This window comes from Neisseria zoodegmatis (genome assembly GCF_900187305.1).
GTDB classification, from domain to species: Bacteria; Pseudomonadota; Gammaproteobacteria; order Burkholderiales; family Neisseriaceae; genus Neisseria; species Neisseria zoodegmatis.
The window spans coordinates 227,711-285,381 of record NZ_LT906434.1 but is presented as its reverse complement, the minus strand read 5'-3'; the positions used below and the strand labels follow the sequence as shown (position 1 = coordinate 285,381).

Genomic DNA, 57,671 nt, shown 5'->3' with positions numbered 1-57,671 from the left:
AGCGACACGCCCACGGGAATGTGGACGTTAAAATACATAATCAGCATTTTGATACCGATAAAGCTTAATACAAACGCCAGACCGAATTTCAGGAAAACAAAGCGGTCGGCAATGTCGGCCAGCAGAAAATACATGGCACGCAAGCCGAGAATGGCGAAAATATTAGAAGTCAGTACGATAAAGGGGTCGGTAGTTACGGCGAAAATGGCGGGGATACTGTCCACCGCAAAAATCACATCGCTCATCTCAATCATGATCAGCACCAGCAGCATCGGCGTGGCAATGCGCTTGCCGTTTTCAACCGTAAAAAACTTCTCGCCGTCGAATTGATGGCTGACCGGAATATGGCCTTTGATCCAATTGAGCATTTTGTTTTGCGACAAATCCTCATGCTCGTCTTCTCCGCCCGATCTGATCATTTTAATGCCTGTGTATAACAGAAAAGCACCGAAAAGATACAGCACCGCTTCAAACTTGCTGACCAATACCGCACCGATAAAAATCATGATCATACGCAGCACAATCGCCCCGAAAACGCCGTAAAGAAGCACGCGGTGCTGGTATTGGGGTTGGACTTTGAAGTAAGAAAAAATCATTAAAAACACAAAAATATTATCTACCGCCAACGATTTTTCCAAAATATAGCCGGTAAAGTATTCCAACACTTTTTGCTTGGCCACCGCATGACCGTAAACGGGATTCCCGGCCAGCTCGAAATACAGCCAGCCGGCAAACAGGCACGACACCGCTACCCACACGGCAGACCACGCCAGCGCCTCTTTTACGCTGACTTTATGCGCACCGCTTTTTCTGAGTGACATCATATCGATGGCAATCATAATAAATACGGCCGCAAAAAATACGCCGTAAAACAAAGGCGTACCGACAGAAGGATGTTCAACCATAATATTCCTAACGTAATGAAATAATTAAGACATTTTCATTCTAGCATAGGGAAATCTTTGTGGAGGAACATCGGGCGGGTTGCGCGGTTGAGATTGGCAGTTGATTGGTAATGCAGACAGGAAATTACGCAGGTCGTGAATCTGAATCCTAAAGAAGATTTATAGAATGAATGTTTTTAGAACAGAGTATGGGCGCGTTAAGCTTTGCTTCATTGTCAGATGGGATGGTGATTAATCGGCATGATGTTGATTCCCTAATAAAGCTGCCAACTTCACCACACTTTGTGCATCTAATCGCGCCGCAGCCAGCTCAAGCGTGGCTGAAGCCAATGCACGATAGAGAGCTTGCTCCTGCTTATCCATGCTGTGCAAATGCGCTGAAACAGTAGAATCGTCGCCACGCACAATCGGGCCGGTAAGCGCCTCCGTAGCGGGCAGGCCGGAAAGATTATCCACACTTTGCCGCATTAATCTGCAAACTAAGTCGCGGGTAAGCTGCTCCGGCAAATTCAACGGTGCGAGAAGGTTTTGGGCGAAAGCTGCCAAAGTAACCGAAAAATTCGATGCCGCCGACAAAGCCGCATGGTAGCGGGCTTTGTGTTCAGACGGCAGCGTAAATGCTTTCAAGCCCGCCGCATTTGCCAAATCATGCAGTACCGCCATCGCCTTGCTGCTGTCAGCTTCCAGCGCACACAAGCTTCCGCGCAACGAGCGTATCGATTTTTCCACGTCTGCAAACGCAAAAACGGGGTGTAAACTGCCGACTGTCGCGCCGCATTTGACAACGGCATCCAATATCCCTATTGTTTTCGCACCGCTGAAATGTACGACTACCGTTTTCGGGTTCAGCCACGCTAATTCGGCGATGTCTCCGGCGGCTTCCTCCAACATATTATCCGGCGTGCACACCAATATCACATCGGCCGGCGGCAAGTCTCCGATACGGGGAACTATGCCGACACTTTTGCAGTCTGCCAAAGCAACCATCCCGCGGCGGGAAACGATTGCAACAGGCTGCCATTGACCGCTTTGCGAGAGTATGGCGGCAAAAGTGCGGCCTACACGCCCCGCACCGATAATATGGAAGCTTTTTTTCATTTCAGACGGCCTTAACAGATTGAATAGCTAAGATTAACACGGTAAACTTATAACCATTAAATTTTTTTATGACTGTCTTACTAAAATGAAACCAGCTTTTGAAGTTAAATCAGCACGTCTCGACGTGCTTTCCGTGCAGCTGCATACTGCAGATTTAGGGGAATTGGAAGATTTTTTACAGCAGCGCGTGAGCCAGCATAAAGAGCTCGACAGCATGCTGTTTTTATTAGACCTGCAAGAATTCAGCAGCCCCGGCGAATTGAGTATCGCCAGCGTTGTGTCGCTTTTTGCACGCTATGGTTTGCAGATTATCGGGTTGCGCCATGAAAACGAAGCTTGGGCGCTGCATGCCAAAGCCTATCATCTGGCATTCAGCCGTAACGACAGCAAACCGGCTGAAACCCAAGCCAAGCCCGCAGCATCTGCCGCACCGGCAGCGTCTGCAGCCGAATCCGTACAGGCTACCGTGATCAGCAAACCCACCGTATTGATCAACACCCCCATCCGCACCGGTCAGCAAGTGTATGCCGAAAACGCCGATTTGATTGTGACCGGCATCGTTAACGAAGGTGCGGAAATTATTGCCGACGGCAACATCCATGTGTACGGCACCATGCGCGGACGCGCGTTGGCCGGAGCAACCGGCAACCGCGACGCACGGATCTTTATCCACTCCATGCAGGCCGAGTTGGTGTCGGTGGCCGGTATTTACCGCAACTTTGATCAAAGCCTGCCCGACCACCTCAACAAAAAAGCCGTGCAGGTATCGCTTCAAGACAACCGTCTGGTCATCAGCGCCATAGACGGTCAATAACCGTTTTTTGATTTTAAAAAAGGAAACATCGTGGCAAAAATTATTGTAGTAACTTCAGGCAAAGGCGGCGTAGGCAAAACTACTACCAGTGCCAGCATTGCCTCCGGTTTGGCGCTTCGTGGCCATAAAACCGCCGTTATCGACTTCGACGTCGGCTTGCGTAACCTCGATTTGATTATGGGCTGCGAGCGCCGCGTTGTGTACGACCTGATCAACGTCATTCAAGGCGAAGCTTCCTTGACCCAAGCGCTGATTAAAGACAAACATTGCGACGATTTGTACATTCTGCCGGCTTCCCAAACCCGCGATAAAGACGCTTTAAACCGCGAGGGCGTGGGCAAAGTGCTGAAAGAGCTGACCGACGACATGAACTTCGAATACGTTATCTGCGACTCACCCGCAGGTATCGAACAAGGTGCGCTGATGGCACTGTATTATGCCGACGAAGCCATCATTACCACCAATCCCGAAGTATCCAGCGTGCGCGACTCCGACCGTATTTTGGGCATTCTGCAAAGCAAGAGCCAAAAAGCCGAGAAAGGCGAAGTGGTGAAAGAGCACCTGCTGATTACCCGCTACTCACCCGAGCGCGTCGATAAAGGCGAAATGCTGTCGGTACAGGATATTTGCGATATCTTGCGCATCCCGTTGATCGGTGTGATTCCCGAATCTCAAAACGTCTTGCAGGCATCCAACGCCGGTGCACCGGTTATCCATCAAGACGATGTGGCAGCAGCCGAAGCCTATAAAGATGTGGTTTCGCGTTTGCTTGGCGAAAACCGCGAAATGCGCTTCTTAGCAGCCGAGAAAAAAGGCTTCTTTAAGCGTTTGTTCGGAGGTTAAGCCATGTCGCTAATCGATTTACTGTTTGGCAGAAAACCCAAAACTGCAGCCGTAGCTCGCGACCGCCTGCAAATCATCATCGCCCAAGAGCGTGCCAAAGAACAGGCTCCCGACTATCTGCCTACCTTGCAGAAAGAGCTTCTGGATGTGTTGTCAAAATACGTTCACGTATCATTGGACGATATCCGTATTTCTCAGGAAAAACAAAACGGTATGGACGTGCTTGAGTTGAATATCACCCTGCCGGAGCAAAAAAAGGCCGAATAAGCTATGACCTTAACCGAATTGCGTTACATTGTTGCAGTGGCTCAGGAGCGCCATTTCGGGCGCGCCGCCCGCCGCTGCTTCGTGAGCCAGCCCACTCTTTCCATTGCCATCAAAAAGCTGGAAGAAGAGTTGGCCGTATCGCTGTTTGATCGGAGCAGCAACGACATCATCACCACCGAAGCGGGCGAGCGCATTATTGCCCAAGCCCGCCGCGTGTTGGAAGAAGCCGAGCTGATCAAACACCTTGCCAACGAAGAGCAAAACGAGCTGGAAGGCGCATTCAAACTCGGCCTGATTTTTACCGTAGCCCCCTATCTTTTGCCCAAGCTGATTGTGTCGCTGCGCAATACCGCGCCCCATATGCCCTTGATGCTGGAAGAGAACTACACACAAATTCTCACCGAATCACTCAAACGCGGCGATTTGGACGCCATTGTCGTGGCAGAGCCTTACCAAGAGCCGGGCATCATTACAGAGCCGCTGTACGACGAACCATTCTTCGTGATTGTTCCTAAAGGGCATCACTTTGAAGAGTTGGATACCGTGACGCCCGAAATGTTGAGCAAAGAACAAGTATTGCTGCTCACAGAAGGCAACTGTATGCGCGATCAAGTGCTGGCAAGCTGCTCGGAACTGGCTTCGCGGCAGAAAATACAGGGGCTGACCAACACCTTGCAAGGCAGCTCCATCAACACCATCCGCCACATGGTTGCCAGCGGTTTGAGCATCAGTGTGCTGCCGGCCACCGCACTGACTGAAAACGACCACATGCTTTTCAGCATTATCCCGTTTGCAGGCGAAGCACCGAAGCGCCGCGTGGTGTTGGCTTACCGCCGCAACTTTGTCCGCCCGAAAGCCCTTTCAGCCTTGCGCAGCGCCATTTTGGCATCACAGCTGAACGGCGTGACATTTATCGAGCCGCAGCAGGCCGTCTGAAAAATCTGTTTCATACTAGATTGCATTGCTCGCAGCTTTGCGTTTAAAAACGGCCGTTTCTTGCAAAAAGAAACGGCTGTTTCTTTTATCTGTCATGCAGGCAATCAACTGAAAGTCATACAAGCGCACGAGCCGAACGCCGTGCAAAACCGGACTAACAGCCACACGGCGGCAAGCCTTAAAAAGCTTGAGGCCGTCTGAAAAAACCGAGTAGATTTCCGCGAAAATTCCCCCCGAACAGCAAACAGCTTATCTAGAGCCGGATTACATATCCGCCCGCAAGAAACCGCCAAACCCATTACCGTTTTCCCACCGACACTTGCAAACGCCGCCGCCTAATCCATTACAATACAGCCTGTTTTATTTTTTCAGACGGCCTCTTCTATGTTTCCCGAGCAATCCGCCCCTTCCTTGCTGCAAGGCTTAAATCCCGAACAACTTTCCGCCGTAACTTGGCCGCCGCAATCCGCCCTCGTGCTTGCCGGAGCGGGCAGCGGCAAAACCCGCGTGCTCACCACCCGCATCGCATGGCTGCTGCAAAGCTCGCAGGCAAGCGTGCACAGCATCATGGCCGTTACCTTTACCAACAAAGCCGCCAAAGAAATGCAAACCCGCTTAAGCGCGATGCTGCCCGTTAACGTGCGCGCCATGTGGCTCGGCACCTTTCACGGCCTCTGCCACCGCTTTTTGCGCCTGCACCACAAAGACGCAGGGCTGCCTTCCACCTTTCAGATTCTCGACAGCACCGACCAGCTCGCCTTAATCAAACGCCTGCTCAAACAGCTCAACATCGCCGAAGAAATCATCGCCCCGCGCACGCTGCAAGGCTTTATCAACGCCCAAAAAGAAAGCGGCCTGCGCGCCTCATCCCTGCAAGCCCCCGATCCGCACACCCAGCGCATGATCGAGTGTTATGCCGAATACGACAAAGCGTGCAACCGCGAAGGCGTGGTCGATTTTGCCGAACTGATGCTGCGCAGTTACGAAATCCTGCAAGCCAACGAAATCCTGCGCCGCCATTACCAAAACCGCTTCAACCATATTTTGGTGGACGAATTCCAAGACACCAACAAACTGCAATACGCATGGCTGAAGCTCATCGCCGGCGAACACGCCGCCGTGTTTGCCGTGGGCGACGACGACCAATCCATCTACCGCTTCCGCGGCGCACACGTCGGCAACATGACCGCCCTGATGCGCGAGTTTCACATCGAAGCCCCCATCAAACTCGAGCAGAACTACCGTTCAGACGGCCACATTCTCACCGCCGCCAATGCCGTAATAGAAAACAACGCCGAACGTCTCGGCAAAAACCTGCGCACCGATGCCGCCGCCGGCGACAAAATCCGCTTTTACTCCGCCCCCATCGATTCCGACGAAGCCCAATTTATCGTAGACGAAGCCAAATCCCTGCAATGCGAAGGCCGCACACTCGACCAAATGGCCGTGCTTTACCGCAGCAACGCCCAATCGCGCATCATCGAACAAGCCCTGTTCCGTGCCGGCATCCCCTACAAAATCTACGGCGGCCTGCGTTTCTACGAACGGCAGGAAATCAAACACGCACTCGCCTACCTGCGCCTCTCCGTCAACCCCGACGACGACAACGCCCTTTTGCGCGTCATCAACATGCCCCCGCGCGGCATCGGCACCCGCACCATCGAAAACATCCAAGCCGCAGCCGCCGAACAAGGCATCTCCTTATGGCAGGCCGCCTGCGGCATGGGCGCAAAAGCCGCCAAAGTCGCCGCCTTCGTGCGCCTGATAGAAAACCTCCAAGCCCAAGCCCCCAACGTATCCCTGCAAGAAATGATGCTCGGCATCACCCTCGACAGCGGCCTCGTCGAATACTACCAAACCCAAAAAGGCGACCACCAAGACCGCCTCGACAACCTCGACGAACTCGTCAACGCCGCCGTCGCCTTCAGGCCGTCTGAAAGCAACTTCGAAATCCTGCCCGAAAACGCCGCCGAAAACCCGCTCTTCCCCATCCTCGCCTTCTTAAGCAACGCCGCCCTCGAATCCGGCGAAAACCAAGCCGGCGAAGGCGAAGAAGCCCTGCAAATGATGACCGTACACGCCGCCAAAGGGCTGGAGTTCGACACCGTATTCCTCACCGGCATGGAAGAAGGCCTCTTCCCCAGCGAATACAGCCTCGCCGAACGCGGCGGCCTCGAAGAAGAACGCCGCCTCATGTACGTTGCCATCACCCGCGCCAAAAAACGCCTCTACATCAGCATGTCCCAACAACGCCTGCTGCACGGCCAAACCCACTTCGGCATCGTCTCCCGCTTCGTCGAAGAAATCCCCGAAGAAGTGCTGCACCGCCTCTCGCCCCCACTCAAACGCTTCAACAGCTTCACCGACATACCCAAAACCAAAAACCGCACCGCCGTCGAACACTACGACCTGCCGCAAGAATACGCAGGCTTCCGCATCGGCCAAAACGTGCGCCACGCCAAATTCGGCACCGGCGTAATCATCGATGCCGTCAACAAAGGCGAATCCGCACGGCTTACCGTCAATTTCGGAAAAGAAGGGATTAAAGAGTTGGATACCAAGTTTGCCAAATTGGAGGCCGTCTGAAAGAGATATAGGCAGTTGGGAAGTTTGATGGGCTGTTTTTCAGACGGCCTCAGATGCGAATGATGTAGGTCAGGTTCTTGAATCTGACATTGTGGGGCTTTGCGGCAAGTTTGGGTAGATTGTCGGATACGAGTATCCGACCTACTCGATGCCGTCTGAAAAGATATAGGCAGTTTGGGAGTTTGATGCGCTGTTTTTCAGACGGCCTCAGGTACGAATGATGTAGGTCGGATTCTTGAATCCGACGTTGTGGGGCGTTGTGGGAAATTTGGGCGGATTGTCGGATACGAGTATCCGACCTACTCAATGCCGTCTGAAAAAAATATAGGTAGTTTGGGAGTTTGATGCGTTGTTTTCAGACGGCCTCATTGTTTATTGCAGGTAGGGGGTGTGGCTCAAGCCACGCACGCGGTTTCAAAGACTCTGACAACGCGTGCGTGCAGAGGCACGCACCCTACGCACGCAGGCTACGCTTGCTCAAATGTTAATGATGTAGGCCAGATTCTTGAATCCAACGTTGCGGGGAGGTTTGGGCAAATTGCCTTATGTGAGTATTTTATCTACAATTACTAACAAGATTTATAATGAAAAAATATTTATATACAAAGGAGTATCAATGAATAACCCATTCCAAACAAATGCAACTCAAGAAAATACCAACAAGCAGGAGGAGAAGTTAAAAGATTATTTAAAAAAAATGGAAATATGGGAACGGCGGGCAGAAGAAGAAAAGAAGAGGGCAGAAAATGCACTTAAAGCGAAAATGCTTGACGAAGCAAAAAAGCATGCCAAATCAACATCGAAATTTGCATACGAAGTTTTAAGGATTGCGGATTTAGCCAAAAAAGTGATAAGTGAGCAAAACACGGCAAATACGGCAAATACAAACCCATTAGAAGAACTAAAGAAAAAGATAAATATATGCGCACAAAATGCGCAGAAACTAGCGTATGAAGCAGATAAATTAATCTCAGATGAAGAGCGTTACAAAATAACATTTGATAAATTATCAACGCTTCTGGGATTTCTTTTCAAATTAGGATTATTGATTGGCGGAGGTGGTGTTTTTATTTATTGTTTTTTGGATATCAATTATTTTCCTTCGCCGATGAGTATTGAAAATGCATTGGCGTTTATTTTTATTGCATTAGGATTCGGTATAGCTTTTATAGCTATTTATGTTGTTGTTGAAATTTTGTGGAAGGCTGTAAAAATCGTAATGGAAATTTTAATGGCATCAATAAAGTTTTTAATAATGGTAAAAATATTCAAAAAAAATAATTTAAATCAAAAAAGTAATGTCAATGCCTCATTGCGGGAAATAGCTATATCAGTTTTGATTGGTTTTATATTAACAATTATTATTGGTTTGATAGGATTTATATCTAATATAGATATTGATTTTATCTTTTCTTTATTGGTGTTTATATGGTCTATTGTGCTTGGAAAGATAATTTTAATAGTATTTCTTATGAAGGGTTGGGAATTAAATTATAGAAAAGAAGACAAAATTTATATTTTAGGAATATTAATACTGGTAATATATTCAATCATTTGTGCAGTATTTGCTATAACAGGGTTTAATTTTCTGCGTTTCCCTTTCAATCAATTAGGCATTGCCCTTCAAAACGTATCCATGGGGCTTTCAGAAAAAGATTTTAATTTGATAAAAAACACAGCAGAAGAGGCGGATATACCTGTTTTATTTAGCTGTAACGAAAGTGAAAAAACGATTCATGGTGTTGATGTATTGTGGCACGGCTTGGGGGATAACTCTCTTATTGAGATACCTTCTAGAGAGCAGAATAAAAATATACGTTTAGAGCTTAAAAGTAGTGAAAATAAGATTATTACTTTAAGTAATCAAACATCTCCCAAAGGTTGTATACATGCCAGGCTAAAAAATTCTTTTGACAAAAGGAAGAGTGAACCGAGTGAGAAAATGACAAATGAGCTAAACGATATTCTTACAAAAGTGGCAAACAATTATGCTGTAAAAAAATTGGATGTTACGGGATATGCAGATTTGTCTCCATATAAAGGCGGGAATCAACAGCTCTCTAAACAACGTGCAGATACAGTAAAAAGTAAAATTGATGAAATAAAAAAAGGTGTTCAAGGAATTGAAAATTTAGAGGTATATTCTATTGGAGGCGGCAATTATCATGCAGATAATAAATGCATTAATCCCAAGCTATCGGAAAAAGATCTGGAAGATTGTCGCATGGTAGATAGAGGAATTTCCTTGCGTTTTCACGTTGAACAGAAAAAACCGGATCAGGGCAATCAACAAGATGCTCAATCCAAGCAACAGAACAACTAAAATCTCTTATATTGATTTTTAAATTTATTGAAGTTTGAGTTTACTAGTTCGGCCAATAAGAGGCCGTCTTAAAAGCCGTAGGTCGGGCATTCTTGCCCGACTTTTTATTGGCACAAATCTTGAATAGACGCCATTCAAAAGCGTTTTCTTACACATCGGTGTACTTTAATAGCGGGTTTTGTTGATAAAGCGCAATTTATGTTAAATATCTATGCCGTCTGCCTTGTGCATCGGGTATCAAGTTTGTAAACTCATTAATCATGAAATGAATTGTTTGATACAGCAGATTACTGTGTGGGAATCGGGAGGCTGATTCTCTTGGAAGATAATTAATAGAAGGAAACATTATCATGAAAACGTTTAATACTTTGGTTTTGGCCGGTGCTGCGTCTTTATCCCTTTCTGCTTGCGGTGCGATTAAGGATGCGATTGATTCTATTCATATATCTGAAAGAAACGGCCATTATCACGCGATTGTTACGCCTGATTTGAGCAGCACCAATACGCAAAAAGTTACTTTGAAACTGAATGGCAAGGAATACCGTGCGGGCAATGAGATTGATATTGTGACTTTGCCTCAAAATACGGTAACCAACCAGAAGTTTGAAAAAACAGGCGAGGTGGTGAAAGACGGACGTTCGGTTCAGTTTAAAGAAGCAGGCACGGCGCGGATTTATAAAAACAATTATTCGGTGGTTTTGGCTACCCATGTGGAAAGTGTAACAGGCGCTGAAACTGGCACTAAGGCGGGTTCGACCAAGGTATTGGCCGTGCAGGGTATTGCTGCTGATCTTGATAAAGTTAAAGCGCAAAAAGGGAAATTTGATTACGACGGCTTAGCGTTTACCGGACAGGGTGAGCAAGGCCGGTTGAGCTACACAGTTGATTTCGACCGTGATGTTGGGTCGGGCTATATTAAAGGCATCAAAAGCACCGGCACCATTCAGCTTAACAGTAGCAGCATAAGCTCATTTAAGCCTGATAATAGTTTTAATGCCAAAGCAGGTATTAAAGGGGTGGCCGTGGCTGAAAAAGACAAGGTTGTCGGTTCTTATCAATTAGGTTTTTTTGGTAAGAAGGGTAATGAAACTGATGAAATTGCCGGTAAGGCAAACTTCATGATTGACGGTAAAGAAGCTGATGTCGGCTTCGGCGGTAGAAAACAACCCAGCTTAGTAAAATAAGTTTGTGAGTTGGCGCAGCAGATAAGCTGCGGAACAGGCCGTCTGAAAACTTCGCGCGGATTGGTTGCGGGGTTTTTCAGACGGCCTCTTTCTATCTTGGGTGCTGTTGGGTGGGATGAAGCGGTTTGAAGGCGGGCAGTTGGTGCAAAACAGCGCGAATGTATCCTAGCGGCTTGAATTTCGTGCGGGTATGTAGTCAAATCGCCGCATGTTTATGTTTGCTGTTGAGAGGCCGTCTGAAATGCCGAACCGCGCTGCAAAATCCGAGCTGCGCCGCCAGCTGCGCCGTGCCCGTGCCGCTTTGCCTGAAAAGGAACGTATTGCGGCCACGCGTGCGGCGAACTGTTTTTTAAAACGCTTTATCCGTCGCGGCAGCCGTATCGGTATTTATTGGCCGGTGGGCAGTGAAATACGTTTGGACGGCTTGATTCAGACGGCCTTATCACGCGGGGCGGAGCTTTATCTGCCTTATATCGAGCCGCATTCGCTGCGTTTGTGGTTTACGCCTTATCAGGCCGACGCGGCGCAGGCGGAGCGCAAACGGGGTAGCGCGCGGCTGCATATTCCGCAGTTTGGTGGCAAAAAAATCCGTGCGCACCGTTTGCATGTGCTGTGCGTGCCGTTGGTGGGTATAGACAGGCAGGGCTACCGTTTGGGGCAAGGCGGCGGCTATTATGATGTGTCGCTGGCGGCGTTGAAGGGGCGCACGCGGCCGCAGACGGTGGGCGTGGGCTTTGCCTGCCAGCTGTGCGATGCGTTGCCGCACGAGCCGCACGATATCCGGCTGGATGCGTTTGTGTGCGAACAAGGCATCATCCGCTTTTAAGGCTTGAGGCCGTCTGAAAACTGCGGGCATTGCCGAAACAAGAGCTTGGCCGCCATTCTGTTTTATTGGCGGCGTTTAAATCCGCTACAATGTCGGCAGTTGCCGAACCATCCAACCTGTTAATAAGATAAGTTTATGAATATACGTTGGTTTTATAATCAGCTTTGGAAAGTTGCCCCGTATTTTATCCGCCATTACCTGCGCAAACGCGGCGAGAAAGCGCCTGCTTATCTTGAGCATTGGAGCGAGCGTTTCGGCGGAGCGATGGTGAATCCCGTGCAGCAGCCGGTGTGGGTGCATGCGGTATCGGTGGGCGAAACCCGCGCCGCCCAGCCTCTGATTCGGGAGTTGCGCAAACATTTCCCCGATGCGCCCCTGCTGATTACGCAGATGACGCCGACCGGCCGGGCAACGGCGGAAGCGCTGTATCCCGACGCGCAATGCCGCTACCTGCCTTACGACAAGCCGGAATATGTGGCGCAGTTTTTACGCGAACACCGCCCGCGTTTCGGGATTTTGATGGAAACGGAAATTTGGCCGAATCTGATGCACGGTTGCGCCGAAGCGGGTGTGCCGCTGTTTTTGGCCAATGCGCGCTTGTCGGAAAAATCGCAAAACGGTTATTTGAAAGTCCGCACATTGGTCGAGCCTGCCATGCAGACCCTGCGCGGCTGTTATGCCCAAACGGCAGCCGATGCCGAGCGTCTGCATCTGATCGGCGCATCAAACGTGCATGTGTGCGGCAATACCAAATACGACATCACGCCCACCGATGCGATGCACGAAAAAGCGGCTTTTTTCCGCCAACTAATTGGCACGCGCCCCGTGGTGGTGTGCGCCAGCACGCGTGAATACAAGGGCACGGACGAGGCCGAGCTGCTGCTTTCCGCTTGGCGTGCTTACCACGGCGATGCTTTGCTGGTGTTGGTGCCGCGCCATCCCGAGCGTTTTCAGACGGCCTACGACACAGCGGTAAGCTTAGGTTTTAAAACGAAAAAACGCAGCGATGAAAGCGAAATCGCACCGGATACGCAGGTATGGATTGGCGACAGCATGGGCGAAATGCTCGCGTATTATCTGGTGGCGGATGTGGCTTTTGTCGGCGGCAGTTTGGTGGATACGGGCTGCCAGAATATTATCGAACCCGTCGCCTGCGGCATTCCCACCCTGTTTGGCCCTTCCACCTACAATTTTGCCGCCGCGTGTAAAGGCGCGGTGGAAGTGGGCGCGGCCAAGCAGATATTCAGCGCGCAGGAATGGCAATACACCGCGTCGAAATGGCTGTCGGAGCCGTCGTTGCGTTTGCCTTATACACAGGCTGCAGAGGCGTTTGTGGCGCAAAACCGAGGTGCCAGCAGTAGAATTGTGGAGCGTATGGTAGAGGCCGTCTGAAAACGGTTCAGACGGCCTCAAGCTTTTAACGCCCAGTCGTGTCAGCCACCAATTAAAAAAGCCGTCTGAAATCATTTTCAGACGGCTTTCGCATGGCTGGGAAACCAATTGATTACATATTGTTCAAATTCAATATTTATCGGTCGATTTGGCTGCCGATTACACCACCCAACGCCGCACCGCCCAAAGTAGAGCCGGTGTCGCCGCCGATCAGGTTGCCGGCTACGCCGCCGATTACGGCACCGGTAGCGGTGTTGCGTTGCGTGCGCGACATGCTTTCACAAGCGGTCAGCGAACCGGCAACGGCAACCAAAGCAATCATTTTTACGATAGTTGATTTCATAATGTCCTCCTAAAAAGAGTCGTTTGTATTGCGGGAGTCTTGCGGCCTGCGGCAGATGCCGAACGGCTAAGCCTCCTGTTGATGCACGCGCAGTATGGCACAGGATGCGGATAATGGTATATTGGCGGGCGTAAAGAGTATTAAAACTGAGAAAGATTGTGAAAGCCTATTTTATGAACGCTTATTCTGTTGCTCATATCATACATTTATTCTGTGCGATTGCTTTTGTAGGCGGGGTGTTTTTTGAAACGCTGGTGCTTTCGGTGATGCACAGCAAACGTGTATCGCGCGAGGCAAGGCGCGAAGTGGAGAAGGCTATTTCCCACCGCGCCGTGCGCGTGATGCCGTGGATTGTCGGCGGCGTGTTTCTTTCAGGGTTGGCGATGGCGCACCGCTACGCCGCTGTGTTTGCCGATCCGTTTGGCTCATCTTTCAATGCACAGCTGAGCTTGAAAGTGCTGTTGGCATTCAGTGTGTTGGTGCATTTCTTGATTGCCGTTACCAAAATGCGCCGCGGTACGCTTACGGCGGGCTGGTCGAAATACATACACGCCGCCGTGTTGATACACATGATTTTGATTGTGTTTTTGGCGAAGAGTATGTTTTATTTCAGTTTCTAATTATTTCTAAGTAAAAAAGCAGAAGGCCGTCTGAAAACTTTTCAGACGGCCTTCTTGTTTGCAGATACCGGATTAGCTGCGAATCCGTTTCAACACTTCTTCTTTACCGATTAAGGCCAGCACCGCATCCACGCTCGGGGTTTTGGCGGTGCCACACACGGCCAAACGCAGCGGCATGCCGAGTTTGCCCATTTTGATGCCTTCGGCGTCGCAGAAAGGTTTGAACAAATCGTGGATGGCTTCGGCATTCCAATCACTCAAGCCTTCGAGTTTGTCGGCAAAGCGCAGCATGCGCGCAGGAGCTTCTTCGTCCCAATGTTTTTGTACGTCGGCTTCGGCGGGTGTGCCTTTTTGGTAGAAATAAATGCATTCGTCGGCCAGCGTGTTCAAGTCTTGGGCACGGTCTTTAACCAAAGCCAACACGTCTTCCAAAGCAGGTTTGTCGGTAACGTCGACACCGCGCACGGTCAAGCGGGGTTTAACCAATTCTGCCAATTCTTCATTGGACGTGATTTTGATGTGCTCGCCGTTGATCCAGTAGAGCTTTTTCAAATCCATGCGGCTGGGCGAAGGGGAAACGTCTTTCAAATCAAACCATTCTACAAACTGCTTCATGGTAAAGAATTCGTCGTCGCCATGCGCCCAACCCAAACGGGCGAGATAGTTCAGCATGGCTTCAGGCAGGATGCCCATCGCGCCGAAATCGGTAATCGCCACGGTGTCGCCGCTGCGTTTGGAGATTTTCTTACCCTGTTCGTTCAAAATCATCGGCAGATGCGCGTATTCGGGCAGGGTGGCGCCCATTGCTTTTAAGATATTGATTTGCTTGGGTGTATTGTTCACATGGTCGTCGCCGCGGATCACATGGGTAACGCCCATATCGTAATCGTCCACCACCACGCAGAAATTATAGGTGGGCGTACCGTCGGCGCGGGCGATAATCAAATCGTCCAAGGCTTCGTTGGGAATGCTGATTTCGCCTTTGACCAAATCGTTCCATGTGGTTGTGCCGTCAATCGGGGTTTTGAAACGCACCACCGGTTCAACGCCTTCGGGTACGGGCGGCAGGGTTTTGCCGGCTTCGGGCCGCCAGCGGCGGTCGTAGGTGGCCGTGCCTTCTTTTTCAGCTTTTTCGCGCATGGCTTCCAGCTCTTCTTTGCTGCAATAACAATGGTAAGCATGGCCTTTTTCGAGCAGCTCGGCGATCACTTCTTTGTAGCGGTCGAAACGGCGGGTTTGATAAACCACATTGTCGGCATTGTCGTAGTGCAGGCCGACCCAATTCATGCCGTCGAGAATGATATTGACCGATTCGGCGGTAGAACGCTCCAAATCGGTGTCTTCGATACGCAACAAAAATTCGCCTTTGTGTTTTCTGGCAAACGCCCATGAAAACAGGGCGGTGCGCACGCCGCCGATATGCAGATAACCGGTGGGGCTGGGGGCAAAACGGGTACGGACAGTCATGGTTTCGGCTCCGGTAATAGGGAAAGGCGTTATTGTATAGAGGGGTGGGGAATTATGCTACTTTGCAGGTAAGAGAGGCCGTCTGAAAAAGCTGAGTTGCTGAAATGTAAAGAGATGTATAAATAAAATCACATAGAAAACAATCATTTTTAAAAATATTTAAAAATGAGCTTGTTTCTAGAGAAATTATTTAATAGAATGCGAACACTTCTTTACAAATAAGAGCGAATTGTTAAGATTGGCCAAACACTAAAACGGGAAACAAACTCAATCATAGTTCAGTAAGGAACACAATTAATGAAGTTGAAAAAATCATTGTTGTTGAGCATGCTGGCTTTGGGCTTGGCTGCATGTGGTAGCGGGGGAGACAATAAGCCCAACTTTTCTGCTAAAAACATTCAAAAAAATGCAGGTAAATTTTTAGCGGATACTGCAAAAGAAGTTGAAGTAAACGGTATGTTGTTGAGTAGAACCGTGAAAGAGAAAGACGGCGTTGCCGAAATTTCCGAAATCTACAACAATCCTCAATATAAACAACAGGGCACAATCACTACTTTGGTGTTGGGTAACAAAAAAATCCTATTGGTTCCAGAGGGTGCCACAATCGACGGCCCAAGCGTGATTTTGAGCGACAGCAATAATCCGAGTGCTGTCGGGACCAACTTGAATTATGCCCGTTACGGCAAGTATGCCGAGAAAAAAGACGGCGTTCAAACCGAACACCAGTTTTTCTTAGGTCACATCACGCCTGAAAAAACAATGCCCGGTCAAGGGGAAGTCACTTATAAGGGCTTGGCTTTCTACAATAAATTGATTACCGATAAAGAGCAGGCAGGGGATCAAAAAGCTGTTGCCAATGTTACGGGGCAGTCATCATTTAAAGTCGATTTCTTGGCGAAAAAAATTACCGGGGAAATTTCGTCAAATTCCAATGAGTTTGAAACCTTGACCTTCAAAGCCGATATTAGCGGCAACCGATTCAAGACCGAAAATGAAAAAGCCCAGTCAGACGGCAAGCAGCAGTTGAACGCCATGCACGGTGCTTTCTACGGTCCGCAAGCGGAGGAAATTGCCGGTGTGTACCATTCCCTCCAACGAGGGGTATCGATCGACGGTGCCTTTGGTGCCAAACAACAAAATAAACCTTAAGGTTGTTTAATCAAGGCCGTCTGAAACATTTCAGACGGCCTTTTCCATAGAAAAAACCGTTGAAACCGCGTAAAATACCGCTCCAAACAGCTAACTTACAGGCCGTTTTAGCGAAGCTCGCAAAGTTCGCTTTCAGACGGCCTGCTTATTTTTGGAAAACAACACCATGAGCGAACAGAACAACCCACAAACCGAGCCGCAGCTTGATGAAAACCAAATCATCGCCCTGCGCCGCGAAAAATTAAACGAACTGCGCAAACACGGCACCGCCTTCCCCAACCAATACAAGCGCGATGCCTTTGCCGGCGATTTGCAAGCGCAATACGGTTCGCTGGAAAAAGCCGAGCTTGACCCGCAGGAAATCCCTGTTAAAGTGGCCGGCCGCATGATGCTGCAACGCGCCATGGGTAAAGCCAGCTTCGCCACCATCCAAGACGTGAGCGGCCAGATTCAAGTGTATGTGAACAACCAAGGCGTGGGCGAAGACGTGCACAACGCCTTCAAACATTGGGATTTGGGCGACATCATCGGCGTGGAAGGCACGCTGTTCAATACCAACCACGGCGAACTGACCGTGCGCGCATCCAAGCTGCATTTGCTCACCAAATCGCTGCGCCCGCTGCCCGACAAACACAAAGGCCTGACCGACCAAGAGCAGAAATACCGCCAGCGTTACGCCGATCTGATTACCAACCAAGATTCGCGCGACACCTTTATCAAGCGCAGCAAAATCATCCAAGCCGTGCGCAACTATATGGTCAACGAGCGTTATCTCGAAGTGGAAACCCCGATGATGCACCCGATTCCCGGCGGTGCTACGGCCAAGCCCTTCGTTACCCACCACAACGCGCTCGACATGCCGCTTTACCTGCGCATCGCCCCCGAACTTTATCTGAAACGCTTGGTCGTAGGCGGTTTGGAGCGCGTGTTTGAAATCAACCGCAGCTTCCGCAACGAAGGCATGAGCACCCGCCACAACCCAGAATTCACCATGATGGAATTCTACGAAGCGTTCTGCACTTACGAGCGCATGATGGAAATGACCGAAGGCGTGATCCGCCATGCTGCCAAAGAAGTGTGCGGCACCGCCAAAGTGAGCTACAACGGCAAAGAAGTGGATTTGGAAAGCCCGTTCGAGCGTTTGACCATTCTCGAAGCCATCAAAAAATACAACCCGCACTACACCGACGAGCAGTTGAACGATGCCGAATGGCTGAAAAAAGAAATCGTGAAACACGGCGAAAAAATCCCACCGTCGCCCGGTATCGGCAGCCTGCAACTGGCCTTGTTTGAAGGCTGTGCGGAAAGCAAACTGTGGAATCCGACGTTTATCATCGACTATCCGGTGGAAGTGTCGCCGCTGGCACGCGCATCCGACACCAAACCCGGCTTAACCGACCGCTTCGAGCTGTTTATCGTCGGCCGCGAGTTGGCCAACGGCTATTCGGAGCTGAACGACCCCGAAGACCAAGCCGCCCGCTTTAAAGCGCAAGTAGCGCAGAAAGATGCCGGCGACGACGAAGCCATGCACTACGATGCCGACTACATCCGCGCCATGGAATACGGCCTGCCTCCCACCGGCGGCAGCGGCATCGGCTTGGACCGCTTGGTGATGCTGCTCACCGACGCGCCGTCTATCCGCGACGTGATTCTGTTTCCGCAAATGCGTCCCGAATAAAACTTATCGGCAATGATGAAAAGGCCGTCTGAAAATTCAGACGGCCTTTCGCATATCGGCAAGATTAAACATTGTAAGGATGAAGTTTATCTGCAACAGACTTGGCTTAACCTAAAAGGCCGTCTGAAAATTTCTTTTCAGACGGCCTCAAACTTTTTACCGATTCGGTTTACTCTACCGTAACCGATTTAGCCAAGTTACGCGGTTTATCCACATCGGTGCCGCGTGCGAGTGCGGCATGGTAGGCCAGAAGCTGCACGGGAATGGTGTGCACGATGGGTGACAGCACGCCGACATGACGCGGGGTGCGGATAACGTGCACGCCTTTGTCTTCGTTAAAGTTGCTGTCGAGGTCGGTAAACACAAACAATTCGCCGCCGCGCGCGCCGACTTCCTGCATGTTGGCTTTGACTTTATCAAGCAGCATATCGTTGGGCGCAATCACCACCACCGGCATGTTTTCGTCCACCAAGGCCAACGGGCCGTGCTTCAGTTCGCCGGCGGGGTAGGCTTCGGCGTGGATGTAGGTGATTTCTTTCAGCTTCAACGCACCTTCGAGCGCAATCGGGTAGTGAATACCGCGACCGAGGAACAATGCGCTGTTTTTAGAAGCGAATTTTTGCGACCATGCGGTAATTTGCGGTTCGAGGTTGAGCACATGTTGAATGCTGCCGGGCAGTTGGCGCAGTTCTTCGGTGTATTCCTGCGCCTGCGCTTCGGAAACATGGCCGCGCATTTTGCCCAAAGTAACGGCCAAGCCGAACAATACCACCAGTTGGGTGGTGAAGGCTTTGGTGGACGCTACGCCGATTTCGGCACCGGCGCGGGTGTACAGCACCAATTCGCTTTCACGCGGCAGGGAGGATTCCATCACGTTGCAGATGGAAAGGCTGTGTTTGTGGCCGAGCGATTGGGCGTATTTCAAGGCCTCCATGGTGTCGAGGGTTTCGCCCGACTGGGAAATGGTAATCACCAGTTGTTTGGGGTTGGCGATTACGTCGCGGTAGCGGTATTCGCTGGCGATTTCGACGTCGGTCGCCACTTTGGCAATGCTTTCCAGCCAGTATTTGGCGGTTAATGCAGAATAATAGGATGTGCCGCAGGCCAAAATTTTAATGCTGTCGATTTCGTTGAACACTTCACGCGCTTTGTCGCCGAAGTTTTCCGGCTCGAAGCCGCCTTCCAAGAATACTTCGGCGGTATCGGCAATCGCGCGCGGCTGCTCGTGGATTTCTTTTTGCATGAAGTGGCTGTACGGACCGAGTTCGAGCGAAGCCAGCGACAATTCGGATACCTTCACTTTGCGCTCGGCGGGTTGGCCGTTTTTATCAATCAGTTTTTCGATGCCTTTGGCGCTCAAGAGGGCAATGTCGCCGTCTTCAAGGTAGGCGATGTTGCGGGTGAAGGCGATCACGGCGGAAACGTCGGAGGCGATAAAGGTTTCGTCTTCGCCGAATGCCACCAGCAGCGGGCAGCCCATGCGCGCCACTACCATGTGGTCGGCGTTGTCTTGTGCCATCACGGCAATGGCAAATGCGCCGTGAAAGCGTTTGCAGGCAGCTTCTACGGAGGCAAATAAGTCGCCGTTTTGCAGATATTCGTGGGTTACGCTGTGCGCAATCACTTCGGTATCGGTTTGCGATTCAAACACATAGCCGAGTTTTTGCAGTCGGGCGCGTTCTTCTTCAAAGTTTTCGATGATGCCGTTGTGCACCACCGCGATCGTGCCGCTGGAAATATGGGGGTGGGCGTTCGGTTCGGTAACGCCGCCGTGGGTGGCCCAGCGGGTGTGGCCGATGCCGATATGGCCGAACATGCCGCGTTCTTTGGCGGCTTCTTCCATCAGGGCGACACGGCCGACACGGCGCACACGTTTGATTTTGTTGTCCGAATTAACGGCGATGCCCGAGGAGTCGTAGCCCCTGTATTCGAGGCGTTTTAAGCCGTCGGTGAGAAAGTCCACTACATTGTGTTTGGCGCGGATGGCGCCTACGATACCGCACATAATTGTTCCTTAGTATCAAGTGGTTGGAAGAAATCAGCCCGGCTGACGTTCAGACGGCCTGACGGGAAAGGTTAAGCCAAACAAATCATTTGGTTTTTGAATGGCTGTTTGGTTCATTTCGGTTTGTGTTTTTCAGACGGCCTCAAGCTTGACTGGAGGCCGTCTGAAAAAGAGACCGTAGAAATTTCAAGAAGTTTTCTTATCGCTTTTCTCCGGCCGTATCCAGCCTTCAATCACGGTTTGGCGCGCGCGGGCGAGGACGAGGGCGTTGTCTTCGCAGTTTTTGGTAATCGAACTGCCTGCGCCGATGGTGACTTTGTTGCCCAGTTTCACCGGAGCTACGAGCACGACGTTGGAGCCGATGCGCACTTCGTCGCCGATTTCGGTTTTGTGTTTGTTGACGCCGTCGTAGTTGGCGGTAATGGTGCCTGCGCCGATATTGGTTTTGCTGCCGATTTCGGCATCGCCCAAGTAGGTGAGGTGGTTGGCTTTGCTGCCTTTGCCCATCACGGTGTTTTTTACTTCGACGAAGTTGCCGATGTGTACGTCGGCGGCGAGTTTAGCGTTGGGGCGCAAACGGGCGAATGGGCCGATGCGGGCATCTTCGCCGACTTCGCAACCTTCGAGGTGCGAGAAAGGGGCGATTTGGGTGCCGGAAGCGATTTTGGCATTTTTAATCACGCAGTTGGCACCGATTTCTACGTCGTCGCCCAGTTTGACATCGCCTTCAATCACCACGTTTACGTCGATCACGACATCTTGGCCGTGTTTCAGACGGCCTCTCAAATCGAAGCGGGCGGGGTCGCGCAGGGTAACGCCGGCTTTGAGCAAGGCTTGCGCCTGATTGTTTTGGAAAATGCGCTCCAGCTCGGCAAGCTGTACTTTGTTGTTGACGCCCGCCGCCAAGTAAGAGGCGGCAACCTGTACGGGGTGTACGGCGATGCCGTCTGAATTGGCAAGTGCGATTAGGTCGGTCAAGTAGTATTCGCCTTGGGCGTTGTTGCTTTGCAGAGCGTTCAGCCAGCCTTCGAGCTTGGCGTTGGGCAACACGAGAATGCCGGTGTTGGTTTCTTTCACGGCTTTTTGGGCGGCATCGGCATCTTTTTCTTCGACAATCGCCACCACTTTGCCGCCTTCGCGGATGATGCGGCCGTAGCCTGTGGGGTCGTCCAGCACGTCGGTCAGCAGGCCGACTTCGTTGCCGGCGGCTTCGAGCAGTTTGTGCAGGGTGTCGGCATCGGTGAGCGGCACGTCGCCGTAAAGCACGAGCGTGCGGCCTTCTTTAGGCAGGTGCGGCAAGGCCGTTTTGACGGCGTGGCCGGTGCCGAGCTGTTCGGTTTGTTCCACCCAGTTCACATCGCGTTTTACCCGCGCCAAAACCTGCTCTTTGCCGTGGCCGATCACCACGTTGATGCTTTGCGGATTAAGGCTTCCGGCGGTGTCGATTACCCGCTGCACCATCGGTTCGCCGCCGATTTCGTGCAACACTTTGGGAAGTTTGGAATACATGCGCGTGCCTTTGCCGGCTGCGAGGATAACGACGTGTAAGGAGGATTGGCTCATGGTGTTTCTCTAAACAAAGAAATGATCGTAATGATGGGATTGCAGGCCGTCTGAAAAACGTGTTCAGACGGCCTGCCTTCTCGGATAGCGGTTATTGCGCTGTGTCGGGTGTGGCACCGTTTACCGGCTCGCCGCTGCTCTCGGGCATCTGCGGTTTTTGCCAATGTGTGCCGCGGATATCTTGTTCGCTGTGGTGTCGGATAACGGCGCGTTGCTCGGGGCGGAATTGGTTGTGGCGCATATTGCGCGAATAGGTGCCGTCTTGATACACCACGGGCGTGCCGCTTTCATATTTTTGTCTCAAAGCTGTGTGACCGTCGGCGGTTTGGTAAGTTTCCCAAGAACAGCCCGCCAGAATGGCGAGTGCGGCGAAAAGGGCAAGATGGCGCATGATGTTTCCTTAAGAATAATGATGAATAAACCTGATGCTATTTTAATCAAAATATTACTCAATAGATAGTTGGCTAAAGGGCGAGACTTGATGCCCACGAAGCCAGTGCCGGCATGTCGGCTGCGGCAAAGTCGACAAAAGGCAGCGAGTGTGCCTGCTGGTCGAACCACACGGTGCGCATGCCGAGTTTTTTGGCGGCGTGCAGATTGTCGGCACTGTCGTCAACCATAATGCAACATTCGGGCGCGGCGTCGAGCATATTGCATACATTGAGATAAGCATCGGTGTGCGGTTTGTAGAGCAGGCCGAAATCGTCGGTGCCGTATAAGGCATCGAAGTAGGTAGAGATGTTCATGCTATCGGCCAGCGCCTGCACATAAAACGACGGCGCGTTGGAAAAGATGGCTTTTCGACCTTTCAGACGGCCTAAAGTTTCTGCGGTGTCGGCAACCGGCACCAAAGCCGGCAGGATGGTTTCAAGCGGATGGCAGCGGCTCAGAAAGTCATGAATACAGATTTCGGGATGGTGTTTCTGCAAGCCTGCCAGCGTGGCGCCGTAGCGGTGCCAGTAGTCTTGCCGCACGTCGGAAGCGGTTTGCTCGTCCAAACCGAGCTTTTCGGCGAGATAAGCCGTCATGTTGCGGTTGATGAGCGTGAAGATTCCGGCGTCGGCATGGTGGAGGGTATTGTCGAGGTCGAACAACCAAACTGTTTGACAAATCATGGTATTTAAAATATTTTACAAAGTTTTCTGAGTGTTAAAAAAGATTAGTTTTTGTTGGTATTTGCTGTTGCGGCGGTGTTTTGCGAGGTAAAGCCCGTTGTGTGCCGCGTTACAGAATACCCGCAAAATATGCAGTTTTGCTGCACTTTCGGCTGATATGGGCGGTTGTGTCTTAAAAATACGACTAAAATGCCCGCAATCGTCGGCAAACGCTCAATCAAATCAATAATAAATATCCGAATCCGGATTTATGGATATTTTTGAGTGTAACGAGGGGCATACCTGTTGCACTGAAATAATTTCACAACACACATCATTATGATACGGACAATATGAAATGAAAATAAAGCACAGTATTTTATTGGGAGTGGGCGCGTTATTGTTGGCTGCCAAAGTAGCCGCCCAAACGGAAGTACGACTGGCGGTACATTCTTCGTTCAGTCTGCCTAAAGAAACCATTGCGAAATTCGAGCGCGATAACGGCGCCAAAGTTACCGTTATCGAAGCGGGCAGCGCCAATGAGATGCTCAACAAACTGATTTTGAGTCGCGCCCATCCGATTGCCGATGCCGTGTATGGTTTGGACAACGCCAATATCGGCAAAGCCCTTCACAGCAATATTTTGGCCGACAAACAGCCTTCGTCGCTGCCCGGCAATGCCTCGCTGCCCGGCGCAGTAGCAGTGGATTATGCTTATGTAACCCTGAACTACGATAAAAAATGGTTCGACGAGAAAAAGCTGCCGCTGCCCCAGTCTCTCGAAGACTTGACCAAACCGGCTTATAAAGATTTGCTGGTAACGCCGAATCCCGGCACGTCCAGCCCCGGCCTGTCTTTCCTGATGGCCAATATCGGCGGCATGGGTGAAGAGCAGGCCTTCAAATGGTGGGCGGATATGCGCAAAAACGGCGTGAAAGTTACCAAAAGCTGGAGCGACGCTTACTACACCGATTTCACCCAAAACGGCGGTTCGCGCCCTTTAATCGTGAGCTATGCCACCAGCCCCGCTGCCGAAGTGCATTTCAGCAAAGGCAAATATACCGTGCCGCCCACCGGCAATCTGTTTTTGAAAGGCGGCGTGTTCCGTCAGGTTGAAGGCGCGGCGGTATTGCGCGGTGCCAAACAGCCTGTGTTGGCGACCAAATTGGTGGCTTATCTGCAAAGTGCCGACGTGCAAAAAGCACTGCCGTCTGAAATGTGGGTTTATCCTGCCGTAAAAGGCACGCCGCTGCCCAAAGTGTTCGATTTTGCCCAAGTGCCGGAGCAACATTTCACGCCTTCCGCCGTGTTGATGGAGCAAAAGCAGAAGCAGTGGGTAAGCCGCTGGATTAAAGTGGTGTTGAAATAAACGTTTTCAGACGGCCTGATGCACGGAATGGAAGTGCTTGAGGCCGTCTGAAAATATGGTGAAGCATATATTTGAAACTGTATTGCAGCACTGTTTATGTTGAAACGGATTCAGGCCGTTCCACAAAGTCTGTCAGTATTTGGGCAAATTCAGCCGCCTGTGTGAGAAAAGGAGCATGGGCGGCTTTTTCTATGATGTGCAGCCGGCTTTGCGGCAGATGGCGGTGCAGATATTCGCCCATACGCGGCGGGGTAATGGAATCTTTGGCACCGAAAATCAGCAGCGAAGGCACATTGATGTGCGGAAGAAAAGCGCGTGCATCGGCTTCGGCCACCGCGTCCAGCGCCGCTTGCAGAGCCGAAGGTGCGCCGTGTTTCACAATATCGGGCAACACTTTTTCCAATACCGAGTGCTGGTCTTTGGCATATAAAAATTGCAACTGAAGAAACTGTTTCATATATTTGTGATAATCTTGCTCAAACAGTTCGATCATTTTTGCCAGCGCGGGATTTTTCAAACCTTCGGGATAATCCGGCGCGGCCTGAAAGCGGGCAAAGCTTGCCGTTAAACACAAGGCGCGCACTTTTTCGGGATGGCGGGCGGCCATATACAGCGACACCAGCCCGCCGAGCGACCAGCCGAGCAGGTAGGCCGGTTCGGTGATGTGTGCGGCGAAGGCGTCGGCGGCGGCGGCCACGTCGAACCCGCCGTGAAAAGGCGCGTCGCCGTGGCCGGGCAGATTGAGGGCTTGGATATCCCATTCGTTCGGCAGGCGCGGAATCAGGTCGTCGAAAACATGACGGTTTGCCGCCCAGCCGTGTATCAGATAAACTTTCTTGGGTGTATGTTGCATGGATATTCTTTCATGGTGGCGTAATCGGCGGCAGCGTGCCGGACGTTGCGTATTATGCCATGCTTGCGCCGTTTCAGACGGCCTGTGCGCAGGTTGTGCGTCTGATTTGGCGCAATGCCGCACCGATTCCGCCAATACCTGCCCTTCCTGCACGCAAACCAGCGTGGGCGCGGCGTTATGCGGGCAATGCCAGCAGAAACCGCCGCCTTTTGAAAAATTGTGGACGTCGGTTTATTACGAACCGCCCGTCAGCGCGATGATTCATGCGTTCAAACATCAAGCCGATTTGAGTATGCAACGCCCCTTGTCGGCGCTGATGCTCGACCACGCCCCGCCGTGGTTGGAGGAAGCTGAAATCGACACGGTGCTGGCTATGCCTTTGAGCAAAGAAAGACGGCTGTTTCGCGGTTTCAACCAAACCGACGGATTGGCCGAAGCCGTCGGCAGGCATTACTCTTTGCCGGTGTTATCCCGCCATGTTGTTTTCAGACGGCCTCATGCGCCGCAAAGTACGCTGAAGCGTGATGAACGCAAGAAGAACGTAAAAAATGCGTTTGTAATAAATAATGAAAATAATCAACAGGTTAAGAATCGTAAGATCCTGCTTGTCGATGATGTGGTTACAACAGGCGCAACTTTTGAAGCATTGGCCGCAACCTTAAGAAGGGCGGGGGCTTCAGCCGTTTTTTGCTGGGCGCTCGCCCGTCCGCAAATGAAAAAATAGTGCAAAAATTTTGACGCACCCGCCCGATTAGGGCATAGTGCCGAACCTTAACTGATTGATTTATATGTTTACTGTTGTTTTATACCAGCCTGAAATCCCGCCCAATACGGGCAATATCATCCGCTTGTGCGCCAATACCGGCGCCGACCTTCATCTGGTGAAGCCGCTCGGTTTTCCGTTGGACTCAAGCAAAATGAAAAGGGCAGGGCTGGATTATCACGAATTCGCCAAAATTACCGTACACGAAAATTTTGAGGATTGTGTTAAAGCGCTGTCGGGAAGGCGTATTTTTGCGCTGACCACCAAAGGCAGCACCCGCCCGGATGCGGCAGCATTCCAACCGGGCGACGTTTTTTTGTTCGGCCCCGAAACCCGGGGCTTGCCGGCCGACATACTCAACAGTTTGCCGGAAGAGCAGAAACTCCGTTTGCCGATGTTGCCGGGCAGCAGAAGCATGAATCTTTCCAATACCGTAGCCGTGATGCTGTTTGAAGCGTGGCGGCAAAACGGTTACGAAGACGGCGCATAACAGCCCAACACCCGCTTGGCAGGCCGTCTGAAAACATCATTAACTCGAGAATTGGAATTTGTTTTGACCCAAGCCAAACGAAACTTCTTTACCGGAACCGTAGCCGCCCTCGTATTAGGGCTTGCCGCGCCTTCCGTTGTACAAGCCGATGCCGTTGTTAAAGCGGAAAAACTCAATAAGTCCGCCAATATGAGCTACAAAGTAGCCGGCAAACGCTACCATCCGTTAAAGAAAGTATCCTCGTTCAGCCAAACCGGCAGCGCCTCTTGGTATGGCGGCCAATTTCACGGACGTAAAACTTCCAGCGGCGAGCGTTACAACATGAACGCCATGACCGCCGCCCACAAAACCCTGCCTATTCCCAGCTATGCCCGCGTTACCAACCTCAGTAACGGCAAAAGCGTAGTGGTACGCATCAACGACCGCGGCCCGTTTCACGGCAGCCGTGTAGTAGACGTATCGAAAGCCGCCGCTCAAAAATTAGGCTTTATTCACAAAGGCACCGCCAAAGTGCGTGTCGAGCAAATCGTGCCGGGGCGCGGTGCTTCGGAAAACTTTGCCCGACAAGAAGCCAAAAACATTTATGTCAACCTGAAAAGTTTCAACAGCAAAGCCGCCGCCCAAGATTATGTGAAGCGCAGCGGCAACCACTTGAAATCAGCCGACATGAGCGAAAAAGTTTCTATGGTTAAACAAGGTCGCAATTATGTGGTACGCATGGGGCCGTTCCAGCGCCAAGACCATGCCGATACTGCCAAAGACAGATTGCTGACTTCGCTTTAATCAGTGCTTTTTTCAGACGGCCTGCATCATGCAGGCCGTTTTGTTTGCTCGGTGTATAATGCTGGGGCGTGTCGTCAGAAAGCGTTGCGGCGGTATTTTTGGTCAAAATCCACATCTGCTGCGTTAAAAATGCGCGCAAGATGTCCAATCTTGCTGTGCTTTTTGCCTTGTACCTGCGGATTTTGCCTCAAAATACTGTTTCACAAGCCTTCTGACGACACGCCCTAGGCCGTCTGAAAACCTTTTCAGACGGCCTCAAGAATTGTAAGCCCCATTCTTAATACTCAACGGAAGCAACCATGATCAGCAGACTCACCGGCAAACTCATCGAAAAAACACCTCCGCAAATCGTGATTGATGTCGGCGGGGTGGGGTACGAAGTCGATGTATCGATGCAGACTTTTTATCTGCTGCCGCCGCTTGGCGAGAGCGTGCAGCTTTATACCCAGCTTGTGGTGCGCGAAGATGCGCATTTGCTGTTCGGATTTGCCTCGGCCGCCGAACGCGCCACGTTCCGCCAATTGGTAAAGGTGAGCGGTATCGGGGCCAAAACCGCATTGGGTATTTTGTCGGCCATGACTTCGGACGAATTGGCGCAGGCCGTGGCGCAGGAAGATGTGAAACGGCTTTCTTCCGCGCCCGGCATCGGCAAAAAAACCGCCGAACGCATGGTGCTGGAGCTGCGCGGCAAGCTGGTGTCGGAACAAACCGCCGCCGGCCTGTTCGCCCCCGCCGCCGCGCCGGACGAAACCGACGATATGGTCAGCACGCTTTTGGCCTTGGGCTACAACGAGCGCGAAGCCAAAGTTGCGGTAAAAGGCATTCCGGCGGGAACCGATGTGAGCGAAGGCGTGCGTTTGGCTTTGAAGAATTTGTTGAAATAATGATGGCCAAAATAAAAATATGTCTTATATCGAATATGCTTCGGAACACGACCCCTTAAATAACCGCCGCCTTGCCCGCAGCCGTTTTGCTGCATATTGTCTGCCTTCGGCTTTAGTTGCATTGCTGTTGCATTGGTTTATCCCGTGGTTTCTCGGTGTGTTCAATTCGGTCGGCTCCACTCAAACCCACTTGGGAAAGGCGGGCGTGGCCTTTGCTTTTTTCACCGGTTGCCTAATTTATCATCAAAACAAGCAGTTGGATAAACGTTGCAACGATGCAGGCCGTGGTTGGTCAATCGGCAGAATGGTGTATCTGTCGGGCATTGTGGTGGCTGTAGCTGCGGCGTTCATTCCCTTCTTGATGCCGTTTGTGCTGCTGGTTATGTCGGCACAGTTTGTCTATGGGCTGGTTTTGCCGGCAGATTCTCAACCCAACTTAAGCGGCTATCCCAACAAGCCTGCCGATATGCTTGTGCTGCTTGCGGCAGGCGGCGCTTTGTGGGCTTATGCGTTTATACTGCTTTGGCTTTTGCGTTAATGTAAAGAAATGAATCTTTCAGACGGCCATTTTTCTACGGCATGTCTTAAATGGATGAAATGGATGATTAAGCGTTTTTTTGACTGGTTCGAATCCCGTATCGACCCCTATCCCGATACGTTGCCGAAAACACCTGAAAAAGGTTTGTGGCGTTTTTTGTGGAGCAGCATGGAAGGCATGCGCGGTTGGATTGTGGTGTTGGCGTTGATGACGGTCGGCATCGGCATTATGGAAGCCTTGCTGTTTCAGTTTATGGGCAAAGTGGTCGACTGGCTGGGCCAATATACGCCGCAAACCTTGTGGGCGGAAAAGGGCTGGGCTTTGTCGGGCATGGCGGTGTTGATGGCGTTTGCCGTGCTGTGGCATTTCATTGCATCAAACGTGCGCCTGCAAACGCTGCAAGGCGTGTTTCCGATGCGGTTGCGTTGGAATTTCCACCGCTTGATGCTGGGGCAGAGCCTCGGTTTTTATCAGGACGAATTTGCCGGGCGGGTTTCGGCCAAAGTGATGCAAACGGCGCTGGCGGTACGCGATACGGTGATGACGCTGGCTGATATGGTGGTGTATGTGCTGGTGTATTTCATCAGCTCGGGCGTGATTCTGGCAGCGTTTGACGGCTGGCTGCTGCTGCCGTTCGTGTGCTGGATTATCGCGTTTGGCACAGTGATGCGCGTGTTGATTCCCAAGCTGGCGCAAACGGCAAAGCGGCAGGCGGATGCGCGTTCGCTGATGACCGGCCGCATTACCGATGCTTATTCCAACATTACGACGGTCAAGCTGTTTTCTCACGGTGCGCGCGAGGCGGGCTATGCCAAGCAATCCATGCAGGAATTTATGGTAACGGTGCATGCGCAAATGCGTTTGGCCACCACTTTATATACTTGTAATTTTATTGTGAATACGTCGCTCACCTTGTCTACCGCCGCATTGGGTATTTGGTTGTGGCATCACGGGCAGGTCGGCGTCGGGGCGATTGCCACCGCCACGGCTATGGCTTTGCGCGTGAACGGTTTGTCGCAATACATCATGTGGGAATCCGCCCGCCTGTTTGAAAACATCGGCACGGTGAGCGACGGCATGGGTACGCTTTCCAAGCCGCATACGATTGTTGACAAGCCCAATGCCCTGCCACTGAAAGTGGCGCACGGCGACATCCGTTTCGAGCATGTCGATTTTTCTTACGAAGCAGGCAAACCCTTACTCAACGGCTTTAACCTGCACATCAAACCCGGCGAAAAAGTCGGCTTGATCGGGCGTTCCGGTGCCGGCAAGTCCACCATCGTGAATTTGCTGCTCAGATTTTATGAAGCGCAAAGCGGCAGTATTACCATCGACGGTCAAAACGTTACCGACATCACCCAAGAAAGCCTGCGCGCCCAAATCGGCTTGGTTACCCAAGATACCAGCCTGCTCCACCGCTCCGTGCGCGACAACATCATCTACGGCCGCCCCGATGCCACCGAAGAAGAAATGATGCAGGCCGCCCGCCGTGCCGAAGCCGCCGATTTCATTCCCAACCTTTCCGATGCCAAAGGCCGCAAAGGATACGATGCCCATGTGGGCGAACGCGGGGTCAAACTTTCAGGCGGCCAGCGCCAGCGTATCGCCATCGCCCGCGTGATGCTGAAAGATGCGCCGATTCTGCTGCTCGACGAAGCCACCAGCGCGCTGGATTCCGAAGTGGAAGCGGCGATTCAGGAAAGCTTGGATAAAATGATGGAAAACAAAACCGTGATCGCCATTGCCCACCGTTTATCCACCATTGCCGCCATGGACAGGCTGATTGTGCTCGACAAAGGCCGTATCGTCGAAGAGGGCAGCCATGCCGAACTGCTGGAGAAAAACGGTTTGTATGCCAAACTGTGGGCGCACCAAAGCGGCGGGTTTCTCAATCAAGATCAGGTGCATGGTTGATTAACCCAATGCTTTTGCCACATGGCAGGGTTGTTCTCACAGGCGAAGCCGATAACCGGCAGAACCGGAAGCAAAACCGGTCTTGCCAAGGTTTCAACGTATAAGCTTTCTTGTCTTAACTAAAAAAGCAGAGGCCGTCTGAAAACATTCAGACGGCCTCTGCCTTATTTTACGGACAAGTGAATCATTTCCTGTGCTTGGAAAGGCTGACATGTTATTTGTCTCATGACACCGGAAGCCGTTGTTGGATTTTAGTATTTATAGTCAATCAACCATTTTTCATACAGGGCCGCAAGCCGAAAACAATGCGAGTATTACGACATGGCGCTGCAATGCCGTAGTAAAAGTTAAGTTGATGGACGAAATACGTTGATTAGAAACTCAGGCTTTCAAGCTTTTAATCAAATAACATCATTTTTTAATATATCAAATTTATTGAAAATAACTTTTTCATACAAAAAATCAAATTCATACAAAATAAAGCATACGGTTATTGATTAAATATTAATTAATGATAATCGTTATCGAAAATTCATTGAAATTATTAGCTTTTTTCGTCATTTTTTTAACGCTTCAACTTTTAAAGGTTTTTGAAATTAGATACAATCGGAAAGTATTTACCAGCATTTTATGTAAACAAATTTAGGTGTAAACCCATGTTGGCAAACTATTTACCTGTATTGATATTCATCATCATCGGCTTAATAGCCGGTGTCGTGTTTCTGACTTTGGGCAATGTGCTCGGCCCGAAACGCCATTATGCCGAAAAAGACACGCCTTTCGAGTGCGGTTTCGAGGCTTTTGAAAACGCGCGTATGAAATTCGACGTGCGCTACTACTTGGTGGCGATTCTGTTTATCTTGTTTGATTTGGAAGTGGCATTCATGATTCCGTGGGCCGTGGTGTTTAAAGACCTGATGGTTTCCCACGGGCAGTTTGCCTTCTGGTCGATGTTTGTGTTCATTGTGGTGCTCACGGTGGGCTTTATCTACGAATGGAAAAAAGGTGCGCTGGAATGGGAATAGAAGGCGTTTTGAATAAAGGCTTCGTAACCGCCAGCGCGGATACGGTGTTGAATTATGTGCGCACAGGCTCGTTGTGGCCGGTAACTTTCGGCTTGGCATGCTGTGCGGTAGAAATGATGCAGGCAGGTGCGTCGCGTTACGACCTCGACCGTTTCGGTATTATTTTCCGCCCGTCTCCGCGCCAGTCCGACCTGATGATTGTGGCCGGAACATTGTGCAACAAAATGGCGCCCGCTTTACGCCGCGTATACGATCAAATGGCCGAGCCGCGCTGGGTGTTGTCGATGGGATCGTGCGCCAACGGCGGCGGCTACTACCACTATTCTTATTCAGTAGTCCGCGGTTGCGACCGCATCGTGCCGGTAGACGTATATGTGCCCGGCTGTCCGCCGACTGCCGAAGCCTTGATTTACGGCCTGATTCAGCTGCAAGGCAAAATCAAACGCACTTACACCATTGCCCGTAACTAGGAGAACAAGATGCACGTAAACGATTTGTATCCGGTTGTCCAAAACGTGTTGCGCGATAAAGCAAGCAAAGTCATCTTGGCTTTAGATGAAATTACCGTTGAATGCCAACCCGAGCACTACCTGAATATCATGACCACGCTGCGTGATCATGCCGACCTGCACTTCGAATCGTTGGTAGATTTATGCGGTGTCGATTACAGCACCTATAAAAACGAACCGTGGGAAGGCAAGCGCTTTGCCGTAGTCAGCCAGTTGGTGTCAATAAAAAACAACCAGCGCATCCGCGTGCGCGTGTGGGCGGCAGATGACGATTTTCCTGTTGTCGATTCCGTTACCGATATTTACAACAGCGCCGATTGGTACGAACGCGAAGCCTTCGACCTGTTCGGTATTCTGTTCAACAACCACCCCGATTTGCGCCGCATTCTCACCGACTACGGTTTTGTCGGCCATCCTTTCCGCAAAGATTTCCCGATTTCCGGCTATGTAGAAATGCGCTACGACGAAGCCGAAAAACGCGTGATTTACCAACCCGTAACCATCGAGCCGCGCGAAATTACCCCGCGCATCGTCCGCGAGGAGAACTACGGTGGCTAATAAATTAAGAAACTACACCATCAACTTCGGCCCGCAGCACCCCGCCGCGCACGGCGTATTGCGTATGATTTTGGAGCTGGAAGGCGAAACCATCGTCCGTGCCGACCCCCATATCGGCCTTTTACACCGCGGTACCGAAAAACTGGCCGAAACCCGCACCTACCTGCAAGCCCTGCCTTATATGGACCGCTTGGACTATGTTTCCATGATGGTCAACGAGCAGGCGTATTGTTTGGCAGTAGAAAAACTGACCGGTGTTGAAGTGCCTATCCGCGCCCAATACATCCGTGTGATGTTTGCCGAAGTTACCCGCATTTTGAACCACTTGATGGGTATAGGTTCGCACGCTCTCGATATCGGTGCCATGACCGTGTTCCTGTACGCTTTTCGCGAGCGCGAAGAGTTGATGGACTTGTACGAAGCCGTATCCGGTGCGCGCATGCACGCGGCCTACTTCCGTCCCGGCGGCGTGTATCGTGATTTGCCCGACTTCATGCCTAAGTATGAATCCAGCAAATTCCGCAATGCCAAAGTGTTGGAGAAGTTGAACGAATCGCGCGAAGGCACGATGCTCGACTTTATCGAAGCCTTTACAGAGCGTTTCCCTTCTTGCGTAGATGAATACGAAAACCTGCTCACCGACAACCGTATTTGGAAACAGCGTACCGTCGGTATCGGCGTGGTGTCTCCCGAGCGCGCATTGCAAAAAGGCTTTACCGGCGTAATGCTGCGCGGTTCCGGCATTGAATGGGACATCCGCAAAAAAGCACCATACGACGCCTATGCCAATGTGGACTTTGATATTCCGGTGGGTGTAAACGGCGACTGCTACGACCGCTATCTGTGCCGTATCAACGAAATGCGCGAATCCAACCGTATTATCAAACAGTGCGTGCAATGGCTCAAAGCCAACCCCGGCCCCGTGATTGTCGATAACCACAAAGTCGCGCCGCCCAAACGCACCGAAATGAAAATGGGTATGGAAGACTTGATTCACCACTTCAAACTGTTTACCGAAGGCATGCACGTGCCCGAAGGCGAAACCTATGCCGCAGTCGAGCACCCCAAAGGCGAGTTTGGCATTTATATGATTTCAGACGGCGCCAACAAACCTTACCGCCTGAAAATCCGTGCCCCCGGCTTTGCCCACCTGCAAGGCATGGACGAAATGGCACGCGGCCACATGTTGGCCGACGTGGTAGCCATCATCGGTACGCAAGACATCGTATTCGGAGAGGTAGACCGATAATGTTATCCGCAGAATCTTTAAAACTGATAGATGTTGAATTGGCGAAATACCCCGCCGACCAACGCCGTTCCGCCATCATGGGTGCATTACGCATTGCCCAAGAAGAAAAACGCTGGCTCACGCCCGAAACCATAGAGTTTGTGGCCGATTATGTCGGCATCGCACCGGCAGCCGCTTACGAAGTTGCCACTTTCTACAATATGTACGACCTTGCCCCCGTAGGCAAATACAAACTTACCGTCTGCACCAACCTGCCTTGCGCCCTGCGCGGCGGTGTGAATGCGGCCGAATACCTGAAACAGAAACTCGGCATCGGCTTTGGCGAAACCACTTCAGACGGCCTTTATACCTTAATGGAAGGCGAGTGCATGGGCGCATGTGGCGATGCCCCCGTGATGCTGGTAAACAACCACAAAATGTGCAGCTTTATGACTGAAGAAGCGATTGAAGCGAAATTGGCGGAGTTGAAATAAAAGCCAGCCTGAAAGGTAGAAGATTGAGGTTGGTTTGAAAACCCGGTAACACCGCAAAGACCGTCTGTAAAAAAGTGGGTCAATTAAGTTGTTAAGCAGGTTATGAACTCAAAAGAATTGGTGAAATATTTTTATGAGCAGATTTTTTCGAGAAATCTGATGGATGAAATCGAAAATTATGTTGATGAAAAATGTAATTTGAGAGTGGGAACAGAAATATTTCCAATAGGCTTAGATGGTATGAAAAAGCACATTTCAGATGTGCGGGAAACGTATCCTGATTTTACAATCCAAGTTATTAACCAATTCTCAGAAAAAGAGTATGTAATTTCAGAAATTATTGCAATGGGAACCCATAAAGGCGTGTTTTTGGGAATACAGCCGACAAACAGGAAATTGACTTTTACTGGAATTGATGTCGATAAAGTTGAGAATGGTAAGATTGTAGAGCACAGTGGGGCAATTAATACTTTTGAAACTTTTATTCAAGAAAATATTATAAAGATTTGAATAAATAGGATAGTAAGCCGTAGGTCGGATCCAAGAATGCGACCCACAAAACTCGGCATCGGCTGCGATGAAATCACTTCAGATGGCCTCTACACCTTAGTGGAAGGCGAGTACATGGTAAACACAACCATAAAATGTTCAGCTTTATGACCGAAGAAGCCATTGAGAAAAAATTGGCGGAATTGCAGTAAGGGCTACCTGAAAGGCCGTCTGAAAAGAAAGGAAGCAGAAATGAAAGCAAAATGCCTGTGCGGTACCGTATCGCTGAAAGTCGAAGCTGAGCGCAAGCTGCATGCCTGCCATTGCGGAAAATGCCGTACTTGGGGTAGTGGGGCAAGTTTTACCTTGACGGCCAAAAAACCTGAAATCAGTGGCAGCGAACATATAGGCCGCTACCGCTCGTCCGAATGGGCGCAACGCTGTTTCTGCAAACAATGCGGCACGCACCTGTTTGTTCAGGTGGGCGACGATTATTACATCAATGCGGGATTATTTGCCGATAACGCCGATTTTGAGCTGGAAAGCCAAATTTTTATCGACTGCAAAGCACCGTATTACGATTTGGCCAACGATACGCCGAAACTGACCGAGCATGAGTTTTTAGCCATGATTGGCGCGGAGAAATAACGGGCAGCAAGCCGTAGGTCGGATTCTTGAATCCGATATTAGCAAGGTTTTAACTCGGACAAACTGTCGGATTCAAGAATCCGACCTACAAAACATTGAAGGCATTTGAATCCGATACGGCGAAGCATTTTAAACACTTTAAAAAATCCCTTTTCAGACGGCCTCAACAAGGCTACCTGAAAAGCCGTCTGAAAACCCTTCAGACAGGCATGTAAAAAATATCAGCGCATAACCGCATCAGGCGGTTGGGCGGCAAAACAAAAGATTGAAGAAGATTAACCGATTAGGGCTAAGCAAATGGCTATTTTCCAATCAGGCGTGATTTTTGAAAACGTCGATACCCGCAATCCCGACTGTTGGCACTTGGAAGCATACCAAGCGCGCGGCGGCTACCAAGCGCTGCGTAAAATCCTGACTGAAAACATGTCGCAAGACGACGTGATTGCCGAAGTTAAAACTTCGGGCTTGCGCGGGCGCGGCGGTGCGGGCTTCCCCACCGGTTTGAAATGGAGCTTTATGCCCCGTTCCTTTCCCGGTGCGAAATACGTCGTCTGCAACACCGACGAAGGCGAACCCGGCACATTCAAAGACCGCGACATCATCAACTTCAACCCCCATGCGTTGATCGAGGGCATGATCATTGCCGGATACGCAATGGGCGCGGAAGCAGGCTACAACTATATCCACGGCGAAATCTTCGAAGGTTACCAGCGTTTTGAAGAAGCCCTGGCCGAAGCCCGCCAAGCCGGTTTCTTGGGTAAAAACATCATGGGAACGGATTTCAGCTTCGAGCTGTTTGCCGCCCACGGTTACGGCGCATATATCTGCGGCGAAGAAACCGCCTTGCTGGAATCGCTCGAAGGCAAAAAAGGCCAACCGCGCTTCAAACCGCCGTTCCCCGCTTCATACGGCCTGTACGGAAAACCCACCACCATCAACAACACCGAAACTTTTGCTTCGGTGCCGTTCATTATCCGTGACGGCGGACAAACCTTTGCCGACAAAGGCATCGAAAACGCAGGCGGCACCAAACTGTTTTCCATTTCCGGCCACGTTGAACGCCCCGGCAACTACGAAGTGCCGTTAGGTACGCCGTTTGCCAAACTGCTGGAAATGGCCGGCGGCATGAAAGACGGCAAAAAACTCAAAGCCGTGATCCCCGGCGGTTCGTCTGCGCCCGTATTGCCCGGCGAAGTAATGATGACCTTGAACATGGATTACGATTCCATCGCCAAAGCAGGTTCCATGCTCGGTTCGGGCGCGATTATCGTGATGGACGAAGACGTGTGCATGGTCAAAGCCCTCGAACGCTTGAGCTACTTCTACCACGAAGAATCCTGCGGCCAATGCACTCCCTGCCGCGAGGGTACCGGCTGGTTATACCGCGTGGTGCACCGCATTGCCGAAGGCAAAGGCCGCCCCGAAGATTTGGACTTGCTCGATTCGGTCGGCAACAATATGGCCGGCCGCACCATCTGCGCCTTGGCCGATGCCGCCGTATTCCCCGTGCGCAGCTTTACCAAGCATTTCCGCCATGAATTTGAACACTATATCGAGCATGGCAAACCGGCTAAAGAGCATAAGTGGTGTTAGTAAAAGCCGGCTGGTTGGAAAGTAGTGCCTTTTCAATAATAAGGTTGGTTTTTTTTCATTGATTGATTCAGTTTGGTTTTTATAAAACTTCAATGTGAAAATGTTGGTTGATTATAGTCAAAATATTTCTCTCGAATTGGTCTAATTGGCTGCTTAAATTTTAATTTGAGGATGAGATTGTGAAAAAAATAAAATTCTTTTCTAAGCAAACAGCTTGGGTTTTTACTGTATCTGTTGCTGTTTCAGCAGTGGTATTTGGCTTGGTGTCCGAGTCTAATCATCGGCAACAAATGGATTACGCAGATTTGGCGGATAAGGATTTGCTTTCACATCAACATAAAGTGGAGGTGTGGAAGGATCCCAATTGCGGTTGTTGTACTGAATGGGTTAAGCATATGGAGGATAACGGCTTCCAAGTGGTTGTACACAATACTGGTAATCGTGAAGCGAGAGATGAGTTAGGGATGCCGCAAAAATATGGGGCGTGCCATACAGCCAAAGTAGATGGTTATGTTATAGAAGGACATACACCTGCAACGGATATTCGCCGTTTGCTCAAAGAAAAACCAGAGGCTTTGGGTTTGGCAACACCTGGTATGCCGTTGGGTTCTCCTGGTATGGATGGAGAAATGTATCAAAATCGGAAGCATCCTTATGATGTGTTATTGGTCGCTAAAAACGGGAGTAATCAAATTTATCAATCTTACTAATATGTAAGAGAAGGTTGGGTTATTAATTCCAGTAAGAGTAGGTTGGGTTGTAAAACCCAACACAAATATCAGGCCGTCTGAAACATTGGGTTTAAAACCCAATCTACTTACATGATTGATTCCCTTTCAATCAGGCAGAATTTGCCTTGAAGCTTTAAAAAACTAATTAATGAAGTCGGAATTGAAAAACAGGCTACCTGAAACACAGTCAAAAATAAAATGCCTGTCTGAAAACTTGGTAAACGTATACAACAAATAAAAAAACAGTATTTCAGACGGCCTCATTTAAATTTTTAATAAAACCGTAACTAGGAAACACACCATGTTACAAATTGAAATCGACGGTAAACAGATTGCAGTCAAGCAGGGTGCGACCGTAATGGAAGCGGCGCACGAGCTGGGCACTTATATCCCGCATTTCTGCTACCACAAAAAATTATCCATTGCCGCCAACTGCCGCATGTGCTTGGTGGAGGTGGAAAAAGCCCCCAAACCCCTGCCTGCCTGTGCCACGCCGGTAACAGACGGCATGGTGGTGCATACCCATTCCGCCAAGGCCAAGCAGGCTCAGGAAGGCGTGATGGAATTTCTGCTCATCAACCACCCGCTGGATTGCCCGATTTGCGACCAGGGCGGTGAGTGTCAGTTGCAGGATTTGGCCGTGGGTTACGGTAAATCGTCGAGCCGTTATCAAGAAGAAAAACGCTCGGTTGTGCCCAAAGATATGGGGCCGTTGGTGTCGGCGGAAGAAATGAGCCGCTGTATCCACTGCACCCGCTGTGTGCGCTTTACCGAAGAGATTGCCGGTTTGCAGGAAATCGCTATGGCCAATCGCGGTGAGTTTTCCGAAATCATGCCGTTTATCGGCAAAGCGGTGGAAACCGAATTGTCCGGCAACGTAATTGATTTGTGTCCGGTGGGTGCCTTAACCAGCAAACCGTTCCGCTACGATGCCCGCTCTTGGGAATTGAGCCGCCGCAAAACCATTTCCGCGCATGATGCTTTGGGCAGCAACTTAATCGTGCAAACCAAAGACCACACCGTGCGCCGCGTGTTGCCGTTGGAAAACGAAGCCGTGAACGAATGCTGGATTTCCGACCGCGACCGCTTCGCCTACGAAGGCCTGTATCACGAAAGCCGTCTGAAAACCCCGAAAATCAAACACGGCGGCCAATGGCATGAAGTGGATTGGCAAACCGCGCTCGAATATGTGCGTAAAACCTTAGATTGCATTCAAAAAGAAGACGGCCAAGATGCGGTAGGTATTTGGGCCAACCCGATGAATACCGTTGAAGAGCTGTATCTGGCCAAAAAACTTTCAGACGGCCTCAATATCAAGCATTTCGACACACGCCTGATGCAGCAAGACAGCCGCCTTGCGGGCAGCTTGAAAGGTGCGCAATGGCTGGGCCAAAGCATTGAAAGTTTGGGCAATGCCGATGCCGTGCTGGTTGTAGGCGCGAATCTGCGCAAAGAACAACCGCTGCTGACAGCCCGTTTGCGCCGTGCCGCCAAGTCTTATATGGCTTTGAGCATCATGGCGAGCAGCAAAGAAGAATTGCACATGCCTCTGTTGGCACAGGAAGCCGTACATCCGAACGAATGGGCAGGCCGTCTGAAAAACATGGCGCAAGACCTTGAAAACGCTGTTTCAGGTAGCCTGAAAAATGCCGAAAAAGCGGCAATCGTGTTGGGTGCCGAAGTGCAAAACCACCCCGATTATGCGGCGGTTTATGCTGCCGCTCAGGAATTGGCCGATGCCACCGGTGCGGTTTTGGGTGTTCTGCCGCAAGCCGCCAACAGCGTGGGTGCGGATGTGTTGGGTGTGAACCGCGGCAACAGCATTCAAGAAATGTTGGCGCAACCGAAAAAAGCCGTATTGCTGTTGAATGTAGAGCCTGAAATTGATGTGGCAAACGGCGGTAAAGCAGTGGCTGCATTGAAGCAAGCCCAAAGTGTGATGGCGTTTACTCCGTTTGAAAGCGAAACTCTGCGCGAAGTGTGCGATGTGATGTTGCCTATTGCACCGTTTACCGAAACTTCAGGTAGCTTTATCAGCATGGAAGGCCGTCTGCAATCGTTCCACGGTGTGGTAAAAGGCTTTGCTGATTCGCGTCCGTTGTGGAAAGTTTTGCGTGTGCTGGGCAATGTGTTCGAGCTGGAAGGCTTCGAATACGACAGCAGCGAGCAAGTGTTGAGAGAAGCGGTAAACAAAGAAAGCCTGCCTGAAAAACTCAACAACCGCAGCACTTGGCAAGGCGAAGCCGTTCAGACGGCCTCCGGTTTGGTGCGCGTAGGCGGTGTGGGCATCTACCATACCGATGCGATTGTGCGCCGCTCCGCTCCATTGCAAGCGACTTCACATGCACAAGTGCCAGCCGCCCGTGTTCATCCGAACACCTTGGCTGCTTTGGGTTTGCAAGACGGCGAGGCCGTGCAGGCAGGGCAGGGCGGCGCTGCGGTTGGTGTGCGTGTAAGCGCCGATGCGGGCTTGCCTGAAAATGTTGTGTATCTGCCGCTGCATTCTGAAAATGCTGCGTCGGGTGCGTTGATGAACACTATCGAACTGACGCGGGGTTAATCATGCAGGAATGGTTCCAAGCCTTGTTGGGTAATGAGATCGGCTTAATCGTTTCGATTGTGCTGAAAATCGTGATTATCTTGATCCCGTTGATTTTGACGGTGGCGTATCTTACCTACTTCGAGCGTAAGGTAATCGGCTATATGCAGCTGCGCGTCGGCCCGAACGTAACCGGCCCGTTTGGTTTGATTCAGCCGTTTGCCGACGTGTTGAAGTTGCTGTTTAAAGAAGTTACCCGCCCCAAACTGTCGAATAAAGCGTTGTTTTATATCGGCCCGATGATGTCGCTGATGCCTGCGTTTGCAGCTTGGGCGGTGATTCCGTTTTCTGATGAATGGCTGCTGACCAATGTGGATGCGGGTTTGCTGTATATTCTGATGATTACCTCTTTATCGGTGTATGGTGTGATTATTGCGGGTTGGGCTTCCAACTCCAAATATTCATTCTTAGGTGCCATGCGTTCTTCAGCCCAAACCATTTCTTACGAAATTGCCATGGGTGCGGCATTGGTATGTGTGGTAATGGTTTCGGGTAGCATGAATTTCAAAGAAATTGTTGCCAGCCAAGCCCAAGGCATTGCCGGCGGTTCGATTTTCTCTTGGAACTGGTTTGCTTTGTTCCCCGTATTCATCGTGTATCTGATTTCCGCCGTAGCCGAAACCAACCGTGCACCGTTCGACGTTGCCGAAGGCGAGTCGGAAATCGTGGCCGGTTTCCATGTGGAGTATTCGGGCTTTGCATTTGCCCTGTTCTTCCTTGCCGAATATATTTTCATGATTCTGATCGGTGCGCTTACCGCTATCATGTTCTTAGGCGGTTGGCTGTCTCCGTTCCCGCAAAGCTGGGGTATTATCGGTACGCCGAGCGCATTTTGGATGTTCTTGAAAATGGCCTTTATCCTTTACGGCTATTTGTGGATTCGTGCCACTTTCCCGCGCTACCGTTACGACCAAATTATGCGTTTGGGCTGGAAAGTGCTGATTCCGGTAACTTTTGTGTGCATCGTATTGCTCGGCTTGTGGATGATTTCGCCCCTAAGCCTATGGTCGTAGTTGATGAGATTACATTGAAATTTGAAAGCTTACCGTTAATCGTATGTAATAAGTATCTTGAGACAAGAGAGTGTGTTTTTTTCTATTGAAAAAGATTGCAAAATAACAAAGCTGAAGGTGCTTTTGTGTATTGATAGATTAGTTATTTATCATGTGGAGAGGAAATATGGTTTTACAAAAAACTGTTTTTCGTATCGCACAAATGGATTGTTCTTGTGAAGAGCAGTTAATTCGCATGAAATTAGATGATGTGGTTGAAGTTAAAAAACTTCAGTTTAATTTATCAAATAAAACTTTAACGGTGTACCATGAAGATGGTGGTAAATCTGTTTTAGAACATCTACAAACATTGGGTTGGGACATTCAATGTATTGAGCACACGCGGGTTGATTCAGTAGAGATTCCTGTTGAGCAACAACAGAAAAAGTTGTTGTATGTGGTGTTAGTCATTAATTTTGTGTTCTTTCTGATTGAAAGTATTGCAGGGTGGTGGTCACACTCAGTAGGTTTGATAGCAGATAGTTTGGACATGTTGGCAGACAGCTTAGTTTATTTTATGGCTTTATTGGCTGTGGGTAAAAGTACGATTTATAAGAAAAATATTGCGTATTGGGCTGGGTGGTTTCAGATAACTTTAGCTGTAATGGGTCTTATAGAAGTGTTAAAACGATTTTGGGATTTTGAGATGTTACCTGATTTTAAAATGATGATGTGGGTGTCATGTTTGGCTTTAATGGCTAACGTAGTGTGTTTGTATTTATTGCGCCAAAATGGTAGTCAAGAAGAACATATGCAGGCTAGTATGATTTTTACTTCTAATGATGTATTGGTAAATTTGGGAGTGATTGTGGCAGGTGCTTTGGTATTATGGTGGCAATCACCCTATCCAGATTTGATTGTTGGTGTCATTGTATTTGCATGGGTAATTTTAGGTGCAATTAGAATATTGAAATTGGCACGATGAATAGAACGAAGCATTTGACGGCAGTCGGTTGAATTTTTATGCAGAAAAATTTTTGAAGAAATATTATGGAAGTGATTTGTTTAATAAACAGTTTTTTATTAACCAAGATAAATTTTTAATTAAAAGAAAGCTATCCGCAACAATAGGGTAGGGTGTAATTATGGCAAATTTAGTCAAAACCTTCCTGCTAGGCGAATTGGTAAAAGGCATGGGTGTTACGCTCAAAAACTTTTTCGCCCGCAAAGAAACCATTATGTTCCCCGAAGAAAAAACGCCGCAATCCGTGCGTTTCCGCGGCCTGCATGCCCAGCGTCGCTATCCGAACGGGGAAGAGCGCTGCATTGCCTGCAAACTGTGCGAAGCGGTTTGCCCGGCAATGGCGATTAATATCGAATCGGAGCAACGCGAAGACGGCAGCCGCCGTACCACCCGTTACGATATCGATTTGACCAAGTGCATTTTTTGCGGCTTTTGCGAAGAAGCCTGCCCGACCGATGCCATTGTGGAAACCCATATTCTCGAATACCACGGTGAGAAGCGCGGTGATTTGCACTACACCAAACCCATGCTGCTGGCGATTGGCGACAAATACGAAGCCGAAATCGCCAAACGCAAAGCTGCCGATGCACCCTACCGCTAAAGGAACAGAACCATGACTTTTTCTCTGATTATGTTCTACATATTGGCGGCCATTATCCTATTTGGTGCGGTAAAAACCGTTACCGCCAAAAACCCGGTGCACGCTTCTTTGTATTTGGTGCTTACTTTCTGTATGTCGGCAATGATGTGGATGCTGATGCAGGCCGAATTTTTGGGCATTACCTTAGTAGTGGTATATGTTGGCGCAGTAATGGTGCTGTTCCTGTTTGTGGTGATGATGTTGAACATCGACATCGAAGAAATGCGTGCCGGTTTCTGGCGTAATGCTCCGGTGGCTTTCACAGTAGGTGTGCTGATGGCCGTTGCGTTAATTATGATTTTGATTGCACCTGATACCAATTTGGCCGCATTCGGCTCCATGAAAGATATTCCCGCCGATTACAGCAACGTGCGCGATTTGGGCAGCCAAATTTACACCACTTATTTGCTGCCGTTCGAATTGGCTGCGGTGCTGTTGGTGCTGGGCATGGTGGCAGCGATTGCGTTGGTACACCGCAAAACGGTTAACCCCAAATATATTAATCCTGCCGATCAAGTGAAAGTGAATGCCAAAGAAGGTCGTATGCGTATGGTAAAAATGGAAGCTGTGGTACAGCAACCGTCACAACCTGAAAGCGATTCAGACGGCCAAGCAGAGGAGGGCAAAGCATGATTACGATTACGCATTATTTGGTGCTGGCCGCTCTGTTGTTCGGTATTAGCGCGATGGGCATTTTTATGAACCGCAAAAACGTGTTGGTATTGTTGATGTCGATCGAGTTGATGCTGTTGGCAGTGAATTTTAACTTTATCGCATTTTCACAATACCTTGGCGATACCGCGGGGCAGATTTTCGTGTTCTTCGTGCTAACTGTTGCAGCAGCCGAGTCTGCCATCGGTTTGGCGATTATGGTATTGGTATTCCGTAACCGCAACACGATTAATGTAGCGGATTTGAACAGTTTGAAGGGTTAATCGGGAGAAATAAGAAAAATGAACGATATGAGCTTATATCTGGCGATTGCTCTGATTCCTTTGGTCGGATCGTTGTTGGCCGGTTTGTTTGGTAATCAAATCGGCCGTAAAGGAGCACACACTGTCACTATCCTCGGCGTTGCAGTATCAGCAGTATTGTCCGGCTATGTATTGTGGGGTTTTATTAATGGAACCCGTGCAAAGTTTGACGAAAATGTTTACACATGGTTAACCATGGGAGGCATTGACTTCTCTGTAGGCTTTTTAGTCGACACACTGACTGCCATGATGATGGTGGTGGTAACATCGGTATCGTTAATGGTGCATATCTATACCATCGGTTATATGCACGATGAGAAAACAGGTTACCAACGCTTTTTCAGCTATATTTCTTTGTTTACTTTCAGTATGTTGATGCTGGTAATGAGTAATAACTTCATCCAGCTGTTCTTCGGTTGGGAAGCTGTGGGCTTGGTGTCGTATTTACTGATCGGTTTTTACTTCAAACGTGAAAGCGCAATTTTTGCCAACTTGAAAGCCTTTCTGGTAAACCGTGTCGGTGACTTCGGTTTTATTCTCGGCATCGGCTTGGTATTGGCCTATTTCGGTGGCAGTCTGCGCTATGCTGATGTATTTGCCTATCTGCCTAATGTGGTAGGTATGCAGATTTTCGGTTGGGACTTGATTACCGTAACCTGTCTGTTGTTGTTTGTCGGTGCAATGGGTAAGTCTGCCCAGTTCCCGCTGCATGTGTGGCTGCCCGATTCAATGGAAGGTCCTACGCCGATTTCTGCATTGATTCACGCGGCAACAATGGTAACTGCCGGCTTGTTTATGGTATCGCGCATGTCGCCGATTTATGAATTGTCCACAACCGCACTTTCTGTGATTATGGTAATTGGTGCAATTACTGCGCTGTTTATGGGCTTTCTTGGCACAATTCAAAACGATATTAAGCGCGTGGTGGCTTATTCTACTCTGTCGCAGTTAGGCTATATGACTGTGGCTTTGGGTGTGTCAGCTTATTCGATTGCGATGTTCCATGTAATGACGCACGCTTTCTTTAAAGCTCTGTTGTTCTTGGCTGCCGGTAGTGCCATTATCGGTATGCACCATGACCAAGATATGCGTCATATGGGCAATCTGAAAAAATACATGCCGATTACTTGGATTACCATGCTTATCGGTAATCTCTCTCTGATTGGTACTCCTCTGTTTTCCGGTTTCTATTCTAAAGATTCGATTATTGAGGCTGTACATTTCAGTGACTTGCCGGGTAGTGGTTTCGCTTATTTTGCTGTTTTGGCCAGCGTGTTTGTTACTGCATTTTATGCGTTCCGCCAATATTTCATGGTGTTCCATGGCAAAGAAAAATGGCGTGAAATCCATCACGATCACCATTCAGACGGCCACGATGAAGAACATCATCACGGCTTAGGTAAGAACGATAATCCGCATGAAAGCCCTTGGGTAGTTACTTTGCCTCTGATTTTGTTGGCTATTCCGTCGGTGGTCATCGGTTATATCGCTATCGAACCTATGCTCTACGGCGATTTCTTTAAAGATGTGATTTATGTGAACCATGAAGCGCATCCGGTAATGGCGCAAATGAAAGAAGCCTTCCATGGTCCGTTGGCAATGGTTTCACACAGCTTGCATACGCCTGTGCTTTATCTCGCGATTGCCGGTGTTGTTGCAGCTTACGTTTTATACGTTAAAGCGCCTCACTTACCTGCAAAAATCGCGGCTGCTTTCAGCCCTGTTTATAAACTGCTTGATAACAAATACTATTTGGATACGATTTATTTCAATGTATTTGCCAAAGGTAGCCGTGCATTAGGCACTTTCTTCTGGAAAGCCATCGATACCGCCATTATTGATAATGGTTTGGTGAACGGTTCTGCCAAACTGGTTGGCGCTATTGCCGCTCAAGTCCGCAAAATGCAAACCGGTTTCATCTACACATATGCAGCCTTTATGGTGACAGGTGTGCTGGTATTGGTGGTAGCGTTTTTCTGGGGGTTATGGTTTAAATAAGGCCGTCTGAAAAGCTTGCTTACAGAGCAACCAAACGCTTTCTATGTGAAAGCGAGAAGAATTGAACAAACGAAAGAGTGCTAAATCAGTTTTCAGATGCTTTGATGTTCTTTTCAGGTCGTTTTGAAAACTGATTTACCCGATAACAACAATTTTTATTTTGATAAACCACAGGCTATGACTATGTTTTTCAACAACCTACTCAGCTTGGCAATATGGGTACCGATTGTCGCCGGCGTACTGGTGCTTGCTACGGGTTCGGACAACCGTGCGCCGCTGGCTCGTGTGCTTGCATTGATCGGTTCGCTGGCCGGATTCTTGGTAACACTGCCTTTGTTTGCAAGGTTTGACCGTTTGAACGGCGGTTACCAGTTCCAAGAATTCCACCAATGGATTCCTGCGCTCAACATTAATTATGCTTTGGGTGTAGATGGCATTTCGGTGCTGTTTATTATCCTGAATGCTTTTATTACCCTGATGGTGGTGTTGGCAGGCTGGGAAGTTATCCAAAAGCGTGCTGCGCAATATATGGCTGCATTCTTAATTATGTCTGGCCTGATTAATGGTGCGTTTGCTGCTCAAGATGCCATTCTGTTTTATGTGTTCTTCGAAGGCATGCTGATTCCGCTTTACCTGATTATCGGTATGTGGGGTGGCCCGCGCCGCGTATATGCTTCTGTGAAGCTGTTTCTCTATACATTGATGGGTTCGCTGCTGATGTTGGTTGCTTTGGTTTATCTTTCTTACCAAACAGGTGGCAGTTTCTCTATCGTGGACTTCCAAAACCTGAAGCAGATTCCGCTGGGCGTGCAGCAGTTACTTTTCATTGCGTTTTTCCTTTCATTTGCAGTCAAAGTACCGATGTGGCCTGTGCACACTTGGTTGCCTGATGCCCACGTTGAAGCGCCGACCGGTGGTTCGATGGTACTTGCAGCCATTACTTTGAAAGTTGGTGCGTACGGTTTCTTGCGTTTTATTCTGCCGATCTTGCCTGATGCTTCGCGCTACTTTGCACCGGCGATAGTGGTGTTGAGCCTGATTGCAGTGATTTATATCGGTATGGTGGCTTTGGTACAAACCGATATGAAAAAATTGGTTGCTTATTCTTCAATCAGCCATATGGGTTTTGTAACGCTCGGTTTATTTGCATTTGCCGGTGTTTTTAGTGGCGCAGAGTATGGCCAGTTGAACGACTGGGCGCTGAAAGGTGCGATTATCCAAATGATTTCCCACGGTTTCGTATCTGCTGCCATGTTTATGTGTATCGGTGTAATGTATGACCGCCTGCACAGCCGCAATATTGCCGATTACGGTGGCGTGGTGAATGTAATGCCTAAGTTTGCAGCATTTATGATGCTGTTTGGCATGGCTAATGCCGGGTTGCCTGCGACTTCAGGTTTCGTGGGTGAATTCATGGTGATCATGGGGGCAGTCGAAGTTAACCTTTGGATTGGTGCCTTGGCCGCGATTACGCTGATTTATGGCGCTTCTTATACTTTGTGGATGTATAAACGTGTCATTTTCGGTGAGATCAAAAACCCTGAAGTACAAAAAATGCAAGACGTAAATTGCCGTGAATTTGTGATTTTGGCCGTACTGGCGTTTGCGGTTTTGGGTATGGGTCTGTGGCCGGAACCGTTTATTGCGGTCATCCATCAGGCTGCGAATGATTTGATTGTACAAGTGGCGCAAAGCAAAATTTGAGGTGTGTGAATGAACTGGACTGATTTGAATTTAATCCCCGCCATGCCTGAAATAGTTTTGCTTTCGGCATTGGGTATAGTTTTATTGGTTGATTTATGGCTGAAAGATGAAAACCGTTATATCACGCATCTGCTAAGCCTGGCTTCATTGGTGGCCGTTGCGGCTACGCAATGGTCGGTATGGGCTCCGGGTAGTGTGGCTACTTTCAGCGGTATGTATATTGCCGACGGTATGTCGCAATTGTCTAAGATGGTAATGTATGCAGCCTTGTTTGCATTATTTGTGTATAGCAAGCCATACAATGAATCGCGCAATATCTTTAAAGGAGAGTTTTATACACTGTCGCTCTTCGGTTTGATAGGTATGAGCGTGATGGTTAGCGCAGGGCATTTTTTGACTGCGTATATCGGTCTTGAGCTGCTGTCTTTGTCTTTGTATGCCATGATTGCTTTGCGTCGTGATTCGGCAAAAGCAGCCGAAGCCGCGTTGAAGTATTTTGTACTTGGTGCCTTGGCTTCCGGTTTGCTGCTTTACGGTATTTCTATGGTATACGGAGCAACCGGCTCTTTAGAGTTTGCTGCTATTCAAGAATATGTTCTTCAAGGCAATGCACATGGCTGGCTGTTGAAGTTGGGCGTGGTGTTTATCGTGGTGGCGCTTGCATTCAAATTAGGTGCTGTGCCGTTCCATATGTGGGTACCTGATGTATACCAAGGCGCACCGACTTCTGTGGCTGCTTTTATCGGTACTGTGCCGAAGATTGCCGCGGTTATCTTTGCCTTCCGTATTTTGGTTTCAGGATTGAATACGGAAAGTGCCGATTGGACGAAAATGCTGGCCATTTTGGCGGTAGCTTCGTTGATTTTGGGTAACTTGGCTGCCATCATGCAAACCAATATCAAACGTATGTTTGCCTATTCCACCATCTCTCATATGGGCTTTATCTTGTTGGCGTTTTTAGCCGGAGTGGTAGGCTTTAGCGCAGGTCTGTATTACGCCATTACTTACGTCATTATGGGTTTGGTTGGTTTCGGTGTATTGATGTTGTTGTCAAACGAATCGTTTGAATGCGAAGAAGTGAACGATTTGGCCGGTTTGAACCAACGTAATGCTTGGTATGCTCTTTTGATGCTTTTGGTCATGTTCTCAATGGCAGGTATTCCGCCGTTGATGGGCTTCTACGCTAAGTTCGCCGTGATCAAGGCATTGCTTTCCGAAGGTTATGTGTGGTTGTCGGTATTCGCTGTGCTGATGAGCTTGATTGGTGCCTTCTACTACCTGAGAGTGGTTAAAGTGATGTATTTTGATCAGCCTAGCAGCGACCATGCAATTGGCAGTAATGTTGCAACCAAGGTTTTCTTATCCATCAATGCGGCACTTTTGCTGGTATGGGGTGTGATGCCGCAAAGTATGATGGATTGGTGCTTAAAAGCATTAGAGAATACGCTGTAACAGCATTGAAGCGAGTTATAAACGGCAGCCACGAAAGCTGCCGTTTTTGTTAATATGGCAACTTAAATAAATATTCAGACGTCCGTCTGAAAATATTAAGGTGTAATGATGACTTCATCTATGTATATCTTGCTGTTGTTGGCATTTATTTTTGCCAATGCGCCTTTTTTAACCCAACGTTTGCTGGGTGTGTTCAAACTTAAGCATAAGCACATCGGGCATCATTTGTTTGAGCTTTTCATAGGATTCGGCATCACGGCAGGTTTGGCTTATATGCTTGAATCGCGTGTAGGCACGGTCCATCATCAGGATTGGGAATTTTACGCAGTCGTAATCTGCTTGTATTTGATTTTCGCCTTTCCTACTTTTGTGTGGCGTTATTTTTGGCATGGCCGGAATAGGGAATAGGCCGTCTGAAAACCAATCGGTTGATATGTTTATTTTTTAGATGAAAGCTTGTTATGCAAGTAGAGAATATTTCCCACGCCCGTTTGATAGTGGTAAAAGTAGGGTCCAGTTTGGTGACTGCCGAGGGGAAAGGTATAGACCAAGAGGCGCTTAATCAATGGGCCGGTCAAATTGCCGAATTGAAGAAGAAAGGCATAGAGGTTGTGTTCGTGTCTAGCGGAGCGATTGCAGAAGGCATTAAACGCTTGGGCTGGCCGAAGCGCCCGACGGCGTTAAACGAACTGCAAGCCGCAGCGGCAGTAGGGCAGATGGGTATCGCGCAAGCCTATGAAACGGCTTTTCTGCCACATCAGGTGCATACGGCACAAATTCTTTTAACATACGAAGATTTAAGTAACCGTACCCGTTATCTTAATGCCCGCAGTACGTTGCGTACTTTGCTTGAGAAAGGCATTGTGCCGATCATCAATGAAAACGATACCGTGACCACGGAAGAGATTAAGCTCGGAGATAACGACACACTAGGGGCGTTGGTTGCCAACCTTGTTGATGCCGACGCTTTGATAATTTTGACCGACCAAAAAGGCTTATACGATAGCGATCCGCGCAAAAATCCGCACGCCCAATTTATCAGCAACATCTCGGCAGAACATCCCGAGTTGGAAAATATGGCGGGCGGAGCAGGCAGCGGGGTAGGTACGGGGGGTATGTACACCAAAGTGCTGGCAGCCAAACGCGCAGCATTAAGCGGAGCGATAACCATCGTAGCTTCCGGGCGTGAACCAGACGTTCTACTACGTTTGCTGAACGGCGAGAGCATCGGCACCCTATTTTTCAGTAGTCATAGCCGTGTAGCAGCACGTAAGCAGTGGCTGTTGGGGCATGTTCAACAAGCCGGAAAAATTGTGATAGATGACGGCGCAGTCAAAGCATTAATCGAAGGCCGCCGAAGTCTGCTGCCGGTGGGGTGTGTTCGAGTTGACGGGCATTTTCATCGCGGCGAGTTGGTTGCCGTTTTGAATACCGAAGGTAAAGAAATCGCCAGAGGTTTGGTTAATTACAGTAGCGGCGAAATCGGTAAGATTTTGCGGACGCCGTCTGAACAGATTATCAGCAAGCTCGGCTATATCAATGAAGAAGAACTGATACACAGAGATAATATGGCATTGCATTGGTAGTATCTTCAGGCCGTCTGAAAAAATTCAGACGGCCTGAATGATTTTGATCAGTCGAGCCAGACAAGATACGATACGAAGCAGGTGCTATATTTGCCAACGATAACTATTTGAAAATATGAAATATGCTCCTATATGAAGCGCTACGATTAATTTTGATTGATGAAAGAAGAAGCAGCGTGATTTCCCTAACTACACTTGTAATTGCCGGCGTTTTGTTTGTGATTGCTTTATTCGCGGGCTTTTTTGTTCCCCATCCGATAACTTGGTTGGTCGCGTTAATTTTGGGCGGTATTCTGTTTTTTATTCTGTTGCCGAAGTATCAAGGGCAGCAGCAGGCAATCAGTAATGGCGTGGAAGTTCAAGCCGCTGTGCAGGAAGTGAAGAAGTGGAGCAGGAAAACGGGCGACGGTAATTACATTGACCAATACGAAATCATTGCTGTTGCCCCGAATCCGGATAACGGCCAAATATATACGTTTGTCAGCCCGCCCATGGGGCAAGACCCTAAGCCTTATCTTAAAGATAGCATCACCGTTAAGGTGGATTGGCCTAACCCCAAAGCGTATGTGATGGATCTGTCGTTTTTGCCTTTCAAAGTCTATTAAAGGCGATTAAAAATCCTGTTAAACCAGTTCAGGTTGCTCTTGTAAAACGGTACGGATTTTCGCAATCAATACGTCAATGGCCACATTATTTTGTTCATCGCAAGGAATGATAATGTGGGCATGGCGCTTTGTAGGTTCCACAAACTGATTATGCATCGGGCGGACTTGTTTCGTATATTGTTTGACAACAGACTCCACCGAACGGCCGCGTTCTTGGATATCGCGTAACATCCTGCGGATAAAACGCAAATCGCCATCCGTATCTACAAACAGTTTAATATCCATCAAATTGCGGATACGCTCATCATACAGGGCCAAAATGCCTTCGATAATAATCACATCAACAGGCTCTTGGTGCTTGGTTTGCGAATGGCGCCTGTAGTTTGTGTAATCATATTGTGGAATCTCTACGGTTTTACGCTCGAGCAGCTGTTGGATATGGTTCAACAGCAAGTCGTTGTCGTAGGCTGAAGGATGGTCGTAATTCTGTTTTTTACGCTCTTCAAGTGGCAGCTCAGGTTGGTTTTTATAATAATAGTCTTGCTCGATAATCGTAATCGGGCTTCCGTTGAACTCGCGGTAAATCGCTTGCGATACCGTGGTTTTACCTGATCCTGATCCGCCGGCCACGCCGATAATAATGGGCTTTTTCATAAGACAAATTTCTTGATAAACGTGCTGTTATTATAACGTGAAATCATTCGAGGCTTTCAGACGGCCGTCTGAAAGCCAGGCATGCGGCGATGTTCAATATCCGATACAATTAAGGCCGTCTGAAAAAAGGATACTTCACATGGCAAAACCAAAAGGCGGCTTGGGCCGCGGTTTAGACTCTCTTATTTCTAATAATATCGACGACGGTGGAAACGACCGTCTGACGACTGTGGCAGTGTCCGACATCCAACCGGGTCGCTACCAGCCGCGCGTGCAAATGGACGACGAAGCCTTGCATGAATTAGCTGAATCCATTAAAGCGCAAGGGGTAATTCAACCTGTGATTGTGCGCGAGCGTGGGTTGTCGCAATACGAGCTGATTGCGGGTGAGCGCCGCTGGCGTGCCAGCCAGTTGGCAGGCTTGACTGAGATTCCGGTCGTGATTAAAAGCATTAGCGATGAAGCCGCGCTGGCAATGGGGTTGATTGAAAACTTGCAGCGTGAAAACTTGAACCCCATTGAGGAAGCTCGTGGCTTAAAGCGCTTGGCGGATGAGTTCAGCCTAACACACGAAACCATTGCAAAAGCCGTTGGCAAAAGCCGAAGCGCGATTTCCAATAGCCTGCGCTTGTTGGGATTGCCGGAGCCTGTGCAAGATATGCTGTATCAACGCCGTTTGGAAATGGGGCATGCGCGAGCGTTACTGACTTTGCCCGTTGTGGATCAATTATTGCTGGCTCAAAAAGCAGTAAAAAACGGCTGGTCGGTTCGTGAAGTCGAGCGCCGAAGCCAAATGCTCCAACAAGGGCAGAAACCGGCGCCGTCCAAAAAAATCAACCCCGATATCCGCCGTTTAAATGAAGCGATTACCAATAAATTAGGCGTGAATGCCGAAGTGCAGAGCAGAAATCAGAAAAAAGGCAAAATCGTTTTATATTTCGATACGCCAGAAACGCTGGAAAATCTGTTACAGCAATTAGGTGTGGATTACGACTATTGAGCGATTTTCAAAGTAAAAAAAAGCTATGCCAAAGGCCGTCTGAAAATTCAGACGGCCTTCACTTTAATATAAACTGCGTGTAATCAGCCGTAAAAAGGGCAGATTATTCACAAATCAACAGATAATCCGCTGTTTAATTTTTAATGTTGTGTAGTATCATGTAGTCTGGCTGTGAAAAGAAAGCAAGTTTCAGTTATATAAAACAAAACTTCAGCCGATATTTCATTGACAAAGGTTAACAATTGTCTTGACGCTTAAACGCATCTTGATTATAGTAGCCCCGCTTAATAGTGCCTTTGAGTCACTTGTATGAATAAGATTTTATATGTGCAGATGGCTGCATTGGCAATTGTTGCAGTTTTATGTGCAGCAATCAGCGGGATGAGCGGCTTTTGGTCTGCTTTGGCAGGTGGGTTGAGCTACTTGCTGCCCTCTGCAGTGGCGGTTTTACTTTTAAAACTTTTCAAACCTTATCCGCATTTAGCCGGAAAAATTTTCTTACTGGGAGAAGGTTTAAAAGTAACGCTGGCATTAGTGTTGATGATTGTCATCTTCGCAGTTTGGCACGAAACACTAAAATTTCTACCCTATATTGCAGGGTTATTTGTGGTCAGCCATCTGGTTTTTTTAGCATTGTTGAGAGTTAGAGACTATGGCAGGTGAATCAATGACTGCTGCCGACTACATCAAGCACCATTTACAAAGCTTGACTAGTTTGCAGGACGTAACCCAAGGTCAGGGCCTTAAGAATATTGCCGACTTTTCATTCATCAACTTAGATGCCGTATTTTTTGCGGTATTGTTGGGTGTGATCGGTAGCTTTTTCTTATGGCGCGGAGCAAAAAAAGCCACTGCAGGCGTGCCCGGACGTTTCCAAGCCGCAGTAGAAATCCTATTTGAATTTGTGGACGATATGTGTAAAAGCATTGTTCACAATGAACAATCACGCAAATTTGTCGCACCTTTAGGTTTGACATTATTTGTATGGATTTTCCTGATGAACGCCATGGACTTGCTCCCCGTAGACTTGTTGCCTTTAGGCTGGCAGATGGCTACCGGCGAACATCATGCTTTGCTGCGTGTCGTTCCTACGGCCGATTTAAATACCACATTGGCTATGGCAATCGGCGTATTGATGATCTGTATTTTCTATAATGTCAAAATCAAAGGGTTTGGCGGTTGGATGCACGAAATGTTTACCGCTCCGTTTGGCCCGATGTTAGCCCCTGCCAATTTCATTTTGAATATTGTTGAATTTTTATCGAAAACCGTGTCACACGGTATGCGGTTGTTCGGTAATATGTATGCGGGTGAATTGGTATTCCTGTTGATCGCACTTTTGGGTGGCGCTTGGGCTGTGTCAGGCAGCGTAGGAATTATGGATCCGATTATGTTTGTGTTCCATATTCTCGCAGGCTTGGTGTGGGCCATCTTCCATATCTTGGTTATTACCTTGCAAGCATTTATCTTCATGGCCTTGGCTTTCGTATATATCGGCCAAGCGCATGACGCGCACTAATTTGATTTTTAATACACGATAAAGATTGATTAGTCTGTTTTTACAGTAGAAGAAATAGTTTTTTCAACGTAGTTTTTAACCTTTGTTTTTAATTAAGGAGTTTTAAAATGGGTTTGATTGCTATCGCATGTGGTTTGATTGTTGCATTGGGTGCACTGGGTGCGTCAATCGGCATTGCCATGGTAGGTTCTAAATATCTGGAATCTTCTGCACGCCAACCTGAATTGATTGGCCCGCTGCAAACCAAACTGTTCTTGATTGCCGGCTTGATCGATGCCGCGTTCTTGATCGGTGTGGCTATTGCCCTGCTGTTTGCTTTCGTTAACCCGTTTGCAGGCTAATCCGAACAGGAAACCGTTTCGATGTCTATGCGAAACACTGTTTGTTTGATTAACCCTAATACGAAGGTTAAGTAAAGTGAATATTAATGCAACCTTATTTGCGCAGTTAATCGTATTTTTCGGTTTGGTGTGGTTTACCATGAAATTTGTGTGGCCACCCATCGCGAAAGCTTTGGACGAGCGCGCCGATAAAATCGCAGAGGGCTTGGCTGCAGCCGAGCGCGGTAAGAGCGATTTTGAACAGGCAGAAAAGAAAGTTGCAGAACTCTTGGCCGATGGGCGTAACCAAGTTGCCGAAATGGTAGCTAACGCCGAAAAGCGAGCGGCAAAAATTGTAGAAGAAGCTAAAGAGCAAGCTTCAAATGAAGCCGCCCGCATTACAGCGCAAGCCAAAGCTGATGTGGAGCAGGAAACAAACCGTGCTCGCGAAGCGTTACGTGAGCAAGTTGCTGCATTGGCTGTAAAAGGTGCTGAATCTATCTTGCGCAGTGAAGTAAATGCTGAAAAGCACGCGCAAATATTAAGTGCCCTAAAACAGGAGCTGTAATCTTATGGCTGAGTTCGCAACAATTGCCAGACCCTATGCAAAAGCATTGTTTGGGTTGGCACAAGAAAAAAACCAAATACAGTCTTGGTTGGGCGGACTAAAAGAATTGGCGTCTGTTGTGCAACAGGAAAAAGTTGCTGCATTTATCGAACAGCCGGAGCAAGACGTTGCTGAAAAAGCAGATGTTTTGGCAAAGCTGGTTGATTTGAGCGACCAAAATCTGAAAAATTTTGTATTGGTACTTGCCGAGCAAAAACGCTTACAGATTCTCCCTGAAGTTTATGCGCAATTTCAAGACTTAACTTTGGCACTCAATCAAACAAAACAAGCCGTTATTTACAGTGCTTATCCTTTAAATGATGTGCAGTTGAATGATTTGACCAACGAATTGCAAAAACGTTTTGGTACCAATTTAGTAGCTACTACCCAGGTAGATGAGTCATTAATTGGTGGGGTCAAAGTTGAGATTGGTGACCAAGTATTGGATCTGTCGTTACAAGGTAAATTGAATGCTTTGTATACGGCTATGACAAATTAGGAGAGTTTTCATGCAGCTTAATCCTGCTGAAATTAGCGATTTGATTAAAGCCAAGATAGAAAATTTATCTGTTAATGCAGAAATTCGTACTCGTGGCACAGTAATCTCTGTTACAGACGGTATTGTACGCATTCATGGCTTGTCAGACGTTATGCAAGGTGAAATGCTTGAATTCCCCGGCAACACGTTCGGTTTGGCTATGAACTTGGAGCGCGACTCCGTAGGTGCCGTCGTGCTGGGTGAATATGAGCGTATTAAAGAAGGCGACGAAGTTAAGTGTACCGGGCGCATTTTAGAAGTGCCTATCGGTCGTGAATTGGTTGGCCGTGTTGTTAATGCTTTGGGTCATCCTATTGATGGGAAAGGCCCGATCAATACTACTCTGACTGCGCCGATTGAAAAAATTGCTCCGGGTGTTATTGCTCGTCAATCAGTTGATCAGCCGATGCAAACTGGCTTGAAATCGATTGATTCCATGGTGCCTATTGGTCGCGGTCAGCGTGAGTTGATTATTGGTGACCGCCAAACTGGTAAAACAGCAGTTGCATTGGATGCAATCGTTAACCAAAAAGGTACAGGCGTTGTTTGTATTTACGTGGCAGTAGGTCAAAAAGCTTCTTCAATTGCCAACGTGGTACGTAAACTGGAAGAATATGGTGCAATGGAACATACCATTGTCGTTGCGGCGACTGCTTCGGAAGCGGCAGCTTTGCAATTCATCGCACCTTACTCAGGCTGTACGATGGGTGAATTTTTCCGTGACCGTGGCGAAGATGCATTGATTGTTTATGACGACTTGTCCAAGCAAGCGGTTGCTTACCGTCAGATTTCTTTGCTGTTACGTCGTCCTCCTGGTCGTGAAGCTTATCCTGGAGACGTATTCTACTTGCACAGTCGATTGCTGGAACGTGCTGCACGTATTAATGCAGACGAAGTAGAAAAGCTGACAAATGGCGAAGTAAAAGGTAAAACAGGTTCGTTGACTGCCTTGCCCATCATTGAAACCCAAGCGGGTGACGTATCAGCTTTCGTTCCTACCAACGTGATTTCTATTACAGACGGCCAAATCTTCTTGGAAACCGACTTGTTTAACTCGGGTATTCGTCCTGCGATTAATGCGGGTATTTCAGTGTCTCGAGTGGGTGGTGCAGCACAAACCAAGGTAATTAAGAAGCTTGGTGGCGGTATTCGTTTGGCTTTGGCTCAATATCGTGAGCTGGCTGCATTCTCGCAATTTGCCTCAGACCTTGACGAAGCGACAAGAAAACAACTTCAACATGGTGAAGTGGTAACTGAGTTGATGAAGCAAAAGCAATTCAGTACATTGAATACTGCTGAAATGGCATTGACATTGTGGGCTATTAATAACGGCTCATATGAAGATGTTCCGGTATCGAAAGCCTTAGCTTTTGAAGCTGAATTCCTGAGCTATGTGCGTACTCAACATCCAGATGTACTTGATGCTATTAATGCTTCAGGTGCGATGTCTGATGAAAATGAGCAAGTGCTGATTCAGGCTATGAAATCATTCAAATC

General features: G+C 49.0%; 57 protein-coding genes and 1 pseudogene (2 of these 58 running past the window's edge). 48 read left to right on the top strand and 10 right to left on the bottom strand.

Translation table 11 applies throughout. The annotated features are described in order from the left end of the window. Both CKV66_RS01385 and CKV66_RS01380 read right to left on the bottom strand, forming a co-directional pair. Window positions 1-905: the 5' portion of a TerC family protein gene (locus CKV66_RS01385; RefSeq protein ID WP_085364472.1), read on the bottom strand. The gene continues 73 nt to the left of window position 1, outside the view; 905 of the gene's 978 nt are visible here — the first part of the coding sequence; its start codon is at window positions 903-905; its stop codon lies off the left edge, out of view. 231 nt (window positions 906-1,136) lie between these two features. Beyond that, complete coding sequence (locus CKV66_RS01380) at window positions 1,137-2,003, bottom strand: Rossmann-like and DUF2520 domain-containing protein (protein ID WP_085364471.1); 867 nt, start codon at window positions 2,001-2,003, stop codon at window positions 1,137-1,139. An 85-nt stretch (window positions 2,004-2,088) separates the two neighbouring features. On the opposite strand from CKV66_RS01380, the gene minC reads away from it, so the two are divergent. The 9 genes from minC to waaA all read left to right on the top strand — a co-directional run bounded on the left by minC (window position 2,089) and on the right by waaA (window position 13,174). Further along, window positions 2,089-2,817: a septum site-determining protein MinC gene (minC, locus tag CKV66_RS01375; RefSeq protein WP_085364470.1), complete on the top strand. Its 729-nt coding sequence runs from the start codon at window positions 2,089-2,091 to the stop codon at window positions 2,815-2,817. Window positions 2,818-2,847: 30 nt separating this feature from the next. Beyond that, the gene (minD, locus tag CKV66_RS01370) at window positions 2,848-3,660 is read left to right on the top strand and encodes a septum site-determining protein MinD (RefSeq protein WP_085364469.1); all 813 of its coding nucleotides are present in this window, start codon (window positions 2,848-2,850) and stop codon (window positions 3,658-3,660) included. 3 nt (window positions 3,661-3,663) lie between these two features. Then, window positions 3,664-3,927 carry a cell division topological specificity factor MinE gene (gene minE, locus CKV66_RS01365; protein WP_085364468.1) on the top strand — a complete coding sequence of 88 codons (264 nt, stop codon included), beginning with the start codon at window positions 3,664-3,666 and terminating at the stop codon, window positions 3,925-3,927. Window positions 3,928-3,930: 3 nt separating this feature from the next. Beyond that, window positions 3,931-4,863, top strand: a complete 933-nt coding sequence (locus CKV66_RS01360) for a hydrogen peroxide-inducible genes activator (RefSeq protein WP_085364467.1) — start codon at window positions 3,931-3,933, stop codon at window positions 4,861-4,863. A gap of 384 nt (window positions 4,864-5,247) precedes the next feature. Continuing rightward, window positions 5,248-7,449: a UvrD-helicase domain-containing protein gene (locus CKV66_RS01355; RefSeq protein ID WP_085364466.1), complete on the top strand. Its 2,202-nt coding sequence runs from the start codon at window positions 5,248-5,250 to the stop codon at window positions 7,447-7,449. Window positions 7,450-8,065: 616 nt separating this feature from the next. Then, complete coding sequence (locus CKV66_RS01350) at window positions 8,066-9,772, top strand: OmpA family protein (RefSeq protein ID WP_095197812.1); 1,707 nt, start codon at window positions 8,066-8,068, stop codon at window positions 9,770-9,772. A gap of 350 nt (window positions 9,773-10,122) precedes the next feature. Beyond that, entirely contained in the window at window positions 10,123-10,956 is an 834-nt protein-coding gene (locus CKV66_RS01345; RefSeq protein WP_085364317.1) for a factor H binding protein domain-containing protein, read from the top strand. A gap of 208 nt (window positions 10,957-11,164) precedes the next feature. Then, window positions 11,165-11,782: a 5-formyltetrahydrofolate cyclo-ligase gene (locus CKV66_RS01340; RefSeq protein WP_231990504.1), complete on the top strand. Its 618-nt coding sequence runs from the start codon at window positions 11,165-11,167 to the stop codon at window positions 11,780-11,782. 135 nt (window positions 11,783-11,917) lie between these two features. Continuing rightward, window positions 11,918-13,174, top strand: coding sequence for a lipid IV(A) 3-deoxy-D-manno-octulosonic acid transferase (gene waaA, locus CKV66_RS01335; protein WP_085364315.1), 1,257 nt, complete (start codon window positions 11,918-11,920; stop codon window positions 13,172-13,174). A 136-nt stretch (window positions 13,175-13,310) separates the two neighbouring features. Here the strand turns inward: waaA and CKV66_RS01330 are convergent, their stop codons facing one another. Then, on the bottom strand, window positions 13,311-13,517 hold the full coding sequence (locus CKV66_RS01330; RefSeq protein WP_085364314.1) for a glycine zipper 2TM domain-containing protein: 207 nt from the start codon (window positions 13,515-13,517) through the stop codon (window positions 13,311-13,313). Window positions 13,518-13,690: 173 nt separating this feature from the next. Here CKV66_RS01330 and CKV66_RS01325 point away from each other — a divergent pair, with 173 nt between their 5' ends. After that, complete coding sequence (locus CKV66_RS01325; protein ID WP_085364313.1) at window positions 13,691-14,137, top strand: CopD family copper resistance protein; 447 nt, start codon at window positions 13,691-13,693, stop codon at window positions 14,135-14,137. A gap of 72 nt (window positions 14,138-14,209) precedes the next feature. On the opposite strand, the gene gltX is transcribed toward CKV66_RS01325, so the two are convergent. Continuing rightward, window positions 14,210-15,604 (bottom strand): glutamate--tRNA ligase, encoded by a 1,395-nt coding sequence (gltX, locus tag CKV66_RS01320; RefSeq protein ID WP_085364312.1) that lies wholly within the window; start codon window positions 15,602-15,604, stop codon window positions 14,210-14,212. Window positions 15,605-15,940: 336 nt separating this feature from the next. On the opposite strand from gltX, the gene CKV66_RS01315 reads away from it, so the two are divergent. Both CKV66_RS01315 and lysS read left to right on the top strand, forming a co-directional pair. Then, entirely contained in the window at window positions 15,941-16,753 is an 813-nt protein-coding gene (locus CKV66_RS01315) for a Slam-dependent surface lipoprotein (RefSeq protein ID WP_157739135.1), read from the top strand. Between the two features lie 166 nt (window positions 16,754-16,919). Beyond that, window positions 16,920-18,431 carry a lysine--tRNA ligase gene (gene lysS, locus CKV66_RS01310; protein WP_085364322.1) on the top strand — a complete coding sequence of 504 codons (1,512 nt, stop codon included), beginning with the start codon at window positions 16,920-16,922 and terminating at the stop codon, window positions 18,429-18,431. Between the two features lie 169 nt (window positions 18,432-18,600). On the opposite strand, the gene glmS is transcribed toward lysS, so the two are convergent. The 4 genes from glmS to CKV66_RS12270 all read right to left on the bottom strand — a co-directional run bounded on the left by glmS (window position 18,601) and on the right by CKV66_RS12270 (window position 23,114). Then, on the bottom strand, window positions 18,601-20,436 hold the full coding sequence (glmS, locus tag CKV66_RS01305) for a glutamine--fructose-6-phosphate transaminase (isomerizing) (RefSeq protein ID WP_085364310.1): 1,836 nt from the start codon (window positions 20,434-20,436) through the stop codon (window positions 18,601-18,603). A 186-nt stretch (window positions 20,437-20,622) separates the two neighbouring features. Then, entirely contained in the window at window positions 20,623-21,999 is a 1,377-nt protein-coding gene (gene glmU, locus CKV66_RS01300) for a bifunctional UDP-N-acetylglucosamine diphosphorylase/glucosamine-1-phosphate N-acetyltransferase GlmU (RefSeq protein WP_085364309.1), read from the bottom strand. A gap of 91 nt (window positions 22,000-22,090) precedes the next feature. Further along, window positions 22,091-22,390: a spore cortex protein gene (locus CKV66_RS12275; protein ID WP_085364308.1), complete on the bottom strand. Its 300-nt coding sequence runs from the start codon at window positions 22,388-22,390 to the stop codon at window positions 22,091-22,093. Between the two features lie 73 nt (window positions 22,391-22,463). After that, window positions 22,464-23,114, bottom strand: coding sequence for a pyrimidine 5'-nucleotidase (locus tag CKV66_RS12270; RefSeq protein WP_085364307.1), 651 nt, complete (start codon window positions 23,112-23,114; stop codon window positions 22,464-22,466). 337 nt (window positions 23,115-23,451) lie between these two features. On the opposite strand from CKV66_RS12270, the gene CKV66_RS01290 reads away from it, so the two are divergent. Then, a complete protein-coding gene (locus CKV66_RS01290; protein ID WP_085364306.1) occupies window positions 23,452-24,462 on the top strand; it encodes a thiamine ABC transporter substrate-binding protein in 1,011 nt (336 codons plus the stop codon). Window positions 24,463-24,556: 94 nt separating this feature from the next. Here the strand turns inward: CKV66_RS01290 and bioH are convergent, their stop codons facing one another. Beyond that, complete coding sequence (gene bioH / locus CKV66_RS01285; protein WP_085364305.1) at window positions 24,557-25,315, bottom strand: pimeloyl-ACP methyl ester esterase BioH; 759 nt, start codon at window positions 25,313-25,315, stop codon at window positions 24,557-24,559. On the opposite strand from bioH, the gene CKV66_RS01280 reads away from it, so the two are divergent. The 28 genes and pseudogenes from CKV66_RS01280 (at window position 25,314) to CKV66_RS01145 (ending at window position 51,536) form a co-directional block, all read left to right on the top strand. Further along, the gene (locus CKV66_RS01280; protein ID WP_085364304.1) at window positions 25,314-26,039 is read left to right on the top strand and encodes a ComF family protein; all 726 of its coding nucleotides are present in this window, start codon (window positions 25,314-25,316) and stop codon (window positions 26,037-26,039) included. The two genes, bioH and CKV66_RS01280, sit on opposite strands and share 2 nt — an antisense overlap. Before the next feature lie 64 nt (window positions 26,040-26,103). Then, window positions 26,104-26,568: a tRNA (uridine(34)/cytosine(34)/5-carboxymethylaminomethyluridine(34)-2'-O)-methyltransferase TrmL gene (trmL, locus tag CKV66_RS01275; RefSeq protein WP_085364303.1), complete on the top strand. Its 465-nt coding sequence runs from the start codon at window positions 26,104-26,106 to the stop codon at window positions 26,566-26,568. Between the two features lie 63 nt (window positions 26,569-26,631). After that, window positions 26,632-27,351 (top strand): septal ring lytic transglycosylase RlpA family protein, encoded by a 720-nt coding sequence (locus CKV66_RS01270; RefSeq protein ID WP_085364321.1) that lies wholly within the window; start codon window positions 26,632-26,634, stop codon window positions 27,349-27,351. Window positions 27,352-27,650: 299 nt separating this feature from the next. Then, on the top strand, window positions 27,651-28,235 hold the full coding sequence (gene ruvA / locus CKV66_RS01265) for a Holliday junction branch migration protein RuvA (RefSeq protein ID WP_085364302.1): 585 nt from the start codon (window positions 27,651-27,653) through the stop codon (window positions 28,233-28,235). A gap of 19 nt (window positions 28,236-28,254) precedes the next feature. Then, window positions 28,255-28,773, top strand: a complete 519-nt coding sequence (locus CKV66_RS01260; protein WP_085364301.1) for a hypothetical protein — start codon at window positions 28,255-28,257, stop codon at window positions 28,771-28,773. Between the two features lie 63 nt (window positions 28,774-28,836). Beyond that, the gene (locus tag CKV66_RS01255; protein WP_085364320.1) at window positions 28,837-30,687 is read left to right on the top strand and encodes an ABC transporter ATP-binding protein; all 1,851 of its coding nucleotides are present in this window, start codon (window positions 28,837-28,839) and stop codon (window positions 30,685-30,687) included. 656 nt (window positions 30,688-31,343) lie between these two features. Beyond that, window positions 31,344-31,712, top strand: coding sequence for an NADH-quinone oxidoreductase subunit A (locus CKV66_RS01250; RefSeq protein ID WP_085364300.1), 369 nt, complete (start codon window positions 31,344-31,346; stop codon window positions 31,710-31,712). Beyond that, window positions 31,703-32,182, top strand: coding sequence for a NuoB/complex I 20 kDa subunit family protein (locus CKV66_RS01245; RefSeq protein WP_009115715.1), 480 nt, complete (start codon window positions 31,703-31,705; stop codon window positions 32,180-32,182). The genes CKV66_RS01250 and CKV66_RS01245 overlap by 10 nt, the downstream gene beginning before the upstream one ends. 9 nt (window positions 32,183-32,191) lie before the next feature. After that, a complete protein-coding gene (locus tag CKV66_RS01240; RefSeq protein WP_085364299.1) occupies window positions 32,192-32,779 on the top strand; it encodes an NADH-quinone oxidoreductase subunit C in 588 nt (195 codons plus the stop codon). Continuing rightward, window positions 32,772-34,028, top strand: a complete 1,257-nt coding sequence (gene nuoD / locus CKV66_RS01235) for an NADH dehydrogenase (quinone) subunit D (protein WP_085364298.1) — start codon at window positions 32,772-32,774, stop codon at window positions 34,026-34,028. The genes CKV66_RS01240 and nuoD overlap by 8 nt, the downstream gene beginning before the upstream one ends. Beyond that, the gene (nuoE, locus tag CKV66_RS01230; RefSeq protein WP_085364297.1) at window positions 34,028-34,501 is read left to right on the top strand and encodes an NADH-quinone oxidoreductase subunit NuoE; all 474 of its coding nucleotides are present in this window, start codon (window positions 34,028-34,030) and stop codon (window positions 34,499-34,501) included. The genes nuoD and nuoE overlap by 1 nt, the downstream gene beginning before the upstream one ends. A 159-nt stretch (window positions 34,502-34,660) precedes the next feature. Continuing rightward, window positions 34,661-35,011, top strand: coding sequence for an ester cyclase (locus CKV66_RS01225; protein WP_231990503.1), 351 nt, complete (start codon window positions 34,661-34,663; stop codon window positions 35,009-35,011). A gap of 48 nt (window positions 35,012-35,059) precedes the next feature. Further along, window positions 35,060-35,202 (top strand): annotated as a pseudogene (locus CKV66_RS01220) (NADH-quinone oxidoreductase subunit NuoE); the annotation flags it as partial. Window positions 35,203-35,242: 40 nt separating this feature from the next. Next, entirely contained in the window at window positions 35,243-35,638 is a 396-nt protein-coding gene (locus CKV66_RS01215; RefSeq protein ID WP_085364296.1) for a GFA family protein, read from the top strand. Window positions 35,639-35,935: 297 nt separating this feature from the next. Next, a complete protein-coding gene (gene nuoF, locus CKV66_RS01210; RefSeq protein WP_009119547.1) occupies window positions 35,936-37,231 on the top strand; it encodes an NADH-quinone oxidoreductase subunit NuoF in 1,296 nt (431 codons plus the stop codon). Window positions 37,232-37,410: 179 nt separating this feature from the next. After that, window positions 37,411-37,941 carry a DUF411 domain-containing protein gene (locus CKV66_RS01205; RefSeq protein WP_009115723.1) on the top strand — a complete coding sequence of 177 codons (531 nt, stop codon included), beginning with the start codon at window positions 37,411-37,413 and terminating at the stop codon, window positions 37,939-37,941. A 322-nt stretch (window positions 37,942-38,263) separates the two neighbouring features. Then, window positions 38,264-40,522, top strand: coding sequence for an NADH-quinone oxidoreductase subunit NuoG (gene nuoG, locus CKV66_RS01200; protein WP_085364295.1), 2,259 nt, complete (start codon window positions 38,264-38,266; stop codon window positions 40,520-40,522). 2 nt (window positions 40,523-40,524) lie between these two features. Beyond that, window positions 40,525-41,574, top strand: coding sequence for an NADH-quinone oxidoreductase subunit NuoH (nuoH, locus tag CKV66_RS01195; RefSeq protein WP_085358673.1), 1,050 nt, complete (start codon window positions 40,525-40,527; stop codon window positions 41,572-41,574). 166 nt (window positions 41,575-41,740) lie between these two features. After that, entirely contained in the window at window positions 41,741-42,538 is a 798-nt protein-coding gene (locus tag CKV66_RS01190; RefSeq protein ID WP_085356624.1) for a cation transporter, read from the top strand. 160 nt (window positions 42,539-42,698) lie between these two features. Then, window positions 42,699-43,178, top strand: a complete 480-nt coding sequence (nuoI, locus tag CKV66_RS01185; RefSeq protein ID WP_009115726.1) for an NADH-quinone oxidoreductase subunit NuoI — start codon at window positions 42,699-42,701, stop codon at window positions 43,176-43,178. 12 nt (window positions 43,179-43,190) lie between these two features. After that, entirely contained in the window at window positions 43,191-43,850 is a 660-nt protein-coding gene (locus tag CKV66_RS01180) for an NADH-quinone oxidoreductase subunit J (protein ID WP_085364294.1), read from the top strand. Continuing rightward, entirely contained in the window at window positions 43,847-44,152 is a 306-nt protein-coding gene (gene nuoK / locus CKV66_RS01175) for an NADH-quinone oxidoreductase subunit NuoK (protein ID WP_009115728.1), read from the top strand. Before CKV66_RS01180 ends, nuoK begins: the two co-directional genes overlap by 4 nt. 18 nt (window positions 44,153-44,170) lie before the next feature. Beyond that, window positions 44,171-46,189, top strand: a complete 2,019-nt coding sequence (gene nuoL / locus CKV66_RS01170) for an NADH-quinone oxidoreductase subunit L (RefSeq protein WP_085364293.1) — start codon at window positions 44,171-44,173, stop codon at window positions 46,187-46,189. Between the two features lie 183 nt (window positions 46,190-46,372). Next, window positions 46,373-47,893 (top strand): NADH-quinone oxidoreductase subunit M, encoded by a 1,521-nt coding sequence (locus CKV66_RS01165; RefSeq protein WP_085364292.1) that lies wholly within the window; start codon window positions 46,373-46,375, stop codon window positions 47,891-47,893. A 9-nt stretch (window positions 47,894-47,902) separates the two neighbouring features. Next, window positions 47,903-49,345, top strand: coding sequence for an NADH-quinone oxidoreductase subunit NuoN (nuoN, locus tag CKV66_RS01160; RefSeq protein WP_085364291.1), 1,443 nt, complete (start codon window positions 47,903-47,905; stop codon window positions 49,343-49,345). Window positions 49,346-49,453: 108 nt separating this feature from the next. Further along, window positions 49,454-49,753, top strand: coding sequence for a DUF2818 family protein (locus CKV66_RS01155; RefSeq protein WP_085364290.1), 300 nt, complete (start codon window positions 49,454-49,456; stop codon window positions 49,751-49,753). A 53-nt stretch (window positions 49,754-49,806) separates the two neighbouring features. Next, window positions 49,807-50,931 carry a glutamate 5-kinase gene (gene proB / locus CKV66_RS01150; RefSeq protein ID WP_085364289.1) on the top strand — a complete coding sequence of 375 codons (1,125 nt, stop codon included), beginning with the start codon at window positions 49,807-49,809 and terminating at the stop codon, window positions 50,929-50,931. A gap of 122 nt (window positions 50,932-51,053) precedes the next feature. Next, window positions 51,054-51,536: a hypothetical protein gene (locus CKV66_RS01145; protein WP_231990502.1), complete on the top strand. Its 483-nt coding sequence runs from the start codon at window positions 51,054-51,056 to the stop codon at window positions 51,534-51,536. 18 nt (window positions 51,537-51,554) lie between these two features. Here the strand turns inward: CKV66_RS01145 and udk are convergent, their stop codons facing one another. Beyond that, a complete protein-coding gene (gene udk / locus CKV66_RS01140; protein ID WP_085364287.1) occupies window positions 51,555-52,190 on the bottom strand; it encodes a uridine kinase in 636 nt (211 codons plus the stop codon). A 139-nt stretch (window positions 52,191-52,329) separates the two neighbouring features. Here udk and CKV66_RS01135 point away from each other — a divergent pair, with 139 nt between their 5' ends. The 7 genes from CKV66_RS01135 to atpA form a co-directional block, all read left to right on the top strand. After that, complete coding sequence (locus CKV66_RS01135; RefSeq protein ID WP_085364286.1) at window positions 52,330-53,190, top strand: ParB/RepB/Spo0J family partition protein; 861 nt, start codon at window positions 52,330-52,332, stop codon at window positions 53,188-53,190. A 309-nt stretch (window positions 53,191-53,499) separates the two neighbouring features. After that, the gene (locus CKV66_RS01130) at window positions 53,500-53,853 is read left to right on the top strand and encodes an ATP synthase subunit I (RefSeq protein WP_085364285.1); all 354 of its coding nucleotides are present in this window, start codon (window positions 53,500-53,502) and stop codon (window positions 53,851-53,853) included. Then, a complete protein-coding gene (gene atpB, locus CKV66_RS01125; RefSeq protein ID WP_085364284.1) occupies window positions 53,843-54,709 on the top strand; it encodes a F0F1 ATP synthase subunit A in 867 nt (288 codons plus the stop codon). The genes CKV66_RS01130 and atpB overlap by 11 nt, the downstream gene beginning before the upstream one ends. Window positions 54,710-54,816: 107 nt before the next feature. Then, on the top strand, window positions 54,817-55,050 hold the full coding sequence (atpE, locus tag CKV66_RS01120; protein ID WP_004284425.1) for a F0F1 ATP synthase subunit C: 234 nt from the start codon (window positions 54,817-54,819) through the stop codon (window positions 55,048-55,050). 76 nt (window positions 55,051-55,126) lie between these two features. Further along, the gene (locus CKV66_RS01115; RefSeq protein ID WP_085364283.1) at window positions 55,127-55,597 is read left to right on the top strand and encodes a F0F1 ATP synthase subunit B; all 471 of its coding nucleotides are present in this window, start codon (window positions 55,127-55,129) and stop codon (window positions 55,595-55,597) included. A 4-nt stretch (window positions 55,598-55,601) separates the two neighbouring features. After that, window positions 55,602-56,135, top strand: coding sequence for a F0F1 ATP synthase subunit delta (locus CKV66_RS01110; RefSeq protein WP_085364282.1), 534 nt, complete (start codon window positions 55,602-55,604; stop codon window positions 56,133-56,135). A 10-nt stretch (window positions 56,136-56,145) separates the two neighbouring features. Continuing rightward, window positions 56,146-57,671, top strand: the 5' portion of a protein-coding gene (gene atpA, locus CKV66_RS01105; RefSeq protein WP_085364281.1) for a F0F1 ATP synthase subunit alpha. 22 nt of this gene lie beyond the right edge of the window; 1,526 of the gene's 1,548 nt are visible here — the first part of the coding sequence; its start codon is at window positions 56,146-56,148; its stop codon lies beyond the right edge, outside the window.

Coding starts and splice junctions, on each gene's coding strand:
- CKV66_RS01380 (WP_085364471.1), bottom strand. CDS start 2,003: ATGAAAAAAAGCTTCCATATTATCGGTGCGGGGCGTGTAGGCCGCACT.
- minC (WP_085364470.1), top strand. CDS start 2,089: ATGAAACCAGCTTTTGAAGTTAAATCAGCACGTCTCGACGTGCTTTCC.
- minE (WP_085364468.1), top strand. CDS start 3,664: ATGTCGCTAATCGATTTACTGTTTGGCAGAAAACCCAAAACTGCAGCC.
- CKV66_RS01360 (WP_085364467.1), top strand. CDS start 3,931: ATGACCTTAACCGAATTGCGTTACATTGTTGCAGTGGCTCAGGAGCGC.
- CKV66_RS01355 (WP_085364466.1), top strand. CDS start 5,248: ATGTTTCCCGAGCAATCCGCCCCTTCCTTGCTGCAAGGCTTAAATCCC.
- CKV66_RS01350 (WP_095197812.1), top strand. CDS start 8,066: ATGAATAACCCATTCCAAACAAATGCAACTCAAGAAAATACCAACAAG.
- CKV66_RS01345 (WP_085364317.1), top strand. CDS start 10,123: ATGAAAACGTTTAATACTTTGGTTTTGGCCGGTGCTGCGTCTTTATCC.
- CKV66_RS01340 (WP_231990504.1), top strand. CDS start 11,165: ATGTTTATGTTTGCTGTTGAGAGGCCGTCTGAAATGCCGAACCGCGCT.
- waaA (WP_085364315.1), top strand. CDS start 11,918: ATGAATATACGTTGGTTTTATAATCAGCTTTGGAAAGTTGCCCCGTAT.
- CKV66_RS01330 (WP_085364314.1), bottom strand. CDS start 13,517: ATGAAATCAACTATCGTAAAAATGATTGCTTTGGTTGCCGTTGCCGGT.
- CKV66_RS01325 (WP_085364313.1), top strand. CDS start 13,691: ATGAACGCTTATTCTGTTGCTCATATCATACATTTATTCTGTGCGATT.
- gltX (WP_085364312.1), bottom strand. CDS start 15,604: ATGACTGTCCGTACCCGTTTTGCCCCCAGCCCCACCGGTTATCTGCAT.
- lysS (WP_085364322.1), top strand. CDS start 16,920: ATGAGCGAACAGAACAACCCACAAACCGAGCCGCAGCTTGATGAAAAC.
- glmS (WP_085364310.1), bottom strand. CDS start 20,436: ATGTGCGGTATCGTAGGCGCCATCCGCGCCAAACACAATGTAGTGGAC.
- glmU (WP_085364309.1), bottom strand. CDS start 21,999: ATGAGCCAATCCTCCTTACACGTCGTTATCCTCGCAGCCGGCAAAGGC.
- CKV66_RS12275 (WP_085364308.1), bottom strand. CDS start 22,390: ATGCGCCATCTTGCCCTTTTCGCCGCACTCGCCATTCTGGCGGGCTGT.
- CKV66_RS12270 (WP_085364307.1), bottom strand. CDS start 23,114: ATGATTTGTCAAACAGTTTGGTTGTTCGACCTCGACAATACCCTCCAC.
- CKV66_RS01290 (WP_085364306.1), top strand. CDS start 23,452: ATGAAAATAAAGCACAGTATTTTATTGGGAGTGGGCGCGTTATTGTTG.
- CKV66_RS01280 (WP_085364304.1), top strand. CDS start 25,314: ATGGATATTCTTTCATGGTGGCGTAATCGGCGGCAGCGTGCCGGACGT.
- bioH (WP_085364305.1), bottom strand. CDS start 25,315: ATGCAACATACACCCAAGAAAGTTTATCTGATACACGGCTGGGCGGCA.
- trmL (WP_085364303.1), top strand. CDS start 26,104: ATGTTTACTGTTGTTTTATACCAGCCTGAAATCCCGCCCAATACGGGC.
- ruvA (WP_085364302.1), top strand. CDS start 27,651: ATGATCAGCAGACTCACCGGCAAACTCATCGAAAAAACACCTCCGCAA.
- CKV66_RS01260 (WP_085364301.1), top strand. CDS start 28,255: ATGTCTTATATCGAATATGCTTCGGAACACGACCCCTTAAATAACCGC.
- CKV66_RS01255 (WP_085364320.1), top strand. CDS start 28,837: ATGATTAAGCGTTTTTTTGACTGGTTCGAATCCCGTATCGACCCCTAT.
- CKV66_RS01250 (WP_085364300.1), top strand. CDS start 31,344: ATGTTGGCAAACTATTTACCTGTATTGATATTCATCATCATCGGCTTA.
- CKV66_RS01245 (WP_009115715.1), top strand. CDS start 31,703: ATGGGAATAGAAGGCGTTTTGAATAAAGGCTTCGTAACCGCCAGCGCG.
- CKV66_RS01240 (WP_085364299.1), top strand. CDS start 32,192: ATGCACGTAAACGATTTGTATCCGGTTGTCCAAAACGTGTTGCGCGAT.
- nuoE (WP_085364297.1), top strand. CDS start 34,028: ATGTTATCCGCAGAATCTTTAAAACTGATAGATGTTGAATTGGCGAAA.
- CKV66_RS01225 (WP_231990503.1), top strand. CDS start 34,661: ATGGATGAAATCGAAAATTATGTTGATGAAAAATGTAATTTGAGAGTG.
- CKV66_RS01215 (WP_085364296.1), top strand. CDS start 35,243: ATGAAAGCAAAATGCCTGTGCGGTACCGTATCGCTGAAAGTCGAAGCT.
- nuoF (WP_009119547.1), top strand. CDS start 35,936: ATGGCTATTTTCCAATCAGGCGTGATTTTTGAAAACGTCGATACCCGC.
- nuoG (WP_085364295.1), top strand. CDS start 38,264: ATGTTACAAATTGAAATCGACGGTAAACAGATTGCAGTCAAGCAGGGT.
- nuoH (WP_085358673.1), top strand. CDS start 40,525: ATGCAGGAATGGTTCCAAGCCTTGTTGGGTAATGAGATCGGCTTAATC.
- CKV66_RS01190 (WP_085356624.1), top strand. CDS start 41,741: ATGGTTTTACAAAAAACTGTTTTTCGTATCGCACAAATGGATTGTTCT.
- nuoI (WP_009115726.1), top strand. CDS start 42,699: ATGGCAAATTTAGTCAAAACCTTCCTGCTAGGCGAATTGGTAAAAGGC.
- CKV66_RS01180 (WP_085364294.1), top strand. CDS start 43,191: ATGACTTTTTCTCTGATTATGTTCTACATATTGGCGGCCATTATCCTA.
- nuoK (WP_009115728.1), top strand. CDS start 43,847: ATGATTACGATTACGCATTATTTGGTGCTGGCCGCTCTGTTGTTCGGT.
- nuoL (WP_085364293.1), top strand. CDS start 44,171: ATGAACGATATGAGCTTATATCTGGCGATTGCTCTGATTCCTTTGGTC.
- CKV66_RS01165 (WP_085364292.1), top strand. CDS start 46,373: ATGTTTTTCAACAACCTACTCAGCTTGGCAATATGGGTACCGATTGTC.
- nuoN (WP_085364291.1), top strand. CDS start 47,903: ATGAACTGGACTGATTTGAATTTAATCCCCGCCATGCCTGAAATAGTT.
- CKV66_RS01155 (WP_085364290.1), top strand. CDS start 49,454: ATGACTTCATCTATGTATATCTTGCTGTTGTTGGCATTTATTTTTGCC.
- proB (WP_085364289.1), top strand. CDS start 49,807: ATGCAAGTAGAGAATATTTCCCACGCCCGTTTGATAGTGGTAAAAGTA.
- CKV66_RS01145 (WP_231990502.1), top strand. CDS start 51,054: ATGCTCCTATATGAAGCGCTACGATTAATTTTGATTGATGAAAGAAGA.
- udk (WP_085364287.1), bottom strand. CDS start 52,190: ATGAAAAAGCCCATTATTATCGGCGTGGCCGGCGGATCAGGATCAGGT.
- CKV66_RS01135 (WP_085364286.1), top strand. CDS start 52,330: ATGGCAAAACCAAAAGGCGGCTTGGGCCGCGGTTTAGACTCTCTTATT.
- CKV66_RS01130 (WP_085364285.1), top strand. CDS start 53,500: ATGAATAAGATTTTATATGTGCAGATGGCTGCATTGGCAATTGTTGCA.
- atpB (WP_085364284.1), top strand. CDS start 53,843: ATGGCAGGTGAATCAATGACTGCTGCCGACTACATCAAGCACCATTTA.
- atpE (WP_004284425.1), top strand. CDS start 54,817: ATGGGTTTGATTGCTATCGCATGTGGTTTGATTGTTGCATTGGGTGCA.
- CKV66_RS01110 (WP_085364282.1), top strand. CDS start 55,602: ATGGCTGAGTTCGCAACAATTGCCAGACCCTATGCAAAAGCATTGTTT.